Here is a 57,671-nt window from a genome sequence, read left to right on the forward strand (position 1 = left end):
AAATCCGACCACGACTCGTCCGTATTCGCGTTCGTGGTTTAAGGTGCAAACAGCACCCGAAGGTAGGCATCAAAAAATCCGCCCCGGCGTTTAGCCGAGACGGATTTGTTGAGTCTCTAGGGAGTTAGAAGCTCAACGTCAGTCTTACTTCTGGGTGAAGTTCTTCTGAACGAAGGTGATGACGTTAGCGAGCAGGCCAAGGACAGCGGTGAAAACGGCGATCCAAGCAGTGATAGCCTTAGGGTCCCAGTTGCCAGCCTTGTCGGAGGAGAGCTCCTTGAAAGACTCGAGGAAGGACTTCTTGTCCTTGTCCTGGTCCTTGTCGGTCTCGCCACCGTTGTTGGTGCTGCTACCATTGTCGCTGCCCTTGTTGTCCTTGCCAGGTGCCTCCGGGGCAGGAGTGGTGGTGGTAGTGGTCTCTTCAGCGAATGCTGGAGCGGCGACAACGCCGGAAACGGAAACGACGGCAGCGGTTGCTGCGGCGAGGAGGCTCTTACGGATCTTCATACGTAGCCCTTTCAGTGACTGCAATTCATTGATGACGTTGGACACTTTACAACTGCTACGAAGGTGTTGCAAGAGATAAAAGTGGCCGTGTGGCAGTGATTTCACAGGATTTTTAAAGTCAGGCTATTTATTTGGCGTTATTAGTGGGTTTTTGGACTAAATGCGTAACATCTCACACAAATTACACCGCCATGTGTGATGAAACTCACATGGCGGTGTTGGTGGTGCGGGGGTAGGGACACTAGGAGATTGTGGCCTTCTTGATCTTTACTTCTTCCTTTGGTGCGCCATCGCCACTGCCCATTGAGGACTGTCCGTCCTCAGCGATGCCAGCCTCAGCGATCTTGTCCAAGGTGGCCAGGCCTTCCTCATTGATGGTTCCAAAGTAGGTGTAGGAAGGTGCCAGCGGGGACTCGCCGTAGTTGAGGAAGAACTGGGAGCCGTTGGTGTTGGGGCCGGAGTTGGCCATAGCCACGGTGCCGCGCTCGTAGAGGACGGACATGTTGGTGTTCTCCGCATCATCGTCTACCGGGTACTCATCGGCGAACTGGAAGCCAGGGCCACCGGCGCCGGTGCCGGACGGATCACCACATTGCAGGACGTTGATACCACCGGAGGTCAGACGGTGGCAGACGGTGTCATCGTAGTAATTCTCCTTCACCAAGTACTCGATGGCGTTGACCGTGCACGGGGAGACAGAGCGGTCGAGAGTGAGGCCAATCGGGCCGGCGGAGGTATCAAACTCAACGTCGACGGTGCCGGTGGTGGAGATGTTTTCCTGCGGGGGCAAACCCTTGAAAAACTCGTCGCGCTCGTCCTTGGTGTAGGTACAGCTGACGGTCTCCGGCAGTGGGGTGGAGCGCTTCTTGGCCAATGCTGCCGGTTTCATATCTTCAGACGGGTCGGTGGACTGCTCGCTGGATTCCTCAGCAGCGATATCCTCATCCGAATCCCACGTTGCGGCGAAGTAGATGCCACTGCCGACAAGTGCCAGCACCAGGACGGCAAGTGCGGCGACAGACCACGGCTTGCTCTTTTCCTTGCGGTCGCGGGCTTTCAGCTCGCGGTCGAGTTCTTTCAGTGCGTCTTTGCCGCGCTGGGCGTTGTTCGTCACGTTGGCGGACCTCCACTTGTGGATTGATCGATTCATGTGCGGCCACGGTTGAGTTAGCCGGGCCGGATGCAGATAAACAGTATCAGCATAAAGGCGCTGGTTTTCTGTAGGTGCCTGCGCACGTGGCGCGGAATCTCTACGCTAGGGAAGCATGGCTACCGTAACTTTTAGAAATGAACCGACTACAACCTCTGGTGAGCTGCCCGCAGTAGGGGAGGCTTTGCCAGCTTTTGAGCTTGTTGATGGCGACATGGCGCCGGTGACCGACAAGGATTTCGCGGGCAAGAAGATCGTGCTCAACATCTTCCCGTCGTTGGATACCGGTGTGTGTGCCCAGTCTGTCCGCGCGTTCAACGAGCTCGCAGCTAACTTCGAGGACACCGTTGTGCTGTGTGTATCCAAGGATTTGCCGTTCGCACAGCAGCGTTTTTGTGCAGCCGAGGGCATTGAGAACGTTGTCAGTGCATCTGCTTTCCGTTCCACCTTTGGTGAGGATTACGGCGTGATCTTGCAGGGTTCCCCGATTAAGGGCCTGCTGGCTCGTTCTGTTGTTGTGACTGATGCAGACCACAAGATTGTCCACACTGAGCTCGTTCCTGAGATTGCCAATGAGCCGGACTACGAGGCGGCAAAGAACGCCCTGGAGAGCTAAATGCAGATCCAGGGACTCGCCGGTGGGCCATTCCAAACCAACACCTACGTCGTCGTAGGTAAGCCTGGTGCCAATGGCCGTCCGGAAGCCTTCGTCATTGATCCGGGTAAGGATATGGCGGGGCTGGTGAGGGAGGTCGTCGATAAGGCGGGCGCCGACCTCGTGGCCGTGGTGCTCACGCATGGACACATCGACCACACGCGAGATTGCGCGGAGTTCGATGTACCGGTGTACATCCACCCGGAGGATGAAGTGATGCTGGAACCCAAGTGGGGCGCACCGGGCAACTTTGGGCAGATTTTCGCCGTTGATTCGATGAAGCAACCTAAGGATCTGCGCCACGTTGAGATCGGCCGGATGGAATTTGCGGGCCTTGGGTTCCGCACCGTACATGCGCCGGGCCACTCGCCGGGCTGTGTGCTGTTCATCTCAGAGGATGAGGACGTGGTGTTTGCTGGTGACGTGCTGTTTGCCGGCTCCATCGGACGCACCGATCTGCCTTTGTCGGATCCCGCAGCCATGGACCGCACACTGGCCGGGCCAGTGTGGGACTTGGATGACAAACTGACCGTCTTGCCGGGCCATGGCCCCATGACCACGGTTGAGCGGGAGCGCGCGACTAACCCGTATCTCAAAGCAGCGGGGCAGGGGCGCTAAGATCGCCAAGGTGACCACCGAAAAGAGCGAAAAGTTTCAGCCCCTCTCCGCGCCGAAAGGTGTACCGGATTATGTGCCCCCAGCATCCGCAACGTTCCACGCGGTGCGTTCGGAGTTTGTGAAGCAGGCTCATCTTGCCGGATACCAGCACATTGAGCTGCCGGTTTTTGAGGATACAACGCTCTTCGCGCGCGGTGTGGGCGAATCCACCGATGTGGTGTCCAAGGAGATGTACACCTTCGCCGACCGTGGTGACCGCTCGGTGACCCTACGCCCGGAGGGCACCGCCGGTGTTATGCGTGCCGTCATTGAGCACAACTTGGACCGCGGTCAACTGCCGGTGAAGCTCAACTACTACGGCCCGTTCTTCCGCTATGAGCGCCCGCAGGCCGGCCGTTACCGCCAGCTCCAGCAGGTCGGCGTCGAAGCAATCGGCGTAGATGATCCGCTTCTTGATGTTGAGGTCATTGCGCTGGCTGACCGCTGCTACCGGTCCATCGGCTTGACCGGTTTCCGTCTTGAGCTGACCAGCCTGGGTGACCGTAATTGCCGCCCAGAGTACCGCCAGAAATTGCAGGATTTCCTGCTTGATCTTCCGTTGGATGAGGAGACCCGTCACCGCGCACAGATCAACCCGCTCCGCGTGCTGGATGACAAGCGCCCGGAAGTCCAAGAGATGACCGCCGATGCGCCGCTCATGCTCGACCACTTGGATGCGGCCTGCCGCGAGCATTTTGAAACAGTCACGGGTTCCCTCGATGACCTGGGCATTAAGTACGTGATCAACCCGCGCATGGTCCGTGGCCTGGACTACTACACCAAGACCTGCTTTGAATTCGTCCACGACGGACTTGGTGCCCAGTCCGGTATCGGCGGCGGTGGCCGCTACGACGGTCTCATGGCCCAGATCGGTGGCCAGGATCTCTCCGGCATTGGTTTCGGTTTCGGCGTCGACCGTTCGATCCTTGCACTCGAAGCTGAAGGCGTCACCATTGACGGCGTTGACCAGCGCGTGCAGGTGTACGGTGTCGCCATTGGTTCTGAGGCTACGAAGAAGATGGCCTCGCTTATCGACGAGCTCCGGGCCAACGGCATCTCCGCCGACATGACCTACGGGGGCCGTGGCCTCAAGGGTGCGATGAAGAGCGCGGACCGCTCCGGTGCACACACCGCACTCGTCCTCGGCGACCGCGAGATCGAAGCCGGTGAAGTCACCGTGAAGAACCTCGAAGACCACTCCCAGAAGACTGTTGCGCTTGACGCCGGGGCGATCATCGACGCGATCTTTCTTTAAGGGGCATTGCCCCTTAAAGAAAGGGAAGGGAGAAGGGGTCCTTAAGGGAAGAAGAGAGGGAAATGGGACTAACCCCTAGAAAGCTAGGGGTTAAAGTCTTCGACCGTTAGAAAACTATCGTTTTAGTCCGTGTGAGCTTGGCAAAGCTTGAGGATTAGGCTGCTCTAGCACTCGGTGATGCTCACCGGGAAGCCCAGCTGAACCGCGAGGCCACCGACGGATGTTTCCTTGTATTTGGTCATCATGTCGAGGCCGGTGGCAGCCATGGTTTCGATGGCATCGTCGAGCGTGACAATGTTGGTGCCGTCGCCCCATTTTGCTAGGCGTGCGGCGTTGATGGCTTTGACAGCGCCGATAGCGTTGCGTTCGATGCAGGGGACTTGGACAAGGCCGCCGACGGGGTCGCAGGTGAGCCCAAGGTTGTGCTCAAGGGCGATTTCGGCGGCGTTTTCTACTTGTTCTGGGGTGCCGCCGAGTATGGCGCACATGCCGGCTGCAGCCATGGCTGAGGCGGAGCCAACTTCGCCTTGGCAGCCGACTTCCGCGCCAGAGATGGATGCGTTGGTTTTGATGATGGCGCCAATAGCGCCAGCGGTGAGGAGGAACTCGCGCGCGCGTTCGGGGGAGAAGTCTGTAGTGAAATCTCGGCAATAGTGCATGACAGCAGGGATGATGCCGGCGGCGCCGTTGGTGGGGGCAGTGACAACACGGCCGTGAGCAGCGTTTTCCTCATTCACGGCGAGGGCGTAGAGGTTGACCCACTCCATAGCATCTAAGCCTTCGGAGTTGTGGCGTTTTTGCTCACTGGTCAGGAGTGCGTACATGCGTGGGGCGCGGCGGCGGACATTCAATCCTCCGGGAAGGGTGCCCTCGGTGGAAATGCCGTTTTTCACGCATTCCTGCATGGCAGACCAGACGCTGTCCAGATGAGCGGTGTAGACGGTTGCCCCGTGGGTGATGTTCTCATTGTGCGCGATAACCTCGGCGATAGTCAGACCAGTGCGGTCGCACACTGCAAGGAGATCCGCGGAAGAGTTGAAGGAATGGAGTCCATCGGGTTGTGAATCGGTGTGTTTTTCCTCCGCTTCCGCAAGAGCGGTGGCAGCGGCGATGCCGGAGCTGGCGCCTTCACCAGCTGCTTCCTGCATGGCGGCGCGGTCCATGATGAAGCCACCGCCGACGGAGTAGTACTCGGTGCGGCTGGCCAGGCGGGTGCCGCGAGCATCCCAGGCATCGAAGATAAGGCAGTTGGGGTGCTCTGCAACAGGCTTGGGGTTGAAGGCGAGCTCGTAGTCGACGGTGCCGTCTGGTCCACTGATAGTGCCTTTGGCTGGGATGGGGTCGCCGGGCACGGGTTCTACGGACTGGTCAGTGGTTAGCGGCGTGTAGCCGACCAGGCCCAGAAGTACGGCGCGGTCGGTGCCGTGCCCCACACCGGTGGCCGCCAAGGAACCACGCAGTTCCACATGGACTTCTGCGGGAAGCTGACCAAGCTTTTCCACAAAAGCAGCGCTAGCGCGCATCGGGCCCACCGTGTGGGAAGAGGACGGGCCGATGCCGATGCTGAAGAGGTCAATGACGCTCACGCGATGTGATGACATGACAACGAGGGTAGCGCGTATCGGGGACACAACAATTAGCTCACCGGGGCACTCCGAGCGAAGCCTAAGGGTGTTAGTCTGAAACATAGGTTAGAACCACAAACTACAGGCAGGTTCGTGCCACCCACTAGAGGAGATACACATGGCAACAGTGACCTACAACAAGGCGACGCGGATTTATCCGAAGGCGACGACACCGAGCGTCGATAAGCTTGATCTTGAAATCGCTGACGGTGAGTTCCTTGTGCTCGTCGGACCGTCTGGCTCCGGCAAATCCACCGCACTGCGCATGCTCGCAGGCTTGGAGGAGACAAACGAGGGCCGAATTCTCATCGGGGACCGTGATGTCACCGATGTTTCCCCCAAGGACCGTGACATCGCGATGGTCTTCCAGAACTACGCGCTCTACCCGCACATGACCGTGCGTGAAAATATGGGCTTTGCTCTGAAGATCGCCGGGATGGACAAAGACGAGATCAATCGTCGCGTTGAGGATGCGGCGAAGACCCTGGATCTCACGCAGTACCTAGACCGTAAACCGAAGGCTCTCTCAGGTGGTCAGCGTCAGCGCGTAGCCATGGGCCGTGCGATCGTGCGTGAACCGCAGGTCTTCCTCATGGATGAGCCCCTGTCCAACTTGGATGCGAAACTACGTGTGCAAACACGTACGCAAATTGCCAGCCTCCAGCGCCGCATGGGTGTGACCACCATCTACGTCACGCACGATCAGACTGAGGCTCTGACAATGGGTGACCGCATTGCAGTGCTGAATTTTGGTGTTCTGCAGCAGGTGGGAACCCCACGTGAACTGTATGAAGAACCGGAGAATGTGTTCGTAGCAGGCTTCATCGGCTCCCCGGCGATGAACCTGTCCACCTTCAACGTTGAAGGCAACGTGGCCACCTTGGGTGAGGCCTCGATCCCGCTCGCGGATGAACACCTTGCAGCGATGACCGCGGAGGACAACAACCAGATCATCCTGGGCTTCCGCCCTGAGGCACTCACTGTTGTGAACTCCAGCACGCAGCACACGGTGCCAGTGCAGGTGGACTTCACCGAAGAGCTTGGTTCTGACTCTTATGTCTACGGCAGCCTGGTTGGCGGCGAGTGGCGTGAGGAAGGCACTGATGATGCAGCAGCCGGCCAGATTGTGGTGCGCGTTGCGCCGATGTCTGGTTACAGCAAGGGTGACGTCATCCACGTGACCATCAATGAAGGTGGCCTGCACGTCTTTTCCAAGTCGACCGGCAAACGCATTTAGTAGCCGGAGCCGACCGCCACGAAAGTACTGCCATGTCCGAGAGAATGAGCGTCCAGTCGCCGGCCTACGCCAAAGCGCTGTTAGGCCTGCCCTGGGCGATCCCACTCGCGGAGTGGCCTGCTGATCTCCTGGCCGCGTACCCGCGTGGCATTTCACGGCACACCGTCCGTTTGGTCTCTGTTGATGGCATGGCCTTGGCTATCAAGGAGATCGGTGAGTCTGTGGCGTATCACGAGTACCGCACGTTGAAGAAGCTGCGGGACTTGGACATTCCCTGCGTGAAGCCGGTTGCTGTAATCGCGCAGCGCACGAATGATGCCCGCGCTGAGGAGCTCACGCCGTGCCTTGTCACAGAACACCTTGAGTTCTCCTTGCCATACCGCGATGTGTTCAGTCGCTCGCTCGCGCCGGGGACGGTGAACAAACTGATTCGCGCACTGGCCGTGTTGTTGGTGCGGCTGCATTTGCTCAATTTCTATTGGGGCGATGTGTCTTTGTCCAACACGCTTTTCCGGCGTGATGCGGACGAATTTTCGGCGTACCTTGTGGATGCGGAGACAGGGGAGTTCCATTCCCCGCTGTCTGAGGGCCGCAGGCTTTACGACGTCGAGGTGGCTCGCGTCAACATCATCGGCGAACTCATGGACCTTCAGGCCGGTGGGTTCATCGCCGACACCGTTGATGTGATTGCCCTGGGCAATGCTGTTGATGCGATTTACCACGAATTGTGGGAGCTGATGACGGAAGAGCTCGTGGTGGAGGGCGATGCGTTCAGTCAGATCGCAGCGCACATTGAAAAGATCAACTCCCTTGGCTTTGACATCGGGGAAACGGAGATCACCCACGAGAAGACTCGGCGGGACTCTGACGGGAAAACCGTTGATGTGTACCGCGTGAGTATTGAGCCATCGGTGTTTTCCACGGGATTCCACAGCCGCAAGCTGAAAAAACTCACTGGCCTGGATGTGCAGGACCGTCAAGCACAGCGCCTGCTCAGTGAGATGGAGGTCTACCGTGCGTTGCACCACGGCGACACCCTTTCCCTGGAAGATGTGGCACTTGATTGGCTGGTGAATAGGTATGAGCCCGTAGTGGCACTCACCCCCGCTGCATTGCGCACAAAGCTGGAACCGGCGCAGGTCTTCCACGAAATATTGGATCACCGCTGGTTCATCTCCGAGAACGAGAAGCGCTACGTCCCCTTGGAGGAAGCCGCCAAGTCCTATTTCCACACCATCTTGCCGGAACGCCCAGATGAGGCGCGGATTTACAGCGCGTTGGGGCCAGATGATCCGGATGGTCCGGATCATCCAGACGACCCGGACGGGCTGGCGCCCGATAGTTCTTAAAAATGAAAAACAGAAAATGACAAGAATTCCAATGAAGAGCGAGGTTCATGCGATGAAACACTCCACACGCACGTTGGCTGTCCTAGCCACGATCGGGTTGAGTACGTTATGTCTTTCCGCATGTGGTCAGAACAATGGCCCCAGTGTGTACTACTTGAATTTCAAGCCTGAGCAGGCGAAGACGTTTGAGCTTATTGCTGAAGAGTACACCGCAGAAACGGGTATCCCGGTGAAGGTAGTCACCGCGGCATCTGGCTCCTACATGCAGACACTCAAGGCGGAGATGGCAAAGTCCAATGCGCCGACTCTGTTCCAAATCAACGGGCAGGAAGGCTACGGCGTATGGAAGAACTACCTCGCCGATATGTCTGACTATGAGATCACTGAGGCTTTGCAGGATGATGCACAGCCGATCAAGGATACGCAAGGCAACGTTGTGGGCGTGCCCTTTGCTATGGAGGGCTTTGGCATCCTCTACAACGAGGAAATCCTGGATGCCTACTTTGCTCTCCCAGGGGCAAAAATTACCTCCATGGACGGAGTGAAGTCCTTTGCAGATCTGAAGGTTCTCGCGGAAGACATGCAGGCGCACAAGGACGAGTTGGGTATCAACGGTGCCTTTGCTGCCACCTCACTCGGTGCAGGCGAGGAGTGGCGGTGGACGAATCACTTGATGAATGGCCCGATTCACTACGAAATCGTAGACCGCAACATCCATGAATTCGCCGACATGGAGGAGATGAAGTTCCTCTACGGCGACAACTACCGCAATCTGTTTGATCTTTACCTGCAAAATTCCACGGTGAAGCCGAGTCTTGCATCGGCGCGTGCCGTGTCTGACTCGATGGCGGAATTTGCTACCGGCAAGGCCGCGATGGTGCAGAACGGTAACTGGGCATGGAGCCAGATTTCCAGCGAGGGCGGAAACGTGGTCAAGGAAGACAAGATCAAGTTCATGCCCATGTACATGGGGTTGCCCAATGAAGAAAATGTGGGCATCAACGTGGGCACAGAGAACTTCATTTGTGTAAATACCAAGGCCAGCGAAGAAGATCAGCAGGCCACCCGCGACTTCCTCAAGTGGCTCTTCCTGTCTGATCGCGGCAAGGAGATCGTGGTCAACGACCTGGGTTTCATTGCTCCGTTCAAGAACTATGACGCGGAGGATGTGCCCGATGATCCGCTGGCGCGTCAAGTTCAGGAAGCGCTGAACGATGAGACGGTGGAGGCACTGCCGTGGGATTTCCAGTTCTCCCCAAACCAGCAGTTCCGTGACCTGTATGGCCAGAATCTTGCCCAGTACGCCAACGGCAGAATGCCGTGGGAAGAAGTGGTGAGCAGGCTTCAAGCGGATTGGAAGTATGAGATGGCTAACCAGATTGCATTACTGGATTAGGCACGACGGGACTAAGCGAGAGGTCACATCATGCAAGACACATTGAAAAAATTCTTTCCCATATTTGTGCTGCCAACTCTGATCGCGTTTGCTATCGCGTTCTTTGTTCCGTTTCTCGTGGGTACAGCTCTTTCATTCACGAGCTTCACCACGATTACGGATGCAACTTGGGTTGGCCTAGACAATTACGCACAGGTATTCAGCGAGCGCGAAGGATTCGGCTCCGCGTTGCTGTTCACGTTTGCCGTGGCAGTGGTATCCATTATCAGCGTCAACGTCATTGCTTTTGCTGTGGCGTGGACGTTGACCCGGAAGCTGCGCGGCACTAACTTCTTCCGCACCGTGTTCTTCATGCCCAACCTGATCGGTGGCATCGTGCTGGGCTACACCTGGCAGTCCATGATCAACGCGGTCTTGGCAAACTATGAGACAACGATTTCTGCGGATTGGCGTTTCGGCTACGCCGGCCTGATCATTCTGATGAACTGGCAGCTCATTGGTTACATGATGATCATTTACATCGCTGGCCTGCAGAATGTTCCGCCGGAGCTCATTGAGGCCGCAGAGATTGACGGCGTGTCCAAGTGGCAACAGCTATGGCACGTGACCATTCCGCTCATGATGCCGTCCATCACTATCTGTCTGTTCCTGACCTTGTCCAATACGTTCAAGGTCTATGACCAAAACTTGGCGCTCACAGATGGCGCACCTGGTGGGTCGACGGAGATGGTCGCCCTCAACATCGTCAAAACCATGTTCAACCGAGTGGGCGCTGAAGGCGTCGGCCAGGCCAAGGCGGTCATTTTCGTCGTGGTCGTCGTTGCCATCGCCATGTTCCAGCTCCGCGCAACGCGCAGCCGCGAAGTGGAGGCTTAAATCATGACAACCAGTATCTCTACCCCCAACAGTGCGAAAGCACCCGACCAGACGAAGCGAACGGCTACGGATGAATCGACGGTGTCCAGCGGTGCAAAAGGGCTAATCTACGCGGTGCTGATCTTCCTCACCGTGGTGTTCCTGGGCCCGATCTTCTTCATCTTGCTCAACTCGTTTAAGGATCGTTTTGCCATTTCGACGAATCCTTTTGCTCTACCCGTCGGTGATCTGTGGGCGGGGTTGACTAACTACATCACTGGTGTGCAAGGCGAAGGTTTCGGCTGGGCCATCGTGTGGTCGTTTGTGATCACAATTAGCTCGGTTGTCGTCATCGTGTTCTTCTCCGCCATGACCGCGTACTACATCACCCGTGTGAAGACGTGGTGGACGAGCGCGCTGTACTACACCTTCGTGTTCTCCATGGTCATTCCATTCCAGATGGTCATGTTCCCCACGGTGGTCATTGCTGACCGTCTGGGCTTGGCTAACCCGCTAGGCATGGTTGTCCTGTACCTCGGCTTCGGCGCAGGTTTGTCGGTGTTCATGTTCTCCGGCTTCATCAAATCTATCCCGCTGGAGATCGAGGAAGCAGCGGTCATCGACGGCTGCTCGCCCCTGGCCACCTTCTTCCGCGTGGTCATGCCAATGCTGAAGCCAACGGCGATCACCGTGGCCATCTTGAACGCCATGTGGATCTGGAACGACTACCTGTTGCCGTACCTGGTCATTGGTTTGTCCACGCCGTACCGCACCATCCCTGTTGTCATCCAGCAATTCATTGGTTCCCAGGGCGACCGTGATTTGGGAGCAATGATGGCTATGCTCGTGCTCGCCATCACGCCAATCATCATCTTCTACGTCGCTGCCCAGAAGCACATCATCGAAGGTGTTGCTGCCGGTGCTGTGAAGGGTTAGACCAACGGTTTAACAATGCAGGCCTTTCACCCTGATTCGAAGTTCATGGCCGCCTTCAACCTGTTCGCTGACATTGTCATTGTGAACATGTTGTTGGTGGTCACATCCCTGCCCGTGGTCACTGCCGGGGCGGCACTGCGCGCTGCCAACGTGGTGGTCGGGGATATGGTGCAAGGCATAGGCTCCCGCTACGGGTTGGCCTTTATCCGTCAACTCACGGTGGAGTGGAAGAACGTCACCGTGTATTGGCTGGGGCTCCTCGCCGCGATTGCTCTGCTGGTGTACCAACAGTTTGTAGTCTTCCAAGCAGGCGTGACAGGAATCACGCTAATTGTCATCCAAGGGTTAGCACTCGCAGGAACCTTCATTATCGTTGGAATTAGCGTGTGGTTTTTCGCGTTGGTGTCGCTCCAGAGGAGCGACACCAACGCGACGCTGACTCAGATTGCTGGAACGGCAGTGCAATATACCTTCCGTTATCTCGGCTACACAGTGGCTGCCGTGGCAGTTCTCGTGGCAGCTGCTGTCATCACTATGAAACTCCCCGTGGCGCTGTCTATTCCGATGGTATTCTTCCTCATCCCGGCGATAGCGCTCTTTCTCGTGCGCTTGATACTTGCCTTACCGCTGGGACAGGAACTGGGAGAGTAGACGGGGAGTGGTGCCCCTAGGCTGCGTCGAAAAGCGCGGCCAGATTCGAGGCCGTGATCACCCCCAGCGGATGCTGGTTGGCGTTTCCATCCTCGGTGATGATGACCAAGCGCGGAAGAGTGTCGTGTGCCGCGGTGGAGGTGAGTGTTGCGATGACTTTTGTGGCTGTTGCATCGTGCGGAAGAAACACGGCTTGGTCCTTGCGTTCATTGAACGTGAGCACGTGGCGGATATCCCTGTGCATGAGAGTGTCAGTGTCGCCCAGCTCGTTAGCCAGCCACCGTGCAATCGTATTGGTGGTCAACACGCCAATGCACTGCTTGCCCTCATAAATAGGGAATTGTGAAATGCCGGTATCGCGGATAGAGCTCAAAGCTTCATACACATCATCCTCCGGCCCAAAGGTGATCACATCCTGATGGCCAATCACCTCCATCGCCGTTGGTGGGTGCAGCAACTGGTCACGGATTTTTTCGATCTCCGTCACCGTTTCCTGCAAAGGCTCCGCAATCGGGCGGAAATTCTGGTACTCGCCGTGGCTGATGGCATTGCGGAGGCTGGCGAATTCCTTGAGATCATTCGCCTGAGCAGGGGTGAGAACATGATTCTTCTCTGCCTTTGACACCATCCAGTTGAAGCTATCGGACTTCTTCGCGTTTAGTTCGGTGCGCAGAAAAGACTCAATGTCATTGAACGCAGCGAGGAAGGGTACTGCCCGGTTGGAATAGGCCTCAGTCATCGGTGCCGTACCTCATGCTTATTTGTAGACGCCACGGTTAAGGGTGTCGCATGCCTTCATCTGACCAGAGGAGTAGCCGGCAAGGAAAGCTTTTTGACGTTGTTCAGAAGAACCATGAGTCCAGGAATCCGGATTCACCTCACGGCCCGAACGCTCCTGAATATGGTCATCACCAATCGCACGTGCTGTCTGAACTGCTTGCATAACCTGGTCTTCGGTGATTGGCTCAAGCATCGCGTCCGCACCCTTATCGGCGCGGGATGCCCAGATGCCGGCGTAGCAGTCAGCCTGCAGCTCAATGGCAACCGCTGCGGAATCTTCGCCAGGGTTGTTGTAATCGCTCAGGCCCAGAGTGCCCTCGATATTTTGAATGTGGTGGCCCCATTCATGAGCAAGCACGTACATCTGCGACAAGGAACCGTCACTACCGCCGAGCCTTTGCAGCTGGTGGTAGAAAGTGACATCCAAGTACACCGTTTGGTCACGTGGGCAGTAGAACGGTCCCGTATCAGAGGACGCAAAACCACAACCGGTTTGGACATTTCCCTGGAACATCTGCAGACTCGGCATGCTGTAATCCAGGCCGGCTTGCTCAGCTAAAACCGCTGGCCACAGGGAATTGAGGGAGTCGGCTGTAGCTGCCGCGCGGCATTCTGGAATCTCATTGACAGCACCGTCAACAGCACACTGTGTGAGATCAAAACCTTCGGGGGCAACCTGGTTCTGCTCCTGCTGGGGTATGCCACCACCGCCGATGCTGCCAAGATCACCGCCGAGGAGGAGGAACAGCCCAACGAGAAGTAATGTGCCCAGACCGCCGCCGCCCAACATGACGGGCAAGCTGCCACCGCCTCCACGCGCACCACCTGACGTGCTTACGCCTTTGCCCGATGGTCGCACACCGCTTTTAAAAGTCATGGACAAATCATGCCATAAGTTCAGGTGCTTCCGTCGGAAGCTCTGTGAAGGTGGAGGTGGTCTGGTGCTCAAATAGGCATTCGGTAGAATCGCGTGAGTTAAATATTAATTGGCGACACGTGGAAGGACGTGGACTGCACCGTGCTGCGCACTCACCTCGCGGGGGATCTCCGCAAAGAAATGGATGGTCAAACCGTCACACTCACCGGATGGGTGGGTCGCCGCCGCGACCACGGCGGAGTGATCTTCATCGACCTGCGTGACCGTTCTGGCTATGCCCAGGTAGTTTTCCGTGAATCTGACGTTGCGGAAGCCGCGCATGATCTGCGCAGTGAGTACTGCGTAAAGGTCACAGGTGTTGTTGAGCCGCGCCCGGAGGGCTCTGCGAACCCGAACCTGGCTTCCGGTGAGATTGAGGTCAACGCAACGGAACTTGAGGTTCTTTCTACCGCCGCACCGCTGCCGTTCCAGGTGGAGGACTTCTCCAACAACGAGGTGGGTGAGGAAACTCGTCTGCGTTACCGCTACCTCGACCTGCGTCGTGAGCGCCAGGCAAACGCATTGCGTCTACGTTCTGCTGCGAACAAGGCCGCCCGTGATGTTCTGGCTCAGCATGAGTTTGTGGAGATTGAAACGCCGACGTTGACGCGCTCCACCCCGGAAGGTGCACGTGACTTCCTGGTGCCGGCTCGTCTGCGCCCGGGTTCCTGGTACGCACTGCCACAGTCCCCGCAGCTGTTCAAGCAGCTGCTCATGGTGGCTGGCATGGAGCGTTATTTCCAGATTGCGCGCTGCTACCGTGATGAGGATTTCCGTGCGGACCGCCAACCGGAGTTCACCCAGTTGGATATTGAGGCCAGCTTTGTGGACCAAGATGACATCATCGCTCTGGCAGAAGAGATCCTAGTGGCGCTTTGGAGGCTCATCGGTTACGAGATCACGACGCCGATTCCGCGGATGACCTACAAGGAAGCGATGGAGAAGTACGGCTCGGACAAGCCGGATCTGCGCTTTGATATTCAGCTGGTGGATTGCACAGAGTTCTTCAAGGACACCACCTTCCGCGTTTTCCAAAACGAGTACGTGGGTGCTGTGGTTATGGAAGGCGGTGCCTCCCAGCCGCGCCGTCAGCTGGATGCATGGCAAGAGTGGGCGAAGCAGCGTGGTGCTAAGGGTCTTGCTTACATCCTCGTGCAGGAGGACGGCGAGCTGGCTGGCCCGGTGGCTAAGAACATCACGGATGAGGAGAAGGCCGGCATCGCAGCACACGTTGGCGCGAAGCCGGGTGACTGTATCTTCTTCGCCGCTGGTGAGACGAAGGCATCCCGCGCACTGTTGGGCGCTGCCCGCGGTGAGATTGCTAACAAGCTTGGATTGATCAAGGAAGGCGATTGGGCATTCACCTGGGTTGTCGATGCGCCGCTGTTCGAGCCGGCAGCAGAGGCAACTGCTTCTGGTGACGTGGCACTGGGCCACTCCCAGTGGACCGCTGTGCACCACGCTTTCACGTCCCCGAAGCCGGAGTACCTGGATACCTTTGACAAGGAACCGGGTGAGGCGCTTGCTTACGCCTACGACATTGTCTGCAACGGCAATGAGATTGGTGGCGGCTCCATCCGTATCCACAACCAGGATGTGCAGAAGCGCGTGTTTGATGTCATGGGCATCAACGAGGAAGAAGCACAGGAGAAGTTCGGCTTCCTGCTCGACGCATTCTCCTTCGGTGCACCACCGCACGGCGGTATCGCTTTCGGTTGGGACCGTATCGTCTCCTTGCTCGGTGGCTTTGAGTCCATCCGTGATGTCATCGCCTTCCCTAAGTCCGGAGGCGGTGTTGATCCGTTGACGGATGCTCCGGGCCCGATTCCGGCAGCGCAGCGTAAGGAAACCGGTGTGGATTTCAAGCCGGAGGCCAAGAAGTCCGATACGGCCGATAAGGCAGAGTAGACCGAAGATCGCACAGCAGCATCATGCTGGTTGGCGGCAATACTTATGTTGAATCACGAGCAGATCATTGACCTCGCCGAAGCGATGTTAAATCATCGCTACGGCGGGCAGCAGCAACTGACGGAACCGGAGGAACTCTCCGGCACCGGTAGCACTACTGTGTTGCGTTTGCGTGTGGCTAATAACCCGTTTTTGTCGCATCGTTCAGTGGTGGTGAAGTATTCGCCACGCACGGGCGATCCGATTGATGATGCTGCTTTTGTACGTGAAGTGGTGGCCTACCAGTTCACTACCTCGCTGAGTGAGGATGTCCGCCCGGGGCCGGTCATGCTGGGCTATGACTTGGACAAGCGCGCGATTATCCTGTCTGATTCCGGTAACGGCGACACTTTGGCCACGTTGCTGGAAACCTCGGATGAGGAACAGCGGGTGAAGCTGTTGCGGAACCTGGGGACGTCGTTAGGCAAAATGCACGCGGGTACAGCCGGCGCGGAAACGAGCTTCAACATCTTGCTGGCCCGCATGGTCAAGAATATTGAGGGCGCGCGAGATGTGCAGCTGATGCGTGAAGGACTGCTGGAAAATCGCATTCTCGAGGGCCTCGAAATTGTGCGCCATGCCGGCATTGAGGTGCCTGAGAACGTGGCCTCCATCGCTGACACGGTGCAGGTGCGCATGCTGCATGGTGGCTCGCGAGCATTCACGCCTTTTGATCTGTCGCCAGACAACATCCTGTTCGCGGACCGCACACAATTCCTGGACTACGAGTGGGCTGGTTTCCGCGATGTCATGTTCGACGTTGCTGGTGTGATTGCTGGCTTCCCGCAATACATTTCCTCACAGCCGTTGAGCGATAAAGAAGCAAAAGTCTTCGTTGAGGCATGGGCAGCTGAAGTAGGTGGGGCGTGGCCTTCGGTGAACAACGAGGACACGTTGCAAGCCCGCATCACCGCATCACTCATTGGTTGGGCATTTTTCAGCGTGTCCATCCTGTACGTGGACGGGGATGACACGCTGTCCGGGACCCGCTACGGCAAGGGTGGTTGGGTAGTGGACGTAGACTCGCCGTCCGGGCAGGACACGGACATGTTCGACCCACAGATCCGGGAGGAAGATGTGGAGCGCGGTGCGAAGATTCTGCGGTCATCTGTACGGCAGGATCTTACGGTAGAGGAAATTGCTATTCGCCGTGATGTCGCTGGCACATTCGATGCGCTGGCACGGTACGCGGCGACGGGCACGGAACCGACGTATGCGGAGATTTCCTCCTTTGCTGCGTCTGTTGCGGAGCGTTTGGCGTGACACAAGGCGGACTGTTTTCGAACCCGGCGGATTCAGCGGATTCACTATCATCCGCCCCGCGCGGTGTCGCGTTCTTTGAAGCAGGAGCCACAGCACCGTTGGCTGCGCGGATGCGACCGCGCAATCTGGATGAACTCGTCGGCCAGCAGCATTTGTTGGGCCCCGGCCGTCCGTTGCGCCGCCTGGTGGAAGGCTCCGGCGATGCGTCGGTGATTCTCTACGGTCCGCCGGGGACGGGGAAAACAACGATTGCTTCACTCATCGCGCAAACGATGGGGCAGAACTTCGTTGGGCTTTCCGCGTTGTCCTCTGGTGTGAAGCAGGTCCGTGAGGTCCTGGATGCCGCTCGCCGCGATCTGGTGCGTGGTCAGCACACCGTTCTGTTCATCGATGAGGTTCACCGTTTTTCCAAAACCCAGCAGGATGCGTTGCTCGCCGCGGTGGAGAATCGGACGGTACTGCTGGTCGCAGCGACCACGGAGAATCCTTCTTTCAGCGTGGTTGCCCCGTTGCTCTCGCGTTCGTTGCTGCTGCGCTTGGAGTCTTTGTCCGACGCGGATATTGCAGCGGTACTTGAACGTGCCGTCAAGGATGAGCGGGGGCTCAAAGGAGCAGTTTCGCTTGACGACGCTGCCCGGGACCAACTCGTCCTCCTCGCCGGGGGTGATGCCCGCCGCGCGCTGACCTATTTGGAAGCAGCCGCCGAAGGAGCCGAGGATGGCCGTATCACGACCGACGTGATTGAGCGCAGCGTTGACCGTGCTGTTGTGCGTTATGACCGTGATGGGGACCAGCATTATGACGTCATCTCTGCTTACATCAAGTCAATCCGTGGCTCTGATGTGGATGCGGCGTTGCACTATCTCGCCCGGATGATTGAGGCGGGGGAGGACCCGCGCTTCATTGCCCGGAGGTTGGTTATCCACGCATCAGAGGACATCGGCATGGCGGACCCAACTGCGCTGCAGGTGGCTACGGCTGCGGCGAATGCGGTGCAGTTCATCGGCATGCCAGAAGGCCGCCTGCCTCTGGCGCAAGCGACCATCCACCTTGCCACCGCGCCGAAATCCAATTCGGTGTACAAGGCGATTGATGCAGCGCTCGCTGACATCCGTGAAGGCCACGCAGGCACCGTTCCACCGCATCTGCGCGACGGGCACTATGAAGGGGCCAAGGCTGTGGGCAACGCGGTTGGCTATGTTTACCCCCACGATGATCCCCGCGGTGTGGTGCAGCAACGCTACATCCCTGAAGGTTTGGATGAAGCCCGCTACTACACACCTAGTGACCATGGCGCAGAAAAAAGGATCAGCGAATATGCCGAACGTCTGCGCCGGATGGTGCGGGGTGATGGGGCGAGCCAGTAGGCGTCGACAAGCATTATGCGCAGAGCGGGTAAGGTGATGCGCGTTAAGTTTTGCTTCCACGTTCCACATTTATTGCATCTTGTAAGGATTCTTTCGTGCAAACTCATGAGATCCGCGACCGGTTCACACAGCACTTCGTCGATGCGGGCCACGTGCCCGTGCCCAGCGCATCGCTGATTCTGGATGACCCGACGCTGCTGTTTGTGAACGCCGGTATGGTGCCTTTCAAGCCGTACTTCCTTGGCCAGCAGAATCCGCCTTTTGAAAGTGGAACCGCAACTTCTATTCAGAAGTGCGTGCGCACCCTGGATATTGAGGAAGTGGGCATTACCACCCGCCACAACACTTTCTTCCAAATGGCTGGCAACTTCTCATTTGGTCAGTACTTCAAGGAAGGCGCCATCACTCTGGCGTGGGAGCTGTTGACTAAGCCTCGAGACAAAGGCGGCTTTGCACTTGATCCGGAGCGCTTGTGGGTGACCGTGTTCACCCAGGACGATGAGGCAGCGCAGATTTGGGAAAAGAAGATTGGCGTGCCAGCCGAACGCATTCAACGCATGGGCATGGAGGATAACTTCTGGTCCATGGGCGTGCCTGGCCCGTGCGGTCCCTGCTCAGAGATTTACTACGACCGTGGTCCGGAGCACGGTAAAGAAGGTGGCCCGATCGCTGATGACAACCGTTATATGGAGATCTGGAACCTCGTGTTCATGGAGTCCATTCGCGGTGAAGGCGATAAGAAGGGTGGCTTTGAGATTCTCGGGGAGCTACCGAACAAGAACATTGATACCGGCCTCGGCATTGAGCGTTTGGCCTGCATCCTCCAGGGCGTAGACAACGTCTACGAAACTGACCTGCTGGCGCCGGTGATCACCAGTGCGGAAAACCTCACCGGCACGAAGTACGGGGGAAGCCATGAGTCTGATGTACGTTTCCGTGTCATTGCGGATCACTCTCGTACCGCGATGATGATCATTCTCGATGGTGTGACGCCGTCTAACGAAGGCCGTGGCTATATTCTCCGCCGCCTGCTGCGCCGCATCATCCGCTCCGCACGTCTGCTGGGTGCGCAGAGCCACACCATTGAGACGTTCATGAACACCATCATGGACACCATGACTCCTTCCTTCCCGGAGATTGCTGACAACCGTGAGCGCATTCTGCGCGTCGCTGTGGCTGAAGAGAAGGCATTCTTGAAGACGTTGGAGTCCGGCACACACCGCTTCGATGAAGCAGCTGCGCACGTGAAGGAATCCGGCGCCACTGTTCTGTCCGGTGAGCAGGCATTCGAACTGCACGACACCTACGGTTTCCCGATTGACCTCACACTGGAGATGGCAGCGGAAGCCGGCTTGGACGTGGACATGGATGCTTTCCACGCCGCGATGGAGGAGCAGCGCAACCGCGCGAAAGCTGACAGTAAAGCCAAGAAGACCGGCAATATTGATGAATCGTTGTATCGCGAATGGGTGGATGCGCACCCGACTGAGTTTGTCGGCTTTGAAGAACTCGAACATGACTCCAAGGTCATCGGCCTTGTTCGTGGTGGGGCGAAGGTCAACGAAGCCGCCCAGGGTGATGAGGTTGAGGTCATTCTTGACGTCACTCCAATGTATGCGGAGGGTGGCGGGCAGCTGGCTGACCGTGGCCGCATTGTCATCGGCGATACCGTTCTGACAGTTCATGATGTGCAGAAGGTGGGCAACAAGAAGCTCTGGGTGCACAAGGCAACCGTGGAAAACGGTGGTTTAGATGTAGGTCAGGTTGTGCGCGCCGAGGTTGATCCGAAGTGGCGTCACGGCGCACGCCAGGCACACACCGCTACCCACCTCATCCACGCGGCTTTGCGCCAGGTGCTTGGCCCCACAGCAGTTCAGGCTGGTTCCATGAACAAGCCGGGTTACCTGCGCTTTGACTTCAACTACACAGAGCAGCTCAGCCCGGCGCAACTGGAAGAGATCTCCCTCATTGCCAACCAGGCAGTGGACGCAGACTTTGCTGTGAATACCTTTGAGACCTCCCTGGCAAAGGCCAAGGAGATGGGTGCTATGGCTCTGTTCGGCGAGAACTACGGCGACCAAGTACGCGTGGTGGAGATTGGCGGCCCGTTCTCCATTGAGCTGTGCGGTGGTACTCACGTGGAGCATTCCTCCCAGATCGGCCCGGTGGCCGTGCTGGGTGAATCCTCCGTTGGTTCCGGTGCACGCCGTATTGAGGCGTACTCAGGCATGGACTCTTTCTCCTACTTTTCCAAGGAAGCAGCTATTGCTAATGCCTTGGCAGGGGAGATGAAGACTCCGTCTGATCAGTTGCCGGACCGTATTGCTCAGTTGGCAGAGCGATTGCGTGCTGCTGAGAAAGAAATTGAGAATCTGCACAAGCAACAGTTGGCTAGCCAGACCGGAGAGTTGCTCAACAATGCGGAAACCATCGGCGATGTGAAATTCCTCGGCGTCAAGCTCCCGGATGGTGTGGGCGGCGGAGACCTGCGCACCATGGCACAGGATTTGCGTGGCCGTTTCGGTGAAACCGCAGCGGTCATCGTGCTTGCCTCCGATAACGGCGGCAAGGTCCCATTTGCCGTGGCGGCAACCCCGGCTGCCGTCGATAAGGGCATTAAGTCTGGCGCTTACGTTGGTCTCTTCGGTGGCTACATCGGCGGCAAGGGCGGCGGCAAGCCAGACCTGGCGCAAGGCTCCGGGTCGGATGCTGCTGGTATTGGTGCTGGCTTCAACGCTGTGCGGGAGGAGCTTGGCCAGCTCTAGTTTGATTTAGGATAGAGTGCTTCCAAGGTCACGAAATGATTACGTGACACACCCAGCAGCGGGTCTGTGGCGGTGTTTTTACCAACTACCGTGGTGGGGGCACACGCACAGCTGCCGCACATCTGACACACAATTGAGGTTCACGCGAGTATATGAAGGTACATCCGGATACGCCTGGGGTTGATGATCCTGGGGCAGGCCGCCGCATCGGCATTGATGTGGGCACCGTACGTATTGGTGTCGCTTCCTCTGACCGCGATGGACTGCTTGCCACCCCCGTGGAAACGGTGCCTCGCGTGACCGGTTTCAAGGACCGTGATGGTGAGGATATTGAGCGGCTGCTGGAGATCATTGAAGAGTACGAGGCGGTTGAAGTGGTCGTGGGTTTACCGCGCGACCTCAAGGGCAACGGCTCTGCGAGTGTGAAACATGCCAAGGAGATCGGGTTCCGCATCTCTCGGCGTAGTGAAGTTCCAGTGCGGTACGCAGATGAACGTTTGACCACGGTTGCTGCAACCAACGCTCTGCGTGCGTCGGGAGTGTCGGAGAAGGCAGGACGTGCGGTGATTGACCAAGCAGCTGCGGTGGCAATCCTGCAATCCTGGCTTGATGGTCGTGCCAACGCACTCGCCGCACAGCAGGACCAGAACCCAACTTCCGCTGACCCTTCTCTGCTGAATAACCCCAAGGAGATCTAATCGTGAGCACGGCACAAACCTCTCTCGGGCGCACCCGCGGTGTCGCGGTACTCATCGTGTCCATTTTGCTGATTCTCGGAGCAGTGGTGTACATCGGTGTTGCCCGTTCCACCTCCTCGGGCAGTGACTTCAATGGGGACGGTAATGGTGTGGAGAAGATTGTAGAGATCCCCGAGGGCTCTAATCTGACCGCTCTTGGGCCAACGCTGGAGGAGCTAGGCGTCGTTCGTTCTAACCGGGCTTTCCAGACCGCGGTGATGGCTAATCCAGATGCGGATAACATTAAGCCGGGCTTTTACCGCCTGCAGGAGAAGATGAGTGCGAAGTCCGCTGTTGCTGCCTTGCTGGACCCGGCCACCCAGGTTGAAATGTTGAAGATTCCAGGTGGACAGACGCTTAACGACGTCCGCGTGGTGGGGGGAGACGTTCGTTTTGGCATCTTCTCCAGCATTGCCCGCGTGACGTGTGGTGAGGACGGCAAGGCTGAGGGGTGCATCCACGTCGATGAGCTAAAGGAGGTCGCCGCCCAGGCGGATGCTTCTGAGCTTGGTGTGCCGGAGTGGGCGCTGGGCCAAGTCGGCGCACGCGTGGGTGATCCGAAGCGCCTTGAGGGGTTGATCGCCCCGGGTGAGTACGTGGTGGACCCACATGCTGATGCGAAAGCGATTCTGACCGATCTGATCACACGTTCCACAAGCACGTACAACGCCACCGACATCGTCGGCCGCGCAAAGGCTATTGGTCTGAGCCCGTACGAGCTACTTATCGCAGCCTCCCTGGTGGAGCGCGAGGCGCCGGCAGGGGAGTTTGACAAGGTTGCCCGCGTGATCCTCAACCGCCTTGACTCCTCCATGCGACTGGAGTTCGACTCAACGGTGAACTACGGCCTTGAATCCGTTGAGGTCGCCACCGGTGACTCGGACCGTCAGCGTGAAACCCCGTGGAACACCTATGCCAAGGATGGTCTTCCCGATACGCCGATTGCTTCACCTTCGGAGGAAGCAATCCGTGCGATGGAGAACCCGGCTGAGGGTGATTGGCTCTTCTTCGTCACCATTGACAAGGACGGCACCACGTTGTTCACCAACACGTTTGATGAACACCAGGAAGCAGTTCAGCGGGCTTATGAGTCCGGCATCCTGGATTCCCAACGCTAGTGAAAGAGTCGGTTGACATGGCCGTTATTGAACACCGCGCAGCCGTACTAGGTAGCCCCATCGCTCATTCGCTGTCACCGGTGCTGCACTCGGCAGGCTATGCCGCGGCGGGCCTGGATGGCTGGGAGTACGAGCGCATTGAGTGCTCGGCTGAGCAGCTGCCGGACATCGTTGGCAATGCGGATGAGAGCTACCGGGGTTTCTCGGTGACCATGCCCGGCAAGTTCGCGGCACTGGCATTCGCGGATGAAGTCACGGATCGGGCGCGCACAATCGGCTCCGCTAACACATTGGTGCGTGAGTTTCGCGGTGGCAGTACCTTCTGGCGTGCTGATAACACGGACTGCGAGGGCATTTCCGGTGCACTCAATGAGCTGGTAGGTCCAGAGAAGAAACTTGGACATGTGCTGCTCATCGGCAGTGGCGGCACCGCCCGTCCGGCGCTTTGGGCGCTGGTCCAGCGTGGCGTGGATAAGGTCACGGTACTCAATCGGTCGGACCGTTCAGAAGAACTTGCTCCTTTGTTGGAGGGTACGGGGGTGGAAACGGACTTCATCAACTTTGAGCGTGATCTCCGGGATCTTGCCTTGAGCGTGGACGCGATTATCTCCACGGTGCCAGCAAAAGTTCTGGAAACTCGCTTTGCTGAGCTGGGTCACGCGCCAGTCCTGGATGTGATATATGATCCTTGGCCGACACCACTGGCTACCTGTGCTGCCTCCAACGGTCACATGACTGTGGGGGGATTGGTTATGCTGGCCTGCCAAGCCTATTCCCAGTTTGAACAGTTCACCGGTGTGGACGCGCCGCGAGAGGAGATGCGGGAAGCATTGTTCCGCCACGTCGGCTGGGTCTCACCGACTGGTGTGACGCGACAGAATCGGCTGTAGGATTAAGCCATATGCCGTGATCTGGGGGGGATCAACATGTTTGGGGGATTGATCGCTCACACATATCTAGTGGCGCTGGCCGTCGCCACGCTTGTAGCGCTTGTGTGGACAGTGGCACTGGTTGTTTGGGATGTGCGTGAGCAGCGCTTGCCTAATGCGCTTACTCTTTCCGCAGCAGCAGTAGCGGTGACAGTGTGCTTCTTCTATCCCACGGGGTGGTGGGGGTTGCTGTGGCCAGGAATGTATGTGGCCGTCGCATTGGCCGCGCCCAACACGAACCCCGGAATCAGGACACATGCTGGAATCGGCGGCGGGGACATCAAACTCGCCGTGCCGCTCGGGGTTGCTGCAGCGCTGGCGGGTGGTGTCATGGGCGTGCTGGGGGCGATGTTGTTGAGCAGTGCTATCACGGTGTTCGTCCTTCTTATGGCCGGCCAATCCGGCATGGCTCATGGCCCGTCGATGCTTATTGCAGCTTGGCTGGTGGTCATTGCGTGCGCCCTTGCGTGAGACTGTGTAGCCAATGTGAGACAATGCCTGCATGCTTCGATGGACTACTGCAGGTGAATCCCACGGTCAGGCGCTTATCGCGATGGTTGAGAATATGCCGGCCGGGGTCACTGTCTCCACTGAGGAGATCGGCCACCAGCTTGCCCGCCGCCGCCTTGGTTACGGCCGTGGTGCACGCATGAAGTTTGAGCAGGACGAGCTCACGGTTCTTTCCGGTGTGATTCACGGGAAGACGATTGGTAGCCCGATTGCTGTGATGATTGGCAATACGGAGTGGCCGAAGTGGACCACCATCATGTCCCCGCATGAGCTGGACATGGATGACCCGGAGGTGGCCAAGGCTATGAACTCTGGCCGTGGTGCGGCACTGACTCGTCCGCGCCCAGGTCACGCCGATTTCGCTGGCATGATCAAGTATGGCTTTGATGCGGCGCGCCCGGTGTTGGAGCGGTCGTCCGCACGCGAAACTGCGTCGCGCGTGGCGGCCGCAACGATCGCGCGTTCTTTCCTGCGTGAGGTGCTGGGTGTTGAGGTGCTCTCACACGTCATTTCCATCGGTGCGTCTGAGCCGTACACCGGCCCGCTTCCCACGTTTGAGGATATTGAGCGTATCGACGCCTCCCCGGTCCGCGCCTTTGGCACCGATGCTGAAGCGTCCATGATCGCGGAGATTGAGGCGGCGAAGAAACAAGGAGACACGCTCGGCGGCATCGTCGAGGTCATCGTGGAAGGACTGCCGATTGGTCTGGGTTCCCACGTCTCTGGTGAGGCACGTCTGGATGCGCAGCTGGCTGCAGCACTCATGGGTATCCAAGCGATCAAGGGCGTTGAAATTGGCGATGGCTTTGAGGAAGCGCGCCGTCGTGGCAGTGAGGCCCACGATGAGATGGTGCGCGATGGTCATGGTGTGAGCCGTGAGACGAACCGTGCTGGTGGCCTCGAAGGTGGAATGACCAACGGAGAAGCCCTGCGTGTTCGTGCCGCAATGAAGCCGATTTCCACCGTTCCGCGAGCACTGAAGACGGTGGATATGTCCTCCGGTGATGCAGCAACAGCGATTCACCAGCGTTCGGACGTGTGCGCGGTGCCGGCTGCTGGCGTGGTTGCGGAAGCCATGGTGGCACTCGTGCTGGCACGCGCTGTGTTGGAGAAATTCGGCGGTGACAGTATTGAGGAAACAAAGCGCAACGTCGAGGCGTATAAGCAGTACGTTGCAGAGCGCCTCGCTTTTGAAGGGAACAGCGATGACTAGCTCGGAGTTCCCAGTGCCCAAACCTGGCCCGCGTCGCCCAACCACACCCCACGAGCCGGCGGAAAACCTGGGGGATGTTGCGGATGGTAATGCCGGAGAGCATGTTGTCCATGGCTCCCCACGCGTTGTTCTTGTCGGGCCTCCCGGTGCCGGCAAATCCACCATCGGCCGCCGCCTTGCCCGTGCGATGAACCTGCCACTGGTGGATTCGGACGAACTCATCGCTCAAGGCGAAGGCAAGCCCACCGGCGAGGTGTACTCAGAGCTCGGTGAGGAACGCTTCCGCGAAGTGGAAGCTGAATACGTTGCGCGCTCCCTGGCATCTGGTGGTGTCGTGAGCCTGGGTGGTGGGGCCGTGGTCACCGAATCGACCCGCCAGCTTTTACTAGCGCACACCGTCGTGTGGATTGATGTGTCGGTGGAAGAAGGCGTACGCCGGACGTCCGGTAATGATTCCCGCCCGGTACTCAACGCCGAGGATCCGGTTGAGCACTACCGTTCGCTTCTGGAAACACGTGAGCCGTTCTACCGGGAGGTAGCAATGCACCGAGTGCGCACGGATTCACGTCCACCACAGCGCCTCGTTGCGGAGATTCTCCACCTCATTGAATCGCGCTAACCCACCCACGGGTAGCAATAATCAACGCATCACAACCAACAAACAGCACAGAAAGCGTTTCACCATGGCGGTTATCAGTGTCACTGGCCCGAACCCGTACAACGTGCACATTGGTGCCGGACTGGACGAGCAGATCGCCTCGCGCGTAGCGGAAACAGGCGCGCGTCAGGTAGCGATCATTCATCAAGGTCCGCTTGCTCCGGTCGCGGAGCGACTGCGAGGTCTCATCGCTGCAATGGGCGTGGAGGTCACTCTCGCGGAGATCCCTGATGCGGAGGACGGCAAGTCCCTGCCTGTGCTCAGTGGTTTGTGGGATCTCTTCGGTGAGAAGAATTTCTCCCGCCAGGATGTTGTGCTTGGCCTCGGCGGTGGCGCGACCACGGACGTGGCTGGCTTTGCAGCCGCAACGTGGATGCGTGGCATCAAGGTCATCCAGGTTCCTACGACGTTGCTTGCCATGGTCGATGCGGCTGTGGGCGGGAAGACCGGCATCAACACGGACGCGGGCAAGAACCTCGTCGGTGCCTTCCATGAGCCGGATTCCGTGTTCATTGATCTGAACCGCCTGGACACACTCGCGCATGAGGAATTCGTGGCGGGTTCCGCCGAGATCATCAAGACCGGTTTCATCGCAGACCCCGTCATCCTGGAGATCTACCAGCAGGGCGATGATGTGCCGAAGAACAAGATTGCTGAGCTCATTGAGCGATCAGTCGCTGTTAAAGCCAAGGTGGTTAGTGAGGATCTGAAGGAGTCGTCGTTACGCGAAATCCTCAACTATGGGCACACGCTCGGGCACGCTTTGGAGAAACGTGAGGAATATCGCTGGCGTCACGGCAATGCTGTTGCCGTGGGCATGATGTTCGTCGCAACGCTGGCAAAGAATAGGGGGCTTATTAGCGATTCTGTGGTGGCCCTCCACCGCGACATTCTCACGAGCGTGGGGCTTCCGGTGACCTATGACCCGGATGCTTTTGATGAGCTGTATGAGGGCATGACGCACGACAAGAAGAACCGCGACGGGCGCATCCGTTTCGTCGTGCTGGAAGGCATTGGCAAGCCATCGCGCCTGGAAGATGCGACGATTGAGGAGATGGGTGAGGCGTACACTGAGCTCACGCAACTGAAGTAGTAAGCAAGGAGGGTGCCGTGAAGGTTTACGTGCTCAATGGGCCAAACCTGAACCGGTTGGGAAAGCGCCAGCCGGAGATCTATGGCTCGACGACTCTCGCGGATGTTGAGCAGCGTCTGCGCGCGCTCGCCGGTGACCAGGTGGAGCTTATCTTCCGCCAGTCCAATCATGAAGGCGAGCTTATCGACGTGGTGCATGAGGCCGCCGATAACGCAGCCGCCGTGATTATCAACCCCGGTGGCTTTACCCATACCTCCGTCGCCTTGCGCGATGCGCTGGCTGAGATCAGCGACGGGGCCGGGTTCATTGAAGTGCACATCTCCAACGTGCACGCGCGTGAAGAGTTCCGCCACCACTCGTACTTGACGCCCATCGCCATTGGCGTGATCGCTGGCCTAGGTGTGGATGGCTACGAGCTTGCACTTGAGTACTTTTTGAGGAGGCCCAGATGAGCTTTGCTGACTCCCGGTTCCTGACCCGCCGGCGCACTCTGTCCGCGCAACTAGCGGGAAAGCGCATTGATTCCTTCTTGGTCACGCATCCGACGAACGTGCGCTACTTGTCTGGCTTCTCTGGCTCTGCTGGTGCGTTGTTGGTGAATAAGGACCTCTCTGCTTCTATTGCAACGGATGGGCGTTACACAACGCAGATCGCCGATGAGGTTAAAGACATTGAGGCGATGATCGTGCGTAATGGGGCAGAAGCCTTGCTTGCTACCGTGCCGGAAGGCTGGCGCGTGGGCTTCGATGCAGCGCGCACCACCGTGGCTGAACTCGAAGCGATGAAGAAAGCATGCCCGGATGGAGTGACCCTTGTTCCCGTCGATGGGGCTATTGAGGAGATCCGGCTGCGCAAGGACCGCTACGAGCTGGCTCGGTTGGAAGAGGCAGCGCAGATTGGTACCGATGCGCTCACAGGCTTGATTGAGGCAGGGGAATTGCGTGCCGGCCGCACGGAATGCGACGTGGCCGCGGACCTTGAGTACCGCATGCGTCTGCTGGGTGCGGAGCACCCGAGCTTTGACACTATTGTTGCCTCCGGCCCGAATTCAGCGTTGCCGCATCATGGTGCGGGAGAGCGTGTCATTGAGGATGGGGACATTGTCACCATCGATTTCGGTGCGCATTACCGCGGCTTCAATTCGGATATGACCCGTACGTTCATCATCGGTCACGTCTCGGATTTTGCACGTGAGATCTATGGAACTGTACTCGAAGCCCAAGAGGCGGGTGTACGTGCCGCCACCGCCGGGCGTGCGTTGGTTGAGGTGGACAAGGCCTGCCGCGACATCATTGAGCAGGCCGGTTACGGCGAATACTTTGTTCACTCCACCGGCCATGGCATCGGCCTGGACGTGCACGAAGGCCCTGCCGCATCAACGCGTGCAAAGGGCTCGCTGGAGGAGAACATGACGCTGACCATTGAACCGGGGATCTACGTTCCAGGCCGCGGTGGTGTGCGTATTGAGGACACCCTGGTGATTACGTCGGGTGCTCCGCGTGTCATCACCACATTCTCAAAAGAGCTCACCGTCCTCTAACAAGCCACGCTGCCTGAAGCATGTGCTGATCAGTGGTGTAGCATGGGCTTGTTTTTAACAAAGCCAGATCCACTTCAAGGGAGATTATTTCGTGGCAACCACCGCTGATTTCAAGAACGGCCTTGTGCTCAAGGTTGACGGCAAGCTCCAGCAGATCATCGAGTTCCAACACGTCAAGCCGGGTAAGGGACCCGCTTTCGTGCGTACGAAGCTGAAGGACGTCGTCTCCGGCAAGACCGTGGACAAGACCTGGAACGCAGGCGTCAAGGTGGAAACCGCAACGGTGGACCGTCGCGACATGACTTACCTGTACAACGATGGCCAGAACTACGTGGTCATGGACGACAAGACCTACGAGCAGTACGAGCTGCCGGAGGACAAGTTCGGTGATGCTGCTCGCTTCCTCTTGGAAAACATGCACGTGCAGGTTTCTTTCCACGAGGGTGAGGCTTTGTTTGCTGAGCTGCCGATCTCCGTGGACCTAAAGATTGAGCACACCGATCCGGGTCTGCAGGGTGACCGCTCCACCGGTGGCACCAAGCCGGCCAAACTGGAGACCGGCGCGGAGATCCAGGTGCCGCTGTTCCTGGAGACCGGCAATGTGGTCAAGGTGGACACCCGCACCGGTGAGTACCTGTCTCGCGTGAACAACTAGGCATTTGTCCTAGTTACTTCCATTGAAGCGGGCTCGAGCTGGGCCCGCTTCTCCCAACTTTTCTGTTTTTCTAAAACATGTCTGATTACAAACGTCATGGTGCGCGTTATCGCGCACGCCGCCGCGCTGTAGACATCCTCTTCGAAGCTGAGACCCGCGATGTGGATCCGGTGGCAATCGTCGAGGACCGCATCGCGCTGGCCGAAGACCCCGCTAATGCCGTGGCCCCCGTTGCTGAGTACACCCGTGAGATCATCTCAGGTGCTGCGGAGAGCCTCGATGAGATCGATGAAGCGATTGCTCGCTTCCTGTCTGAGGACTGGGAACTTAACCGCCTTCCTGCCGTCGACCGCGCCATCTTGCGTGTCGCAGCGTGGGAGATTCTCTACAACCCCGATGTGGCGCCATCCATCGTGATCTCCAACGCGATGGAGATGTCCGTGGAATACGCCGGCGACACAGCCTCGCCGTACATCCATGCCGTGCTCGACGACATCATCCAGGCGCACTCCGTCGAGGCTCCCGATATCATCACCGGGGAGACGGGCCTCATCGGCTTCACCGAGGAAGACGCAGAGGCAGCATCTACCGAGGAGGCCATTGATTCAGAAGCGAGCGCTGAACTAGAACCGGGTTTTGACACCGACCAAGAAGCTGCACAAGAGCAGGAGTAGGAGGGAGACTCATCGTGGCCAAGGTTTCCATTAAAGAAGCAGAAACACTCCGCGTTGGCGAGGACTTTGTGCTCGCGGACGTCGACCCAGCGTCAACGCCGGGTGTGAGTGAAGACAACGTCGATGATGCTTTTGATGAATTCGACGATGAGCTCGATGAACTCCAGGAATGCTTGTACGCCAATGGGCGTGCGGGCAATGAGAACGCCGGTTCCATTCTCCTTGTCCTGCAGGGAATGGATACCGCCGGCAAGGGCGGCATCATCCGTCACGTTGTGGGTGAGACCATGGACCCTCAAGGCGTGCACATCAAGGCCTTTGGCAAGCCAACGGAGGAAGAACTCAAACATGACTTCCTCTGGCGCATTGAACCGCATTTGCCCAAGCCAGGCATGATTAGCGTGTTTGACCGTTCCCACTACGAGGACGTCTTAGTCCAACGCGTGAAACAGATGGCGCCACCGGAGGAGATTGAGCGGCGCTACGGTGCCATCGTTGACTTTGAGGCGAAGGCAGCTGCCAACGGCACGAAGATCATCAAAGTCATGCCGCACATCTCCAAGGAATTTCAAGGGGAGAACCTGCGCAAGCGCATTGAGCGCCCGGATAAGCACTGGAAGTACAACCCGGGAGATATTGATGATCGTCGGCTCTGGGACGAATTCCAAGAAGCATACGAGATCGCACTCAAGCGCACATCCACCGATGTTGCCCCCTGGTACTGCATCCCTTCTGACAACAAGGACTACTGCCGCACAGTGGTGAAGACCCTCTTCGTCCAAGCCCTGCGCGATCTCAACCTGGAATGGCCCAAGCCTGACTTCGATCCCGAGGTTGAGCTCAAGCGTCTAGCGGAGTCCTAGCCACCGCTACTGGCCACTAGTCCCACCAGATACCGGCGTCCGCGTCGTGGTACACAGCGGAGACAATGTCCGCGGTCTCGATCTCGTAGCTATTGATGGACACGATGTCTTGGCCGATGAGTCGCTTAGAGGCCGGTAGAAATCTGGTCAGGGGAGTCAACGTAGACCGAAGATGGCCGGGAACGTTGGTCGTTGGAAAGGTTGACGGGTTCGATGCCACCGTGAAAAGGATTTGTGTGTGCTGTGGCGGTGTTCGAGGTGCCGAAGTCAATCGCGAGCGCCCAATCGGACGAGGACATGCCTTGTTGCTCCCCCCCCCCTTTTTAAGGTGATTAAATCTGTTTAGGGGAACAAAAAGAAAGCAACAGTGTCACTTATAGTGGCAGGCCGACGAGCATGAAAACCCCGGCCGCAAAGGAGCACCGCGTGTAGCCTTGCGGGAACACGATTTTTCCGGCACCTGGCACGACTGAGACGACGAGACATTGCGAGGAAAGTGGAGCGAATGCGCAAGGCTAAAGCAATTGCGATGGTACTAGCCGCAACGGCGCTGATGGTGGCTGGCTGTTCGGGGAGCGATGAACAAGGCGAAGGAGAACAAAACACCACACAGAACAGCGCCGCGCGAAGCGATGCTGACACAAGCGATACCCAAGACCAAGCGGATCCCGGTGCCTGCACCACCGAGGTGAGCATCAAGGCACTCCTGGACGAGATGCCGGATGAGCTCGTGGGTTTGCCGTATGACCCGGACTACAGCACGGTGATGGATGAGGGGTGGAATCACTATTATCAAAACGGCCCTGAGCAATTCTCCGTTGGTGTTTCGTACTACGACGAAGGCCTGGGGCAGGATCCATGCCCGAGTGACCCGAAGAAGGCGGCCCAAGACGAGCGAAAGCTGCACATGGAAAGCTACCAAGAGCAGCAAGAGCGTGACGGGGAGGCAGTGCTGCCGTGGGATGAATTCGATTTCACGGTGGGGGACCGCTACTTCGCGTGCGCCAAGCACCCGGAGGCAGACCTGCGCCAGTTCTTCTGCTCAACGAGTTTCGGTAACGCTGCGGCAACCACGTACATGTTCCGTCATTCGAAAGGCGACGACCAGGATGTTGAGGACATGAAGGAAGCCATGACTGAGCTGACACAGCTGTTGGACAAGCAGCCAGTGGGGCCAGGATTGTCCGACCTCAACTAAGACCCAAAGCCCGGCTACTTAATCGGTAAAGAACGATTGGGATGCCGGGTTTTCCGCTGTGACGGGGCACACTGGGTGAATGAAAAGTTTCTCTAAGCTGTACAAAGTCGCGGCACTGACGGCTGCGGTGAGTCTTACTATGGCGAGTTGCTCTTCCACGGGTGGCGCTCAGCGTGACGGTGAGGCCAGCGGCACCGGTGGCGGTGGGGTAGAGACCCCGCGCTACGTCGTGGCCATGGTTACCCACGGTGCCCCGGGCGACACGTACTGGGATCTCGTGCGCAAAGGTGCAGAGGATGCGGCGAAGAAGGACAATATTGAGCTGCGTTACTCCTCTGATCCGCAGGCACCGAACCAGGCGAACCTGGTGCGTTCCGCAGTGGACTCGAACGTTGACGGCATCGCGGTAACGCTGCCGAACGCGGAGGCTATTGGCCCAGCAGCCCAGCTTGCTACGGAGGCAGGCATCCCGGTTGTGGGATTGAACTCTGGCATGAAGGAGTATGACAAGTACGGGATCACCGGCTTTTTCGGCCAGGACGAAACGGTGGCTGGCACGGCAGCGGGTGAGCGCCTGAAGGAAGAAGGCAAGTCCAAGGTGCTCTGCGTCATCCATGAGCAAGGCAACTCCTCCCAGGAGGCACGCTGTGCTGGTGTGAAAGAGGGCCTCGGTGGCGAGGTTGAGATCCTCTACGTCAACGGCCAAGACCTGACCTCGGTCCAGTCGACGATTAACTCCAAGTTGGCCCAGGACAAGTCCTTCGACACTGTCTTCGCGTTGCAGGCCCCAGTGGCAATGCGCGCGACGGAGGCTGTGAAGCAGTCTGGTTCCAAGGCGCAGGTGGTTACGTTTGATACGAACGCTGAGCTGGTGGACGCCATCGCGGATGGTCGCGTGGCGTGGGCCGTGGATCAGCAGCCGTACCTGCAGGGCTACCTCGCGGTGGATTCGCTGTGGGTGGCTAAGCGCAACGGTGGCACCTTCGGTGGTGGCCAGCCGGTGTACACGGGCCCGAGCTTCGTGGACAAAGACAATGTGGAGAAGATTGCTGAGGCCGCCAAGGCAGGCCTTCGATGAGCCAGACAATCACAGACGAATCGACTGAGAGTAACTCGGACGATCGGCTACGTACCCACACCGGCCTCGCCAAACTGATCAGGCGCCCGGAGCTGGCCAGCCTGCTCGGCTTTCTGGTCATCTTGAGCCTCTTCCTGGCGGTCGCCCCGGCGTTCCGTTCGTTTGAGGCGATGGCCACGATTCTGTATGCCAGTTCCACGCTCGGCATCGTGGCTCTCGCCGTGGGTTTGCTCATGATCGGTGGGGCGTTTGATTTGTCCTCCGGTGTCGCAGTGACCACCGCGGCACTAGCGGCGTCGATGCTTAATTACAACCTGCATTTGAACTCGTGGGTGGGCGCGGGCCTCGCACTTGTCATCGCACTGGCCATCGGTGCGCTTAACGGCATTTTGGTCACCCGCACCGGCATTGATAGCTTCCTCATCACCCTCGCCGCGTTCCTCATGTTGCAGGGCCTTAACCTCGCTGTAACCAAGCTGGTCACCGGTCAGGTGGCCACGCCATCAATCGCCGATATGGAGGGCTTCGCCTCTGCGCGCACCTTCTTCGCTGGCAGCTTCCACATTGGCAATGTGCGTATCAGCGTCACGGTGATCTGGTGGTTGCTGTTTGTCGCGATTGCGTCGTTTGTTCTTTTCCGCACGAAGTTCGGTAACTGGATCACCGCTGTCGGCGGTGACGAGGATGCCGCGCGTGCTGTCGGTGTCCCCGTTCGCCTGGTCAAGATCGTGTTGTTCATGACGGTCGGCTTCGCCGCATGGTTCGTGGGCATGCACACGCTCTTTGCCTTCGATTCGATCCAGGCAGGCCAGGGCGTGGGCAATGAATTCCTGTACATCATCGCCGCCGTCATCGGCGGGTGTGCGATGAAGGGCGGCCGCGGCACGGCGATCGGCACGATGATCGGCGCGCTCATCTTCGGCATGACCAACCAGGGCATCGTCTACGCGGGATGGAATCCGGACTGGTTCAAGTTCTTCCTCGGCGCGATGCTCCTGTTCGCGGTGCTCACCAACACCTCATTCGCCAACATCACGAAGGGGCGGTAGGCCATGTCCATCATTGAATTGCGCGACATCACCAAGTCGTACGGCACCTTCGACGCATTGCGCGGTGTCGATCTCAGCGTCAACGCGGGCGAAGTCACCTGTGTGCTCGGCGACAATGGTGCGGGCAAGTCAACGCTCATCAAAATCCTTGCGGGTTTGCACGCCCCAACGAGTGGGCAATTGCTTATCGACGGCTCACCGGTCACCTTCACATCCCCCCGCGATGCCCTGGATGCCGGTATTGCGACGGTGTACCAAAATCTGGCCATTGTTGATGAACTGAGCGTGTGGCGAAACTTCTTCTTAGGCCAGGAGCTCACCGGCCCATTCGGCAAGCTGAAGCAGGATGAGATGAAACGCATCTGCTCCGAACAGCTCCTGGAGATGGGCATTGACATTCCGGATGTCAATGTTGAAGCCGGGAACCTGTCCGGCGGTCAACGCCAGGTCGTTGCCATTGCCCGGGCCGTGTACTTCGGTGCCCGGGTGATCGTTCTCGATGAGCCGACAGCAGCACTCGGTGTGAAGCAGTCCGGCGTGGTGCTGAAGTTCATTGCTGCGGCACGGGACCGCGGTGTCGCCGTCGTCTTGGTAACCCACAATCCGCACCATGCCTACCTGGTGGGAGACCACTTCATGATTTTGAAACTCGGCCGACAGGAACTCGACGCCGCCCGTGATGAGGTCACTCTGGACGAGCTCACTCGGGAAATGTCCGGCGGTGCTGAACTCGAAGCACTTAGCCACGAACTAAAAAGTTAGGCGAGGTTTTTCGCTGTCACTTGGGTAAAAGTGCCTAAAAGTCGAGATTTCCGACATAACGAGTATGTTTAGAGCTAAAGTTTGTCTGGCATTGAGCTGAGTTCGGGATTCAGATTTAGTGAAGGTTTTGAAGTGACAGGGTTGAAAACATTTGGACGCGGGCTGCAAAGCAAAGTTTTAGTGCTCTTCGCCATGCTTCTCGCAGTGTTCATGGTGCTTGCACCGCAATCGGTTTACGCGACTGAAACTGATGGCGCCAACACGGAGACTGCTGGTCGGGATGCCGCAACGGTTGCGGACACGCCTGCAGAAGAGGACGCCACGACCGACGAGCCAGCTAGCGTCGCAGACTCTAATGGGGCGGCAGCTGGTTTTGGAACCAAGGCTTATGAGCTCATTGGTGAGTGGAAGCAGCAGCCGAGGGAGGTGATCTCCGGACTTGATGTTCTGTCGATGGTGTGGTGGATGGATATTAATGATTCAGCACCGGCACCAGGCAATAAGCCGACCAATGACAACTTGCTCACGGTGACCGTTGAGAATGCTCATTTCGGTGAGATCCCCAGTCAGTGCTTGAGTGGGGACAAGGGTGCTTCCAAGTTGTCAGAGGACAAGCGCACCCTGACTTGTGACATTGGAGAGCGCGATGAGGGTACCGCGCAGATGCTGCTTTCTGGTGTCAAGGTTGATGGGCCGGGCAAGTCCAAGGTGTCAGCCAAGGCAACCTTCCGCGGCCTCGAAGCTGAGCTGCCTGAGATTCCCGTGATTGCTCCTTTCCTCATGGACGCCAAGTTTGATGGCGGTGCAGCAACCTCCCTGACTGGTGAACCGGACACCTTCCAGTTCATGAACTTCCCCTTCTCGCTGGCGCATGCAAAAGGCGCAGCAAAGGGGCCCGAGAGCGTCAGCTATGACATCACGATCAACGGCGTGAAGGACGAAGAGGTCACGCTTCAGGATGTCGCCTGCGCACCAATCGATCGTGTGCAGCCGGGATACCCATTCTCGGCTCCTGGGAAGCCGGAGAATCAAACCACGAAGTTCCCTACGTGTGAGTTCACAGCCGTGAAAGGCAAGAAGAACACGTTCCGTTTGACGCTGTCTGATCTGGATTACACGTCTAAGCGCGCTGATCTGGATTCAAACGGCGTGCTTCTGCCACAGGTTCAACCAAAGCATCCACGTGAAGTTATTGCTGCTGGTGAACTGCGCGTGAAGGTGCCGTATGTCACCTCCGGGCCAAACAAGAATGAGGACACCAATATTCACCTGAAGGCGTCTGCTCCGACGTACACCGCTGAGGACGGCTCGACTGCTCAAGACGATCCTTCCAATAATGAGAACAAGGCGCCCTTGGTTCGTGGTAATTGGACCGGTGCATGGGTGGTTGCTTCACAGTGGCCAAAGGCGTACCCAGGTATTGGTTGGTCCGATACCTCCCGCGCACCAGCCGGCGCCACCGTTATGTCGGTGTCGGGTATTGGCCCACGCCGTGTTGTGAACTCGGCTAACCAACCGGGCGGTTTTGCGGACACCTGGATCTGCAACACCCTGGATACGAAGCGCGTTGACTTCGTTGATGCCCGCGTGGTGGCTGACCCACAAGCGAAACCAAATGTCTACTACGGCGAGAACATCGAGGATCTGAAGATTCTGTACTACACGGGTGAGGTAGAGGATCCGAACCTGTTTAAGTGCGGAACGAAGGAAACGCCGTTTGATGAAGGCAAGGACGAAAAGGATGGCTGGAGTTACACCAAGCCGGCTGATCTGTCTACGGTCAAGGCCGTGAAGGTGCGTGTGCCACACGACAAGGTCCACTTGTCCAAGCTGCCTAAGTCTTTCTTCTATCTAGTCATCGAGCAGCGGATCCACGATGATGCGAAGCCTGGGGATGATGTTTGGGCGTTTACGTCGGTGCTGGAGGAAGACCACACTGAATGGAAAATGGACTTCAACGCTAAGCGTTATTTCCACCGCTTCACCGATAAAGATGATGCTAAAGAGGAGATCACGCCTTCGTTCGCGAGCCCTGGTGTGGTAACTGACGGTGTGCGTTACCCGTACACGGGTCCTGGCCGCGACCTTTTGCGTGTGGTGGGTTCCCTGCCTGTTGTAGCGAAGGACGCAGCGCAACCGGAGTACGGCCCGGGCGAGGAAGCTGATTTCACTATCCGCTATGGCCTGGAATCTGAGATTGCCAATATGCCTAATGATCAGGTGGTGATTAAGGACACGTTGCCGAAGGGGATGGAGTACATCGCTGGCAGTGCTGACGTTGAACCCGAAGTGTCAACGAACGACAAGGGTGAGCAGGTGCTTACCTGGACAAAGGAAGACGTTGCGCCGAACTTGCGCGTCCTTGAGGAGGGCAACCCGGGCATTATCAACTACAAGGCCACGATGCCGAAGGATGCAAAGCCCGGTGATGTTCTGACGAATGAGGTTACTGCAACGAGCCAGGGCCAGACCCGTAAGGCGCAGGCGAAGGTGACAGTCCCGCGTGCCGGCTACACGTCACTGAAGAAGAATGTGGCTGAATCCGTTATTGAAACCGCCCCGAATGGAGTGGCTTCTAATGAGTGGACGATTGAACTCACCTCAAAGGATCCAACGAAGTCGAATCTGACGGATGTTATTGACGTGCTTCCTGCCAACGGCGATGCTCAGGGCTCGAAGTTTGAGGGCAAGCTCAAGGTCACAAACGTCGAAGGTCCAGAAGGTGCGAAGATCTACAGCACTACTGTTGATCCAGCGAAGATTGACGAGGATCCGAATGCCGAAGTCAATGGTGCGACAGGCCAGCCGTCCAGCATCTGGACGGAGGGTGTGAAGGAAAATGCTACTGCCGTTCGCGTGATCACCAACGCGCCTTTGGCTTATGGCGATACACAGAAGATCACCATTAAGACGGAACTGCATAGCGCTAAATCTGGCGACATCGTAGTGAATAAGGCCGTTGGCCGCGCTGAAAACACGAAGCTGCGTATGCGCACCTCTGCCCAGTTCACTGTCCGTACACCGGTCGACGTCAATGTTGAGAAGGTGTGGAAGGATGCCAAGGGTGCGGACCTGAAGGACACTCCGAAGTCCGTCAAGGTTCAGCTCATCCGCAAGCAGGGTGAAGAAAGCACCCCTGTGGGTGACAAGGTTGAACTCAATGCTGACAACAAGTGGAAGCACACGTTTGCAAAACTGCCAGCTGCAGTGGATGAGGAACCCGTCACCTATACGGTGCACGAAGACGAGATTGAGGGATTCACCTCCAAGGTCGAGGTGAAGAATGTCGACGGCGACTACCAGGTCATGGTGACGAACACCCGTAAACCAGAGCCAAACCCGACACCAACCCCGACTCCGACACTAACCCCGACGCCGACGCCAACCCCGGCTCCGACACCAACCCCGACGCCAGGTCCCTCCGGTACCCCGACGCCAACGCCGGGTACATCGGGAACCCCAACGCCAGGTCCGTCGGGAACCTCGACGCCGGGTACATCGGAAACTCCAACTCCTGGCCCAACGCCGGAGCAGCCGAGCGGTCCTAAGAAGGAGCTCGCACGGACTGGTGCTGCTGTCATGGGACTGGTGGCATTGGCACTGGCCGCGATTGGCGGCGGAACACTACTGATGCTTAGGTCGCGGAAGCAGTAGACTCACTGCACTCAAAGCGCCACAAAGTTAATGGGTCCGACTGGTTGAAACCAGCCGGACCCATTATCTGTTCAGATCACGCCACAAACAAAACCACGACTGCACCGACAACCAGTGTGATGAGAACACCAATCAGGATGAGCAAAGGGAGCCCCAGCGTGAAAGCAGTGACGATGGTGGACAGAATCCCGCCAGTGGAGGAATCGTTTTTGTCCATCGCTTGGTACGGGTTGGGCTGGCTGTAGGGTTGCTGGATGTCATAGGGTTGTTGCTGGTGGTAAGGGGTGCCGTAGGGCTGGTTGTCCTGCGGTTCCTGGGGCGGGTAAGCGTTGCCGTACGGGGTGGTCATGGTGGGGCTCCTGTTCAAGGGGTGTTAGCAGTGCCGTCAGCGTCGTCGGCAAGCTCGGCTTGGGCTTGGCTGATTTGCTCGGAGAGGGCGACCATCGCATTGTGGGCGTCGACAACCGCCTTGACGGCGCGGACGGAAGCGGAACCAAGTTGCTCGTCGGTCATGCCGGCGGCCACGGAAACTTCGGCTTCGGTGCGGATGACGAGGTTCTCCGACTTGTTGCCCACGATGGCGCGCGCACCGATGAGGGTGGAGTTCACCTCATTGGCAGCGAGGTAGTAGTTCGCGTCAGGGGAGTCGGCGGCGGTGTCCGTGGAGGAATCGGCGCGGACGATGAATACGGAGTCGAGCAAGACAACGAGAAGCTCCAGCTTGTCGTGGGTGCCTTGCGCCACGCGCCCGGTGGGATCAGCGGTGATACTGACACCAGACTGGGAGAAAGCGTCAACAATGCGTTCAATGGTGACCAAGTTGGGGGTCGAATTCGCGGTAGTCACTTTAGTTCTCCTCCCACGTCACGGCAGTTGGGAAAGATTCAGCCAAGAAGTTGAAAGCCTGCAGCGTCGCATTGATTGAGGTGATGATGAAGGTGCCCAGCTGATTCGTCGATAAGCCACGGCTCACATCAAGCGACCGGATACCGGTGATGGCTAGGGTGTTTTCCTCACTCTGGAAGAAACGCAGAGTCGGCGTGAAATGCGTCTGGTTGTACTCATTCGTGGCGTACAACAGCGAGGACACATCCTCCGGTGCGAACTCTCCACGCCACACAGACTCGAAGATGAGCTTGCCATCGTCGAAGGTGAACACCATCGCGGCGTTGATAAAGCCTGTTCGAACAACGGGTTCTTCCAGGCGGTACTCCAAGCCCTCACCCTCAAGCACGGCGGCGATGTCAGCGAGAGTGACCTCGCGGACCCGATCATCCGCTGTGAGCTCCGGAGTGGGGTTCTCATTGGTGGTCATGGCACCTAAGGTTACCTGTCTTGGCTCCATGCTGGTGGGCTCGCATCAAGTGGTGCTTCTGCCGGGCAAATAGTGCTAATGTTGCGAATGTCTACCAAGCATTGGCAGGCGCTAAAAAGAAGCATCCTTTAAATTCCGCACAGAGAGGCGGGGAAGGAGGTTCGATGAGTGCCACGAAGTTGCTTGACGCTAGTGACGTCTCGCGTACGATCGCACGCATCGCGCACCAAATTATCGAGAAAACAGCGCTCGATGCACCTGGTGCTCCAACGGTGATTCTGTTGGGCATCCCATCTGGGGGAGTGCCCTTGGCCCAGCGCATAGGCGCGGCGATTGAGGAATTTGCGGGGGTGAACGTCCCTGTTGGAAGCCTGGATGTCACCCTGTACCGCGATGATCTGCGCCGCCGCCCACACCGTGCATTGGCGCCCACGGACATTCCAGGAGATATTAATGGCGCAACCATCGTGTTGGTTGATGATGTGCTGTTTTCGGGCCGCACTATCCGTGCCGCACTTGATTCTTTGAGTGATATCGGCCGCCCCAACATCATTCAGCTCGCCGTCCTCGTGGACCGTGGCCACCGTGCCGTGCCCATTCGCGCAGACTACGTGGGCAAGAACATTCCCACCGCACTCAGTGAGGATGTCACTGTGACGCTCACGCCTATCGACGGTGAAGATGCAGTCCTCCTCATGAAAGAGGGTGAGGAAGAATGAAGCACCTGATCAGCATCGCGGACTTGAGCCGTGAGGAGATCATCGGGCTGATGGATGAGGCTGATCGCTTCCGCGAAGCCCTGGAGGGCCGCGAGATGAAGAAGCTACCCACCCTGCGCGGGCGCACCATTTTCACGCTGTTCTACGAAAACTCCACCCGCACCCGCTCCTCCTTCGAGACGGCAGGTAAGTGGATGAGCGCGGATGTGATCAACGTGTCTGCGTCCAACTCCAGTGTGAAAAAAGGCGAGTCGCTCAAGGACACGGCAGCGACCCTGAAGGCTGTGGGTGCAGATGCGATCATCATGCGCCACCCATCTTCCGGCGCACCGAACCTGCTGCGTGAATGGGTGCCGGGCGCCGCAATTGTTAACGCCGGTGATGGCTCGCACCAGCACCCGACGCAGGCACTGCTTGATGCCGTGACGATGCGCCAACACATTGGCGATGTAGCAGGAAAGAAAGTCCTCATCGTCGGTGACATCTTGCACTCCCGTGTAGCACGCTCCAACGTGGACCTTTTGTCCACGCTCGGCGCAGAGGTTGTGCTCGTTGCGCCGCCGACTTTGCTGCCCACTGGTGTGCAGAACTGGCCGTGCCGCGTGGCCTATGACTTCGACGTGGAGCTCGCCTCCGCGGACACCCCCGCAGTGGTGATGATGCTGCGCGTGCAGGCAGAGCGTATGAATGGTGGTTTCTTCCCATCCCACCGTGAATACGCCACCTTGTATGGGCTTTCCCAAGACCGTGCGGACGCGCTCGGCAACGACACCCTGATCATGCACCCGGGACCGATGCTGCGCGGCATGGAAATCAACTTCAATGTGGCCGACCGCGATAACACCGTGGTCCTGGATCAGGTGACTAATGGTGTGTACACCCGCATGGCGGCGCTGTTCACTCTGCTAGCCAGCGGGGACGATGCGCTGGAAGGAAAGGAGTAGGGCAGTGGCAACACTCGCTTTGAATAACGTCCGCCCCTACGGCGAAGACGAAACGAACATTCTCATCGACGTGGACGCGGGTGTCATCGACTCCATCGGTGATGCGCCGTTCACAGATGCAGCTGAGGTCGTGGATTGTGGTGGCAAGGTGCTGCTCCCGGGCCTCGTGGATGTGCACGTGCACCTGCGCGAGCCGGGCCGCGAGGACACGGAGACCATTGCGACGGGCTCTGATGCCGCGGCTGCTGGTGGTTTCACCGCCGTGTTCACCATGGCGAACACTCAGCCCGTTATTGATCAGCCTTTCCTCGCCGATGCCGTGTGGGAAAAAGGTCAGGCCTACGGCAAGTGCGATGTGTACCCGGTGGGCTCTATCAGCAAGGGACTCGGCGGGGAAACACTCACCGAGATCGGTCTGATGTCCCGCGGGCACGTGCGGATGTTCTCCGATGATGGCCGATGCGTCAATGACCCGCAGCTGATGCGCCGCGCTATCGAGTACGCCAAGGCCTATGACGTCGTGCTGGCACAGCATGCTGAGGACCACCGCATGACTGAAGGCTCGTGTGCCCACGAAGGTGAAAACGCTGCCCGCCTGGGGCTGCGCGGTTGGCCACGTGTGGCAGAAGAATCCATCGTTGCACGCGACCTGATTATGACCCGTGACTACGGCGGGCGCTACCACCTCTGCCACGCCTCCACCGAGGGCACCGTATCCCTCCTGCGGTGGGCAAAGGAGCAGGGGATTGACGTCACCGCCGAGGTCACCCCGCACCACTTGCTGCTTACCGACGAGAAGCTGGAAACCTACGACGGTGTCTACCGCGTCAACCCACCGCTGCGTGAGAACAAGGACACGTTTGCGCTGCGCGACGCGCTTCTGGACGGCACGATTGACGTCGTGGCCACCGATCACGCACCGCACGGTTCCGAAGACAAATGCGTCGAATTTGAAAACGCCAAGCCCGGCATGATCGGCCTGGAAACCTCCCTGGCCATCATCGCCCACATCTTCGTCGAATCCGGACTGGCGGACTGGCGCTTCGTGGCCAAGGTCATGAGCGAGCGCCCGGCAGAGATCCTGCGTCTGTCGGACCACGGCCGACCGATTGCTGTCGGCGAGCCGGCCAACCTCACCCTCGTCGATACGCAAGCGCCATGGACCGCACGCGGCGAAGAGATGGCATCCAAGTCGAAGAACACCCCGTACGAGGGCTCTGAATTCAACACACGCGTCACTGCAACTTGGCTGCGCGGTAAGCAAACCTACGAGGCAACGGACAACCAAAAGAACTGACCAGCACAAGCGCCGTCATCCGAGCGCCGGCGCTGTCCATCAACGCGAGAATAGAACGAGAAGAAAAAGGAAACACACATGAGCACCGACCACATTCCCGCCGTGCTGGTCCTAGCCGACGGCACGACATTCCCAGGCTTTGCCTTCGGGGCGGAGACCGTCGAACCTATTTTCGGTGAAGCAGTCTTCACCACCGCCATGACCGGCTACCAGGAAACGATGACGGACCCGTCCTACCACCGCCAAATCGTCGTCGCTGCAGCTCCGCAGATCGGCAACACCGGCTGGAACGATGAAGACAATGAGTCCCACGACAACCGCATTTGGGTTGCCGGCCTGGTAATCCGTGACCTGGCTAAACGCGTGTCCAACTGGCGCGCGAAGCGCAGCCTCGAAGATGAGATGATTTCCCAGGGCATCGTTGGTATCCATGGCGTGGATACCCGCTCCTTGGTCCGCCACCTGCGCAACTACGGCTCCATCGCCGCGGGGATTTTTGTGGGGGAGGACGCACAGGGGAACGTCGATAAGCTTGTTGCGCGCGTGAAAGAGCAACCCGCGATGTCGGGCGCGGATCTTTCTGCGGAAGTCTCCACTACCGAGCCGTACGTGATTGAGGCTGAGGGAGAGAAGAAGTACACCGTCGTCGCGTACGACATGGGCATCAAGTCCGCTACGCCGCGCCACTTCGCGCAGCGCGGAATTGAGACCATCGTGGTCCCGGCGGGCACTTCCTTTGCTGAGATTGCGAAGCACAACCCGGATGGCGTGTTCATCTCTAACGGCCCGGGCGACCCGAAGACTGCCGATGACATGGTTGCGGTCACCCGTGACGTGATCGCCAGCGGCACCCCGCTTTTTGGCATCTGCTTTGGTAACCAGATCCTTGGCCGCGCACTCGGACTGGACACCTACAAGCTCAAGTTCGGCCACCGCGGTGTGAATATTCCGGTGAAGAACCACGTGACCGGCAAGATCGACATCACCTCCCAGAACCACGGCTTCGCGGTCACGCTTCCGGAGGGATTCACCGCCCAGGACGTCAAAAACGGCAAGACCTTCGACACGGACTTCGGCCCGGCACTGGTCACGCACACGTGCCTTAACGACGGCGTTGTTGAGGGCGTCGCCCTGCAATCCGGCAAGGCCTACTCCGTCCAGTACCACCCGGAATCCGCGGCAGGCCCGCACGACGCGAACCCGCTCTTCGACCAGTTTGTGGCGCTCATGGACGACCACAAGGCCGCCAAGAACGCATCCGAGCAGAACTAACCAGGAAGGAAAACCATGAAACGCGAAGAAATCAACCACGTCCTGGTCATCGGCTCGGGCCCGATTGTCATCGGCCAGGCCTGCGAGTTCGACTACTCGGGTACCCAGGCATGCCGCGTGCTCAAAGAAGAAGGACTGCGCGTCACCCTGATCAACTCCAACCCGGCAACGATCATGACCGACCCGGAGTTCGCTGACCACACCTATGTGGAGCCGATCGAGCCGGAATACATCGATCGGATCCTTGCCCGCGAGGCGGAGCAGGGCCACCCGGTTGACGCAATCCTGGCCACCCTCGGTGGACAGACCGCACTCAACGCTGCGATCCAGCTTGACCGTCAAGGCATCCTGGCAAAGCACAATGTCGAACTTATCGGTGCGAATATTGACGCGATTGAGCGAGGTGAGGACCGCCAGAAGTTCAAGGACATCGTGGCCAAGATCGGCGGAGAATCCGCTCGCTCCCGCGTGTGCTTCAACATGGACGAAGTCAAGGACACGGTGGCGGAACTCGGTCTGCCTGTCGTCGTCCGCCCGTCTTTCACCATGGGTGGCCTTGGCTCGGGCCTGGCTTTCACCATGGAGGACCTTGAGCGCATCGCCGGCGATGGCCTTGAGGCCAGCCCGGAAGCGAATGTGCTGATCGAGGAATCCATCCTCGGCTGGAAGGAATTCGAGCTGGAGCTCATGCGTGACGGCGACGATAACGTCGTAGTCATCGCCTCCATTGAGAACGTCGATGCACTCGGTGTGCATACGGGCGATTCCGTCACCGTTGCACCGGCTCTCACCTTGACGGACCGCGAATTCCAGACAATGCGCGACCAAGGCATTGCCATCATCCGTGAAGTCGGTGTAGACACCGGTGGCTGCAACATCCAGTTCGCCGTCAATCCCGTTGACGGCCGCATCATCACCATTGAGATGAACCCGCGCGTATCGCGCTCTTCCGCGCTCGCGTCGAAGGCGACGGGCTTCCCAATCGCCAAGATCGCCTCGAAGCTGGCCATTGGCTACACCCTCGACGAGATCACGAACGACATCACCGGTGTCACCCCGGCTGCTTTCGAGCCGACGCTGGACTACGTGATTGTGAAGATGCCGCGCTTCGCCTTTGAAAAGTTCCCGGGCTCCGACGAGACCCTGGGCACCTCCATGAAGGCAGTGGGTGAGGCCATGGGCATTGGCCGCAACTACATCCAGGGCCTGAACAAGGTCATGCGCTCCATGGAAGACAAGCCGAACGGTTTCTGGACCAAACCTGACGAGTACTTCGCTGGCGAGCGCGCAACGGATGTCAACGCTGTGCTCGAGGACCTCAAGGTTCCCACGGACAAGCGCCTCTACGATGTTGAGCTCGCTTTGCGCCTGGGCGCCACGATCGAGCAGGTCTACGAGGCAAGCGGTATCGACCCGTGGTTCCTCGCCGAGCTCGAAGCGCTGATTGATTTCAGGGAGCAGCTTATTAGCGCCCCAGTGCTTGATGCTGACCTTCTCCGCGAGGCTAAGGTCTTCGGGCTTTCCGACGCGCAGATTGCGGCACTGCGTCCTGAACTCGCTGGCGAAGACGGTGTGCGTTCCCTGCGCTGGTCGCTGGGTATTCACCCGGTGTACAAGACCGTGGATACCTGCGCTGGCGAGTTCGAGGCACAGACCCCGTACCACTACTCGGCGTATGAGTATGACCCGAATGCAGAAACCGAAGTGCGCGTCGCAAGCTCCGCGCAGGAAGAAAAGGAAAGCGAGCGCGCAAAGGTAATCATTCTGGGCTCCGGCCCGAACCGTATTGGTCAAGGTATTGAGTTTGACTATTCCTGTGTTCACGCGGCACTCGAGCTGTCCCGCGTTGGGTACGAGACGGTGATGGTCAACTGCAACCCGGAGACCGTGTCCACGGACTACGACACTGCTGATCGGCTGTACTTCGAGCCACTGACCTTTGAAGACGTCATGGAGATCTACCGCGCTGAAGCTGCCACCGGCACCGTCGCTGGCGTGATTGTGCAGCTTGGTGGACAGACCCCGCTTGGTCTTGCACAGAAGCTTGCGGACGCGGGCGTGCCCGTCGTGGGCACTACGCCAGAAGCCATCGATTTGGCTGAGGATCGCGGTGAATTTGGCAAGGTCCTGGAGGCCGCAAACCTTCCGGCACCGGCTTACGGTACCGCCACCTCCTTCGAAGGTGCGCGTGAGGTGGCCAATCGCATCGGCTACCCGGTGCTGGTCCGTCCGTCCTACGTGCTTGGTGGCCGCGGCATGGAGATCGTCTACGACGAGGAGAACCTGCGCGACTACATCAACCGCGCAACCGAACTGTCCCCGGACCATCCGGTGCTGGTGGACCGTTTCCTGGACAACGCCATTGAGATTGACGTGGATGTGCTGTGCGATGGCACCGAGGTCTACCTCGGTGGCGTGATGGAACACATTGAGGAAGCCGGTATTCACTCCGGTGACTCTGCATGTGCACTGCCACCGATGACGCTGGGCCCGGACGATATTGACAAGGTCCGCCGCTCCGCCGAGGCACTGGCCCACGGTATTGGCGTGAAGGGGCTAATGAACGTGCAGTTCGCGCTCAAGGACGACATCCTCTACGTCATTGAGGCCAACCCGCGTGCGTCCCGCACCGTGCCGTTCGTGTCCAAGGCCACGGGTGTCCACTTGGCCAAGGCTGCTGCCCGCATCATGCTTGGCGCAACCATCGCGGAGCTGCGTGAAGAGGGCATCATTCCATCGACTTATGATGGTGGCTCCCTACCCCTCGAGCACCCGATCGCGGTTAAGGAAGCGGTCCTACCATTCACCCGCTTCCGTCGTCCAGATGGTGCGGTGCTGGACACCATCCTCGGACCGGAGATGAAGTCCACCGGTGAGGTCATGGGCTTGGCACCATCCTTCGGCGTTGCCTTTACCAAGGCCGAGGCAGCAGCGTTTGGCGAGCTTCCCACCGAAGGCACCGTCTTCGTGTCCCTGGCTAACCGCGACAAGCGCACGCTGATCTTCCCAATTCAGCGTCTGTCCACCATGGGCTTCAAGGTCTTGGCTACGGAGGGCACTGCCCAGACGCTGCGGCGCAACGGCATTGAGTGTGAGGTTGCTTTGAAGGCCTCCGCTGTCCGCGCCGGTGCTGAAGGTACGTCCATCGTCGACCGCATCCTGGACGGCGAGGTTGATCTAGTGCTCAACACCCCAGCTGGCTCCGCGGGTGCACGCCACGATGGCTATGACATCCGCGCCGCGGCAGTGGTTTCCAACGTGCCGATCATGACGACGGTGCAGGGCGTCACCGCAGCGGTCCAGGGCATCGAATCCCTCCGCGCGAATGAGATCACAGTGACCAGCCTCCAAGAACTTGAGCATAACGTTCAGGCAGGGGAGTAGATGAGCCAGAAGGAGAGCCCGGTGGATACAGGTGCCGGTTTTGGTGCCCGGCTTGTCGCCGCAGGAGCAGACTACGGCCGCTTGTGTGTTGGTATTGACCCGCATGAGCAGCTTCTCGCTGCGTGGGGGCTAAGCAATGACGCTAAAGGTTTGCGTGAATTCTCCCTGCGTTGTGTGGAAGCGTTCGCTGGACACGTTGCCCTGATCAAGCCACAGGTAGCTTTCTTCGAGCGGTATGGTTCTCAGGGCTTCGCTGTCCTGGAGGAGGTCATCGCTGCGGCAAAGAGTAGTGGAACCCTCATCGTTGCCGACGCTAAGCGGGGAGATATCGGATCCACTATGGCTGGCTATGCGGCAGCTTGGCTTGGTGATGAATCCCCGCTGTGCTGCGATGCTGTGACTCTCACCCCGTACCTCGGGGTGAGGTCGTTGGCTCCCGCTATTGAGCTGGCAGGGGAGAACAGGCGCGGTGTCTTCATCATGGCGGCTAATTCCAACCCGGAAGCAGAAGCCTTCCAGGAGCAGCTCCTGGGCACCACTGGTGATACGGTTGCCCAGCACATGATTGATGAGTGTGCGCAATACAACCAAGCTGATAACGGTCACGTTGGTCACGTCGGTGTTGTCGTGGGGGCAACGGTGAAGAACCCACCACGGTTGGATCACCTCAATGCGCCGGTGCTCATGCCCGGTGTGGGGGCGCAAGGTGCAACGATGGATGATGTTGCACGCATTGCTGGCGCAGACAGTCATCTTGTTTTTCCGAATGTTTCCCGTTCAATTCTCTCCGCTGGACCTAATACTGAAGACCTGCGCAAACGTGTAAAAGAACAGGTCGCAGGCGCTTAAGCTGGCCCTAGTTGGCGAATAACCTAAAACTGCTGGTAGGTTGAAAACGCCGACGCGGTGACATGCCGAAACACGGTATCGTTCACCGCGTCAAGTAAGATCCAGTGTTAAACTGAACCGCGATCGGCCAATCACACAGTTGTAATTAGAAAAGCGGCTGTGCAATAGTGTCGAGTCGGTTCAAACACAGAATCGTGAAAACTAACTACCCCTACTATTTATGGAGGAACCGAAGTGGCCCTTCCCCAACTAACCCCGGAGCAGCGCCAGGAAGCTCTGGCTAAGGCTGCAGAGGCACGTAAGCAGCGCGCAGAGCTCAAGGCATCCCTGAAGCGCGGCGAGACCAACCTGAAGGAAGTTCTCGAGAAGGCTGAGTCCAACGAGATCATCGGTAAGACCAAGGTCTCCGCTCTCCTGGAGGCTCTGCCGAAGGTGGGCAAGGTTAAGGCACGCGAGATTATGGAGGAGCTGGAGATCGCTCAGACCCGTCGCTTGCGTGGCCTCGGTGAGCGTCAGCGCCGTGCTCTGCTCGAGCGTTTTGGCTTCGCGGACTAATCGGTGACAACCGTGAATAAGAAGGGTCGGCTTGTTGTTTTGGCTGGCCCTTCTGCCGTCGGTAAGTCAACTGTGGTTCAGCGGCTCCGTGAAGCAGTGGAAGACCTGTACTTCTCTGTTTCTATGACCACGCGTGATCCTCGTCCGGGTGAGGTTGATGGCAAGGACTACTTCTTTGTCACGCCTGAGGAGTTCCAGGACAAGATCGACGCAGGTGAGATGCTCGAGTGGGCTGATATTCACAGTGGGTTGCAGCGTTCAGGCACCCCATCGGGGCCAGTGCGTGAGGCTATGGAAGCTGGTCGTCCTGTGCTTGTTGAGGTGGATCTCGCTGGCGCTCGCAATATCAAGATGCTCATGCCGGAGGCGACGACAGTTTTCCTCGCCCCGCCGTCATGGGAAGTGCTGGTTGATCGATTGACTGGCCGCGGGACTGAATCTCAGGATGTCATTGAGCGTCGCCTTGAAACAGCTCGTGATGAGTTGGCCTGCCAGGATGAGTTTGACACAATCATTGTGAACAACGATCTGGATGAGGCGGTTTCAGGCATTAGTGATATTCTTCTGTCCGTTAATCGTCCAACGAATGAATAGGTGTAAGTGAGCAACGTGACCAACGATCTGGCTACTTCGGCTGATGTCGATGTCAAGGAGCAGGTGTACGACACGCCTGAAGGCATCACGGCACCGCCTATTGATGAGCTGTTGACCAAGGTGTCTTCCAAGTACGCTCTGGTGATCTTTGCCGCTAAGCGCGCACGTCAGATCAACAGCTACTACCAGGAGCAAGATGAGGGTGTGTTCGAGTTCATCGGCCCCCTGGTCACCCCACAGCAAGGGGAGAAGCCTCTGTCCATTGCTCTGCGTGAGATCGAGCATGGTCTCTTGGAGCATGAGGAAGGCCAGTAAGCCTTAGCTCATCCATCGCAGCGCGGGTCTCCGGCAAAGCCGGGGCCCGCGTTTTGCTGTCAAAGTGCGTCTAGCTTTCTGAGAATTGCTTAAAAGATTATCGACGGTCCCCGCGCCCTATATCTCCGCTTCAGGCCCTTGACGTGCTTATATGTTTTCCCTATAACACTTATAGCCCCCCGAATGGGGGTGAAAAGCTAAGGAATCGTTCAGGAAAATTTAAGGCAAACCTGCTGGTCAACGCCTTGCGCCAACCAATGTCCACTTAAGTGGACAATTTAGTGTTTCGAAACTGAGAAAATCGTGCCATATTCAAAGGGCAGCCGGTCAGTGCCGGGGCCAAACGAAGATGTGAGGATCCACCTAGAACTCGGGGGTAGGCGGAAGCGAAGCACAGGGGCTTCTCCTGCATCATGGGGGTCATGTTGACCCTGGTGCTGGCTGGTTGCACTCCCCTTCGGGGTGTCGGGGGGAAACAACAGCCGAAAGTGACGGCAACACGGACGCAGTGACTCCCGCTAAAACCACGCCGCTAGTTTGGAGCCGGTGGCATAGTCTGCTGGACGGCGAAAAGGTTGCGGTGATGGTGGCAGGTAAGCTCGGGGGCCATGAGTGACATGGCTGCACATAACCTGGACACTGCTGAGGCCACCGGTGCTGATGCCGGGGTCGGCGGAGATGAAAAGGGGCCCCTCAACGTTGTTGTGGGTGTCTCCGGGGGAATTGCCGCGTACAAGGCATGTCACTTGGTGCGTGAGTTCACGGAGGCCGGGGATAGCGTGCGGGTTGTGCCTACGCCGTCAGCGCTGAACTTCGTGGGTGCGGCAACGTTTGAGGCACTGTCTGGCCACCACGTGGACACGGGGGTGTTCAGCCGTGTGGATGAGGTGCAGCACGTCCGCGTGGGTAAGGAAGCGGACCTGATTGTCGTCGCGCCGGCCACGGCGGATACGATCGCACGTATCGCTGCGGGTCGCGCAAATGACCTTCTTACCGCGACGGTGCTTGTGGCCACGTGCCCGGTGGTGCTAGCGCCGGCGATGCACACGGAGATGTGGGAGAACCCTGCAACCCAGGACAATGTGGCAACGTTGCGTCGCCGTGGCCTCATTGTGTTGGAGCCTGCGCATGGGCGTTTGACCGGCAAGGATACCGGTCCGGGCAGATTGCCGGAGGCATCGCAGATTGCGGCGATGGCGCGCACAGTTGTGGCGGTAGGGACGTTCACTCGGTCACTGGAAGGCAAGAAGGTGGTGATCTCCGCGGGCGGCACGCAGGAGAATATTGACCCAGTGCGCTTCATTGGTAACCGGTCTTCCGGCAGGCAAGGGTTTGCGCTCGCAGACATCGCGGTTCATCGTGGCGCGAATGTCACCATCGTCGCGGGGGACACCGATGAGCTGGAGACACCTCCTGGCGCAGAGATCATCCGCGTGCGCTCCACGCGCGACATGAAGGAGGCTGTCGACGCCGCGGCGGTGGACGCTGACATTGTGATCATGGCAGCTGCTGTCGCCGATTACCGCCCGGAAACTGAGGCTGATTCCAAGTTGAAGAAGGGGCAGGCGGATGATGTCTTATCGACGCTGCGGTTGGTGGAGAATCCGGATATTTTGAGGGGGCTCGTCGATAAGCGAGAGGCTGGCGAGACGTCTGCGACGATCGTTGGCTTTGCGGCGGAAACGGATGATCCGCTGGAAAATGGCCGGGCGAAGTTGGAGCGCAAGGGCGCGGACATGCTCATGGTGAACTCCGTGGCGGGAGGAAAAGTCTTCGGTGAGCTGCGCAATAGTGGCTGGCTGCTCGGTGCGGATGGATCGACGGAAGACATTGAGGATGGGCCGAAACACGTGGTTGCGGCACGGATGTGGGATGCGATTGAGAAGATCACGTCCGGTGACGGGGAGTCGATTCGACAGGATTAGACAGCTTAGTCTATTCTTGGGTGCGCACAGTCGCCGTAATGGCGCGCGTTTCTTTTGACAGCCGTCTCACCTGTAAGGACCTGCAAGCCCATGACCGACCCGTTCTACCGCCTATTCACCAGTGAATCCGTCACTGAAGGCCACCCGGACAAGATCTGCGATGCGATCTCCGACACGATCCTGGATGACATGCTTGCCCAGGACCCGCTGTCCCGCGTAGCAGTGGAAACGATGGTGACTACGGGCCAGGTTCACGTGGTGGGTGAGGTGACCACGCAGGCGTACTCCAACATTGCAAAGCTGGTGCGCGACAAGCTCGTGGAAATCGGGTTCACTTCCTCCGAGGTTGGTTTTGATGGCCGTACTTGTGGCGTCAACATTGCTATCGGCGACCAGTCCGCGGAGATTTCTGACGGTGTGACTGATTCCCTTGAGGTGCGCACCAATGAGTCCACCGGCGAGGAAGATCAGTCCGGTGCTGGTGATCAGGGACTCATGTTCGGCTATGCCACCGATGAGACCCCGGAGTTCATGCCGCTGCCGATTTCCACCGCGCACCGTCTGGCGCGTCGCCTCACACAGGTGCGCAAGGAGGGCATCGTTTCCGGTCTGCGCCCGGATGGCAAGACACAGGTGACTTTTGCTTATGACGGCGACCGGCCCGTCTACCTGGACACCGTGGTCATCTCCTCCCAGCACGATCCGGAATTCACCGGCCAGGAACTCGAGGACGCACTGCGCACCCATATCCTGGAGTGGGTCATTGAGGACGCTGGCCTGGGCCAATACTACAACGCAGACACCACATTGCTGGTCAACCCTTCTGGTTCCTTCGTGCTGGGTGGCCCAATGGGTGATGCTGGTCTGACCGGCCGCAAGATCATTGTGGATACCTACGGCGGTATGGCTCGCCACGGTGGTGGGGCCTTCTCCGGTAAGGACCCCTCAAAGGTGGATCGTTCCGCCGCGTATGCGATGCGCTGGGTGGCTAAGAATATTGTGGCGGCTGGCCTGGCACGTCGCGTTGAGGTGCAGGTTGCGTACGCCATCGGCCGTGCCACGCCGGTCGGCCTGTACGTGGAGACCTTCGGCACTGCCGCTGATGGCCTGACCAACGAGTCGATTCAGCAGGCAGTGGACAAGGTCTTTGATCTGCGTCCGACCGCCATCATCCGCCAGCTGGATCTGCTCCGCCCGATCTACTCCGCAACGTCTGCCTACGGCCACTTCGGCCGCACTGATGTGGCGTTCCCGTGGGAGGAGACCAACAAGGCCGACGACCTGCGTGCGGCGGCGGGGATATAGGGAATAGAGAGGTTACTTGAGGGTGGGCCGGGCATCGTCGGAAAGCGATTCAGCGCTATCTTGCTCGGCCCATTTTTCTTTTTCTGATTCTGACTTGCGGTGATTGCGCAGTGCGATGAAGCCGAGAGCAATGCCGATGACCACCGGCACCCAGATTTTGGAATATTCAGCTAGCAGCTCAACCCATTCAGGAATCTCGGGAAAGGGGATATGTGGAAGCGTGATATCTGGCGTGGGCAACGTCAGATGGGGCAGGTGGGGTACAGGTAAATCCAGGTGTGGCAAGGTGACATCTGGTAGCTCCCAATCCGGGATGAACTGAAGAATCCAATCAAGAAAACGCGACAGAACTGGGGCAAGCAGCAACACGAGGAGGGCCCAGCCGCCTTTGCCAAGACCCTCGACGATGGGGATCGCCGTACGCCGCAATGCGCTGGACTCCATTGCTTGTCTGCGTTTCTCACCCCGTGAACCTTGCGGTGGATCAAACTCAACGACGGATGACCCCTCACGGAAATCAACGTGCAAGATTTCTTTAAAGGGACTGGCCAGAATTTTCACGTGCGGCTTGTCCCGGTCCACACCCAGGGAGATCATCGGCTCGAGTTTGGTTGGTTCTTTTTGGGAAAAGAGGCTGTACCGGCCGGACTCCAATTGATCGTAGCGATGTTGAGGCACGCCATCCACGAGGATTTCTACCCGTGTCTGCGGGTTGATCAGGCGGGCGTGGATCCGTTCTTTCACAGAGCTGTCGCCGGTGAGGCGGTGGCCCGCTTTCTCTTTGCCAGGCCAATCTTCATCGATCCGGGCAAAATCAGGGTCGAAACCCGTTCGAATCTCAATGAGGCCATAGCGGGGATGGTGCAGTGACCATTCCTCTAAACCGGAAGTGCAATCGTAGTGTTCGAGTGAGCCCATTCCTAGCCCCTCGCCTGCGACACGGTGTTGGCATCGGCGTGGTTGAACTTCGTGCCAATCGCCTGCCCGGCAAACATCCCGATGGCAGCGGTAGCAGCGCACCCCAGTGCATAGAGAAACGTTCCGTCATTGAAATAGAGAACTTTGGCCAGCCAGAACCCCACGCCCGCGAAAAACGGTAAGGAAAACGTGGTGCGGTATGTCCACCCGTCAACAAAACCGGCCAGCGCAGCGGTACCAAACAAAAAGATGAGAACCGGGACCAGGGCTTTCTCTGCACCAAAGGCCGGTATCAGGACCCAGGGACCCAGGACGTAGGCCACGAGCATGAGAACAGGGGTTGCGTACTGCCACCCGGAGCGGTCTGTCTCAGTATCGTCGGATTCTGCTTTGCGGGGCACGGTCATGGTGCAAGACTACCAACGGGTGCTCCACTTCGATGAGGCACTAAAAGTCGCTCAAAGAGGTGTAGGTGACACCTACCTGGGGTGCTCCGATAAGCTCGTCCAAGCTCACTGGGCGCAGGCCCTTGGCGCGGAGACCATCAATGACACACTCAGCTGCATTTACGGTACTGAGGTGGATATCGTGCATGAGAATGATAGATCCTGCCTGTGCCTGAGCCACCGCGATAGAGCACGTCTTTGATGCGTCACGGTGCTGCCAATCAACCGTATCCACGTCCCACAAAGCTAGGGCCTGGCCACGTCCGCCCACGATTTCAGTAACGCGCGCATTTGTTGCACCGTAAGGCGGGCGCATCCACGTGGGGTGGGGCGCGCCAGCACTGGTGATCGCATCATTTGCGGCATCGAGCTGCTTGGCCACCCCGGCATTGCTTAAAGCTGTGAGCGGGGGATGGGTGTTGGAGTGATTCCCAATGTCATGGCCCTCTTTGTGCATGCGCCACACGATCCCCGGGTACTCCTTGGCGTTCACTCCGATGAGGAAGAACGTGGCATGCACGTGCTTCGTCTTCAGTATGTCCAAAAGTGTGCTGGTGTTGGGTACGGGGCCGTCGTCGTACGTAATGGCAACGCAGTTCTCGCACCCCTTGGCTTTAAAGTTTTGCTTCTGGCCTGGCGCGCGCGACACCAGCGGAGCAAGGGGTGTCAGAGCAAGCGGGAGCGGAGAAACACCGACACGGAAAGTTGAATCAGGGGCCTGGGGGAGAGGAGCAGATAACGCGGACCCGATGCCAACCAACATCGGGATAGGAGCCGCACTCGTGGTGGCAATCGGGGCAGCATTCGCGGTGACAGAAAGCGCAGTGAACGCGGTGAGCCCCGTGAGCAAAGCTAAGGCGCTCGTAGTGAGCGAACGTTTCATGGTTAAACGCAAACTCCAACAAAGTCGCACCGGGTGCGCTTAAGCAGACGGTGAAGCAGAAACATGAGATGGATAGATGATGGATAGATTATGCCTTCTGCCAGGATGAAAGACGAAACGTCGCGGGGGTGTCGCACCACCCCGCTAGGATCAAGGCCATGTCAAAAACGCTCGCCGCTGATCTACCCGTGGTGCGCGTGCTGCCGCTCCTTGGTTTGCCGCATTTAGACCGGCCGTTTGATTACTTAGTCACCGAAGAGGATTCCGCAGCCGCGCAACCGGGAGTTCGTGTGCGCATTCGTTTTGCGGGCCGGTTGGCAGATGCAGTGGTTCTGGGGCGTGCGGCTACGTCTGAGCACGAGGGCAAGATCCGTTTTATTGAGCGGGTGATTTCCCCGGAGGTTGTCTATCCGGAGCACATCCGAAACCTAGTTGATACCCTGGCCGATAAATATGCCGCGGTGCGCTCCGATATCCTGCGTACCGCAATCCCGCCACGCCACGTGAAAGCGGAGCAAACCGATACGACCTCGGCGTGGGAAGACCATGGCACCGCGAAAGAGCCTGACTTATCCGCGTGGAGTGCATACGAGTACGGGGAATCCTTCGTGGACGCCGTCATCACCGGAACACTCGCCCGCGCCGCGTGGCAGATAGCCCCCGGTGATGATTGGGCGGCGGCCCTTGCGGCCCTAGCTGCCAAAGTGGCTATTGACGGCGCGGGTGTACTGATTGTCCTTCCCGACCAAAAAGACGTGGACCAGATGGCAGCGGCGCTAGCGGAACATGTGGGACCAAAGCAGATCACAACCCTGACGGCCTCCCTTGGCCCACAGGCACGGTACAGCAGGTTTCTGTCAGTTCTGCACGGGCAGGGGCGCCTGGTTATCGGGACGCGCTCAGCCGCTTTCGCGCCCGTGAAAAACCTGAAGCTGGCGGCGGTCATGTTCGACGGGGATGACTCACTAGTAGATCCGCGTGCCCCATATACCCATGCCCGGGAGGTTCTGACAACGCGCTCAGCAGTGGAGAAAGCCTCCCTCATCATTGGCGGCTACGGCCGCACCGCGGAGACACAACTGCTCGTAGAAGCCGGCTGGATGCACTCCCTTGTTGCGCCACGAAATACAGTGCGCACGCGCTCCCCGCACATCCATGCGGCGGGGGATAGCGAATTTGAACTGCAACGTGATCCACGCGCAGGCGCAGCACGGTTGCCCTCAGCTGCTTTTGTGGCGGCACGGAGCGCCCTGGTTGAGAACAAACCAGTTTTGTTTCAAGTCCCACGCGCCGGGTACGTCCAATCTCTAGCCTGTGGGATCTGTCGCGCCCCAGCGCGCTGTCGCGCCTGTAATGGTCCGCTCGGTTTGCCCAGTGGTGGGGAAGCAGCTGCACCAACCTGCCGGTGGTGTGGGCGTATTGATAGTGCTTACTCCTGCCCGTCCTGCGGCTCGCACCGTTTGCGCGCCGTTGTGTTGGGCACTCAGCGCACAGCGGAGGAACTCGGCCGCGCCTTTTCCCCTGCGACTGTGATCTCTTCCTGGGGTGACCGCATCCATGCAGAGATCCCGGACAAAGCTGCCGTGGTCGTGGCCACTCCGGGTGCGGAGCCACGCGTGGAGGACGGCGGTATGTACGGCGCTGCCGTTCTCCTGGATACTTGGGCTTTGCTGGGTCGCCCCGATCTGCGCGCCACGGAAGAGACCATGCACAAGTGGATGGCAGCAGCCACGCTGGTGGCGCCACACTCCAAAGGCGGCGATGTAGTGGTAGTCGCGGACCCATCTCTGCCCGTTGTGCAGCACCTCATCCGCTGGGATGCGCCGGGGCACGCGGCATTGGAGCTCGCTGCCCGCAGGGAGGTCCGCTTCCCACCGGCGGTGCATATGGCAGCTGTGGACGCACCAC

Annotated in this window: 54 protein-coding genes (1 of these 54 running past the window's edge); 42 read left to right on the top strand and 12 right to left on the bottom strand. The window is 58.4% G+C overall.

The annotated features are described in order from the left end of the window. Window positions 1-144: 144 nt before the first annotated feature. Both HMPREF2129_RS03930 and HMPREF2129_RS03935 read right to left on the bottom strand, forming a co-directional pair. Window positions 145-552 (bottom strand): hypothetical protein, encoded by a 408-nt coding sequence (locus HMPREF2129_RS03930; protein ID WP_156959235.1) that lies wholly within the window; start codon window positions 550-552, stop codon window positions 145-147. 196 nt (window positions 553-748) lie between these two features. Continuing rightward, window positions 749-1,621: a peptidylprolyl isomerase gene (locus tag HMPREF2129_RS03935; RefSeq protein ID WP_034663468.1), complete on the bottom strand. Its 873-nt coding sequence runs from the start codon at window positions 1,619-1,621 to the stop codon at window positions 749-751. Window positions 1,622-1,772: 151 nt separating this feature from the next. Here HMPREF2129_RS03935 and tpx point away from each other — a divergent pair, with 151 nt between their 5' ends. Genes tpx through hisS form a run of 3 tightly spaced genes read left to right on the top strand, consistent with a single transcriptional unit; the run spans window position 1,773 to window position 4,224 of the window. Next, window positions 1,773-2,273 carry a thiol peroxidase gene (tpx, locus tag HMPREF2129_RS03940; protein WP_034663472.1) on the top strand — a complete coding sequence of 167 codons (501 nt, stop codon included), beginning with the start codon at window positions 1,773-1,775 and terminating at the stop codon, window positions 2,271-2,273. Next, window positions 2,274-2,930, top strand: a complete 657-nt coding sequence (locus HMPREF2129_RS03945) for an MBL fold metallo-hydrolase (protein ID WP_034663475.1) — start codon at window positions 2,274-2,276, stop codon at window positions 2,928-2,930. A 10-nt stretch (window positions 2,931-2,940) separates the two neighbouring features. Beyond that, the gene (gene hisS, locus HMPREF2129_RS03950; RefSeq protein ID WP_034663478.1) at window positions 2,941-4,224 is read left to right on the top strand and encodes a histidine--tRNA ligase; all 1,284 of its coding nucleotides are present in this window, start codon (window positions 2,941-2,943) and stop codon (window positions 4,222-4,224) included. 164 nt (window positions 4,225-4,388) lie between these two features. On the opposite strand, the gene HMPREF2129_RS03955 is transcribed toward hisS, so the two are convergent. Continuing rightward, window positions 4,389-5,825: an L-serine ammonia-lyase gene (locus HMPREF2129_RS03955; RefSeq protein WP_034663479.1), complete on the bottom strand. Its 1,437-nt coding sequence runs from the start codon at window positions 5,823-5,825 to the stop codon at window positions 4,389-4,391. Between the two features lie 142 nt (window positions 5,826-5,967). Between HMPREF2129_RS03955 and HMPREF2129_RS03960 the strand changes: the two genes are divergently transcribed. Genes HMPREF2129_RS03960 through HMPREF2129_RS10580 form a run of 6 tightly spaced genes read left to right on the top strand, consistent with a single transcriptional unit; the run spans window position 5,968 to window position 12,273 of the window. Beyond that, entirely contained in the window at window positions 5,968-7,086 is a 1,119-nt protein-coding gene (locus tag HMPREF2129_RS03960) for an ABC transporter ATP-binding protein (RefSeq protein ID WP_034663482.1), read from the top strand. Between the two features lie 32 nt (window positions 7,087-7,118). Beyond that, the gene (locus HMPREF2129_RS03965) at window positions 7,119-8,435 is read left to right on the top strand and encodes a DUF4032 domain-containing protein (protein WP_052092708.1); all 1,317 of its coding nucleotides are present in this window, start codon (window positions 7,119-7,121) and stop codon (window positions 8,433-8,435) included. A 52-nt stretch (window positions 8,436-8,487) separates the two neighbouring features. Further along, entirely contained in the window at window positions 8,488-9,831 is a 1,344-nt protein-coding gene (locus HMPREF2129_RS03970) for an ABC transporter substrate-binding protein (RefSeq protein WP_034663486.1), read from the top strand. Window positions 9,832-9,861: 30 nt separating this feature from the next. After that, on the top strand, window positions 9,862-10,707 hold the full coding sequence (locus HMPREF2129_RS03975; RefSeq protein ID WP_034663487.1) for a carbohydrate ABC transporter permease: 846 nt from the start codon (window positions 9,862-9,864) through the stop codon (window positions 10,705-10,707). Between the two features lie 3 nt (window positions 10,708-10,710). Further along, window positions 10,711-11,622, top strand: a complete 912-nt coding sequence (locus HMPREF2129_RS03980) for a carbohydrate ABC transporter permease (RefSeq protein WP_034663489.1) — start codon at window positions 10,711-10,713, stop codon at window positions 11,620-11,622. 15 nt (window positions 11,623-11,637) lie between these two features. Beyond that, entirely contained in the window at window positions 11,638-12,273 is a 636-nt protein-coding gene (locus HMPREF2129_RS10580) for a MusI family membrane protein (protein WP_052092710.1), read from the top strand. A gap of 16 nt (window positions 12,274-12,289) precedes the next feature. Here the strand turns inward: HMPREF2129_RS10580 and HMPREF2129_RS03990 are convergent, their stop codons facing one another. Further along, a complete protein-coding gene (locus HMPREF2129_RS03990; protein ID WP_034663491.1) occupies window positions 12,290-13,012 on the bottom strand; it encodes a CBS domain-containing protein in 723 nt (240 codons plus the stop codon). Window positions 13,013-13,030: 18 nt separating this feature from the next. Beyond that, window positions 13,031-13,930 carry a KPN_02809 family neutral zinc metallopeptidase gene (ypfJ, locus tag HMPREF2129_RS03995; protein WP_084576525.1) on the bottom strand — a complete coding sequence of 300 codons (900 nt, stop codon included), beginning with the start codon at window positions 13,928-13,930 and terminating at the stop codon, window positions 13,031-13,033. Between the two features lie 141 nt (window positions 13,931-14,071). On the opposite strand from ypfJ, the gene aspS reads away from it, so the two are divergent. From aspS to HMPREF2129_RS04075, 16 genes are all read left to right on the top strand, one after another. Continuing rightward, entirely contained in the window at window positions 14,072-15,877 is a 1,806-nt protein-coding gene (aspS, locus tag HMPREF2129_RS04000) for an aspartate--tRNA ligase (RefSeq protein WP_034663605.1), read from the top strand. Window positions 15,878-15,922: 45 nt separating this feature from the next. Then, on the top strand, window positions 15,923-17,179 hold the full coding sequence (locus HMPREF2129_RS04005; protein WP_034663497.1) for a phosphotransferase family protein: 1,257 nt from the start codon (window positions 15,923-15,925) through the stop codon (window positions 17,177-17,179). Next, on the top strand, window positions 17,176-18,546 hold the full coding sequence (locus HMPREF2129_RS04010; protein WP_034663499.1) for a replication-associated recombination protein A: 1,371 nt from the start codon (window positions 17,176-17,178) through the stop codon (window positions 18,544-18,546). Before HMPREF2129_RS04005 ends, HMPREF2129_RS04010 begins: the two co-directional genes overlap by 4 nt. Before the next feature lie 95 nt (window positions 18,547-18,641). Further along, window positions 18,642-21,311: an alanine--tRNA ligase gene (gene alaS / locus HMPREF2129_RS04015; protein ID WP_034663501.1), complete on the top strand. Its 2,670-nt coding sequence runs from the start codon at window positions 18,642-18,644 to the stop codon at window positions 21,309-21,311. A gap of 152 nt (window positions 21,312-21,463) precedes the next feature. Next, window positions 21,464-22,009: a Holliday junction resolvase RuvX gene (ruvX, locus tag HMPREF2129_RS04020; protein WP_034663503.1), complete on the top strand. Its 546-nt coding sequence runs from the start codon at window positions 21,464-21,466 to the stop codon at window positions 22,007-22,009. 2 nt (window positions 22,010-22,011) lie between these two features. Then, on the top strand, window positions 22,012-23,166 hold the full coding sequence (mltG, locus tag HMPREF2129_RS04025; protein WP_034663505.1) for an endolytic transglycosylase MltG: 1,155 nt from the start codon (window positions 22,012-22,014) through the stop codon (window positions 23,164-23,166). Window positions 23,167-23,183: 17 nt separating this feature from the next. Further along, entirely contained in the window at window positions 23,184-24,056 is an 873-nt protein-coding gene (locus tag HMPREF2129_RS04030; RefSeq protein ID WP_034663508.1) for a shikimate dehydrogenase, read from the top strand. A gap of 36 nt (window positions 24,057-24,092) precedes the next feature. After that, window positions 24,093-24,566 carry a prepilin peptidase gene (locus HMPREF2129_RS04035; RefSeq protein ID WP_052092712.1) on the top strand — a complete coding sequence of 158 codons (474 nt, stop codon included), beginning with the start codon at window positions 24,093-24,095 and terminating at the stop codon, window positions 24,564-24,566. A gap of 31 nt (window positions 24,567-24,597) precedes the next feature. After that, a complete protein-coding gene (aroC, locus tag HMPREF2129_RS04040; protein WP_034663510.1) occupies window positions 24,598-25,818 on the top strand; it encodes a chorismate synthase in 1,221 nt (406 codons plus the stop codon). Further along, the gene (locus tag HMPREF2129_RS04045; protein ID WP_084576527.1) at window positions 25,811-26,437 is read left to right on the top strand and encodes a shikimate kinase; all 627 of its coding nucleotides are present in this window, start codon (window positions 25,811-25,813) and stop codon (window positions 26,435-26,437) included. Before aroC ends, HMPREF2129_RS04045 begins: the two co-directional genes overlap by 8 nt. A gap of 64 nt (window positions 26,438-26,501) precedes the next feature. Further along, the gene (gene aroB, locus HMPREF2129_RS04050; protein WP_034663512.1) at window positions 26,502-27,569 is read left to right on the top strand and encodes a 3-dehydroquinate synthase; all 1,068 of its coding nucleotides are present in this window, start codon (window positions 26,502-26,504) and stop codon (window positions 27,567-27,569) included. 17 nt (window positions 27,570-27,586) lie between these two features. Further along, the gene (aroQ, locus tag HMPREF2129_RS04055; protein WP_034663514.1) at window positions 27,587-28,021 is read left to right on the top strand and encodes a type II 3-dehydroquinate dehydratase; all 435 of its coding nucleotides are present in this window, start codon (window positions 27,587-27,589) and stop codon (window positions 28,019-28,021) included. After that, window positions 28,018-29,109 (top strand): M24 family metallopeptidase, encoded by a 1,092-nt coding sequence (locus HMPREF2129_RS04060; RefSeq protein WP_034663516.1) that lies wholly within the window; start codon window positions 28,018-28,020, stop codon window positions 29,107-29,109. Before aroQ ends, HMPREF2129_RS04060 begins: the two co-directional genes overlap by 4 nt. Window positions 29,110-29,200: 91 nt before the next feature. Beyond that, the gene (gene efp / locus HMPREF2129_RS04065; protein WP_034663518.1) at window positions 29,201-29,764 is read left to right on the top strand and encodes an elongation factor P; all 564 of its coding nucleotides are present in this window, start codon (window positions 29,201-29,203) and stop codon (window positions 29,762-29,764) included. 77 nt (window positions 29,765-29,841) lie between these two features. Further along, window positions 29,842-30,438 (top strand): transcription antitermination factor NusB, encoded by a 597-nt coding sequence (gene nusB / locus HMPREF2129_RS04070; protein WP_034663521.1) that lies wholly within the window; start codon window positions 29,842-29,844, stop codon window positions 30,436-30,438. 14 nt (window positions 30,439-30,452) lie between these two features. Continuing rightward, on the top strand, window positions 30,453-31,301 hold the full coding sequence (locus tag HMPREF2129_RS04075) for a PPK2 family polyphosphate kinase (RefSeq protein ID WP_034663523.1): 849 nt from the start codon (window positions 30,453-30,455) through the stop codon (window positions 31,299-31,301). 125 nt (window positions 31,302-31,426) lie between these two features. On the opposite strand, the gene HMPREF2129_RS10985 is transcribed toward HMPREF2129_RS04075, so the two are convergent. After that, window positions 31,427-31,600 (bottom strand): hypothetical protein, encoded by a 174-nt coding sequence (locus HMPREF2129_RS10985; protein ID WP_156959237.1) that lies wholly within the window; start codon window positions 31,598-31,600, stop codon window positions 31,427-31,429. Between the two features lie 206 nt (window positions 31,601-31,806). On the opposite strand from HMPREF2129_RS10985, the gene HMPREF2129_RS04080 reads away from it, so the two are divergent. The 5 genes from HMPREF2129_RS04080 (at window position 31,807) to HMPREF2129_RS10585 (ending at window position 39,042) form a co-directional block, all read left to right on the top strand. Continuing rightward, complete coding sequence (locus HMPREF2129_RS04080) at window positions 31,807-32,499, top strand: hypothetical protein (protein ID WP_034663524.1); 693 nt, start codon at window positions 31,807-31,809, stop codon at window positions 32,497-32,499. Window positions 32,500-32,578: 79 nt separating this feature from the next. Continuing rightward, window positions 32,579-33,577 carry a substrate-binding domain-containing protein gene (locus HMPREF2129_RS04085; RefSeq protein WP_034663526.1) on the top strand — a complete coding sequence of 333 codons (999 nt, stop codon included), beginning with the start codon at window positions 32,579-32,581 and terminating at the stop codon, window positions 33,575-33,577. Beyond that, window positions 33,574-34,626, top strand: a complete 1,053-nt coding sequence (locus HMPREF2129_RS04090; protein ID WP_034663527.1) for an ABC transporter permease — start codon at window positions 33,574-33,576, stop codon at window positions 34,624-34,626. Before HMPREF2129_RS04085 ends, HMPREF2129_RS04090 begins: the two co-directional genes overlap by 4 nt. 3 nt (window positions 34,627-34,629) lie before the next feature. Next, window positions 34,630-35,388, top strand: a complete 759-nt coding sequence (locus tag HMPREF2129_RS04095) for an ATP-binding cassette domain-containing protein (protein WP_034663529.1) — start codon at window positions 34,630-34,632, stop codon at window positions 35,386-35,388. 192 nt (window positions 35,389-35,580) lie between these two features. Next, window positions 35,581-39,042: a Cna B-type domain-containing protein gene (locus HMPREF2129_RS10585; protein WP_198021520.1), complete on the top strand. Its 3,462-nt coding sequence runs from the start codon at window positions 35,581-35,583 to the stop codon at window positions 39,040-39,042. 76 nt (window positions 39,043-39,118) lie between these two features. Here the strand turns inward: HMPREF2129_RS10585 and HMPREF2129_RS04105 are convergent, their stop codons facing one another. The 3 genes from HMPREF2129_RS04105 to HMPREF2129_RS04115 are packed head-to-tail and all read right to left on the bottom strand — an operon-like array spanning window position 39,119 to window position 40,357. Then, entirely contained in the window at window positions 39,119-39,391 is a 273-nt protein-coding gene (locus HMPREF2129_RS04105; protein ID WP_034663532.1) for a hypothetical protein, read from the bottom strand. Window positions 39,392-39,405: 14 nt separating this feature from the next. Further along, the gene (locus HMPREF2129_RS04110; protein WP_034663535.1) at window positions 39,406-39,888 is read right to left on the bottom strand and encodes a YbjN domain-containing protein; all 483 of its coding nucleotides are present in this window, start codon (window positions 39,886-39,888) and stop codon (window positions 39,406-39,408) included. 1 nt (window position 39,889) lies between these two features. Next, the gene (locus HMPREF2129_RS04115; protein WP_034663537.1) at window positions 39,890-40,357 is read right to left on the bottom strand and encodes a YbjN domain-containing protein; all 468 of its coding nucleotides are present in this window, start codon (window positions 40,355-40,357) and stop codon (window positions 39,890-39,892) included. Window positions 40,358-40,521: 164 nt separating this feature from the next. Between HMPREF2129_RS04115 and pyrR the strand changes: the two genes are divergently transcribed. The 11 genes from pyrR (at window position 40,522) to metK (ending at window position 53,516) form a co-directional block, all read left to right on the top strand. Beyond that, a complete protein-coding gene (gene pyrR / locus HMPREF2129_RS04120) occupies window positions 40,522-41,076 on the top strand; it encodes a bifunctional pyr operon transcriptional regulator/uracil phosphoribosyltransferase PyrR (protein WP_034663539.1) in 555 nt (184 codons plus the stop codon). Beyond that, complete coding sequence (locus HMPREF2129_RS04125; protein WP_034663540.1) at window positions 41,073-42,020, top strand: aspartate carbamoyltransferase catalytic subunit; 948 nt, start codon at window positions 41,073-41,075, stop codon at window positions 42,018-42,020. The genes pyrR and HMPREF2129_RS04125 overlap by 4 nt, the downstream gene beginning before the upstream one ends. After that, complete coding sequence (locus HMPREF2129_RS04130; protein ID WP_034663544.1) at window positions 41,998-43,317, top strand: dihydroorotase; 1,320 nt, start codon at window positions 41,998-42,000, stop codon at window positions 43,315-43,317. Before HMPREF2129_RS04125 ends, HMPREF2129_RS04130 begins: the two co-directional genes overlap by 23 nt. Window positions 43,318-43,395: 78 nt before the next feature. Beyond that, complete coding sequence (gene carA, locus HMPREF2129_RS04135; protein ID WP_034663546.1) at window positions 43,396-44,589, top strand: glutamine-hydrolyzing carbamoyl-phosphate synthase small subunit; 1,194 nt, start codon at window positions 43,396-43,398, stop codon at window positions 44,587-44,589. Between the two features lie 15 nt (window positions 44,590-44,604). Continuing rightward, the gene (carB, locus tag HMPREF2129_RS04140; protein WP_034663548.1) at window positions 44,605-47,973 is read left to right on the top strand and encodes a carbamoyl-phosphate synthase large subunit; all 3,369 of its coding nucleotides are present in this window, start codon (window positions 44,605-44,607) and stop codon (window positions 47,971-47,973) included. After that, window positions 47,974-48,822 carry an orotidine-5'-phosphate decarboxylase gene (pyrF, locus tag HMPREF2129_RS04145; protein WP_052092715.1) on the top strand — a complete coding sequence of 283 codons (849 nt, stop codon included), beginning with the start codon at window positions 47,974-47,976 and terminating at the stop codon, window positions 48,820-48,822. Between the two features lie 234 nt (window positions 48,823-49,056). After that, window positions 49,057-49,377, top strand: coding sequence for an integration host factor, actinobacterial type (gene mihF, locus HMPREF2129_RS04150; protein ID WP_034663551.1), 321 nt, complete (start codon window positions 49,057-49,059; stop codon window positions 49,375-49,377). A 3-nt stretch (window positions 49,378-49,380) separates the two neighbouring features. After that, window positions 49,381-49,971 carry a guanylate kinase gene (gmk, locus tag HMPREF2129_RS04155; RefSeq protein ID WP_034663554.1) on the top strand — a complete coding sequence of 197 codons (591 nt, stop codon included), beginning with the start codon at window positions 49,381-49,383 and terminating at the stop codon, window positions 49,969-49,971. Between the two features lie 6 nt (window positions 49,972-49,977). Beyond that, window positions 49,978-50,286 (top strand): DNA-directed RNA polymerase subunit omega, encoded by a 309-nt coding sequence (gene rpoZ / locus HMPREF2129_RS04160; protein WP_034663556.1) that lies wholly within the window; start codon window positions 49,978-49,980, stop codon window positions 50,284-50,286. Between the two features lie 608 nt (window positions 50,287-50,894). After that, complete coding sequence (gene coaBC / locus HMPREF2129_RS04165) at window positions 50,895-52,211, top strand: bifunctional phosphopantothenoylcysteine decarboxylase/phosphopantothenate--cysteine ligase CoaBC (protein WP_232218093.1); 1,317 nt, start codon at window positions 50,895-50,897, stop codon at window positions 52,209-52,211. A 90-nt stretch (window positions 52,212-52,301) separates the two neighbouring features. Further along, window positions 52,302-53,516 (top strand): methionine adenosyltransferase, encoded by a 1,215-nt coding sequence (metK, locus tag HMPREF2129_RS04170; RefSeq protein ID WP_034663558.1) that lies wholly within the window; start codon window positions 52,302-52,304, stop codon window positions 53,514-53,516. Between the two features lie 12 nt (window positions 53,517-53,528). Here the strand turns inward: metK and HMPREF2129_RS04175 are convergent, their stop codons facing one another. The 3 genes from HMPREF2129_RS04175 to HMPREF2129_RS04185 are packed head-to-tail and all read right to left on the bottom strand — an operon-like array spanning window position 53,529 to window position 55,763. Next, a complete protein-coding gene (locus tag HMPREF2129_RS04175) occupies window positions 53,529-54,434 on the bottom strand; it encodes a hypothetical protein (RefSeq protein WP_052092717.1) in 906 nt (301 codons plus the stop codon). A gap of 2 nt (window positions 54,435-54,436) precedes the next feature. Further along, entirely contained in the window at window positions 54,437-54,841 is a 405-nt protein-coding gene (locus HMPREF2129_RS04180; RefSeq protein WP_034663561.1) for a hypothetical protein, read from the bottom strand. A gap of 40 nt (window positions 54,842-54,881) precedes the next feature. Further along, a complete protein-coding gene (locus HMPREF2129_RS04185) occupies window positions 54,882-55,763 on the bottom strand; it encodes a polysaccharide deacetylase family protein (protein ID WP_084576529.1) in 882 nt (293 codons plus the stop codon). 158 nt (window positions 55,764-55,921) lie between these two features. Between HMPREF2129_RS04185 and HMPREF2129_RS04190 the strand changes: the two genes are divergently transcribed. After that, a protein-coding gene (locus tag HMPREF2129_RS04190; protein ID WP_034663564.1) for a primosomal protein N' crosses the window boundary here: on the top strand, window positions 55,922-57,671 show its 5' portion. Its footprint extends 266 nt past the window's final position; the window shows 1,750 of its 2,016 coding nt (coding positions 1-1,750); it begins with the start codon at window positions 55,922-55,924; its stop codon lies beyond the right edge, outside the window.

Origin of the sequence: Corynebacterium tuscaniense DNF00037 (genome assembly GCF_000759055.1) — a bacterium.
Taxonomy (GTDB): domain Bacteria; phylum Actinomycetota; class Actinomycetes; order Mycobacteriales; family Mycobacteriaceae; genus Corynebacterium; species Corynebacterium tuscaniense.

Coding starts and splice junctions, on each gene's coding strand:
- tpx (WP_034663472.1), top strand. CDS start 1,773: ATGGCTACCGTAACTTTTAGAAATGAACCGACTACAACCTCTGGTGAG.
- HMPREF2129_RS03945 (WP_034663475.1), top strand. CDS start 2,274: ATGCAGATCCAGGGACTCGCCGGTGGGCCATTCCAAACCAACACCTAC.
- HMPREF2129_RS03955 (WP_034663479.1), bottom strand. CDS start 5,825: ATGTCATCACATCGCGTGAGCGTCATTGACCTCTTCAGCATCGGCATC.
- HMPREF2129_RS03960 (WP_034663482.1), top strand. CDS start 5,968: ATGGCAACAGTGACCTACAACAAGGCGACGCGGATTTATCCGAAGGCG.
- HMPREF2129_RS03965 (WP_052092708.1), top strand. CDS start 7,119: ATGTCCGAGAGAATGAGCGTCCAGTCGCCGGCCTACGCCAAAGCGCTG.
- HMPREF2129_RS03970 (WP_034663486.1), top strand. CDS start 8,488: ATGAAACACTCCACACGCACGTTGGCTGTCCTAGCCACGATCGGGTTG.
- HMPREF2129_RS03975 (WP_034663487.1), top strand. CDS start 9,862: ATGCAAGACACATTGAAAAAATTCTTTCCCATATTTGTGCTGCCAACT.
- HMPREF2129_RS03980 (WP_034663489.1), top strand. CDS start 10,711: ATGACAACCAGTATCTCTACCCCCAACAGTGCGAAAGCACCCGACCAG.
- HMPREF2129_RS10580 (WP_052092710.1), top strand. CDS start 11,638: ATGCAGGCCTTTCACCCTGATTCGAAGTTCATGGCCGCCTTCAACCTG.
- HMPREF2129_RS03990 (WP_034663491.1), bottom strand. CDS start 13,012: ATGACTGAGGCCTATTCCAACCGGGCAGTACCCTTCCTCGCTGCGTTC.
- ypfJ (WP_084576525.1), bottom strand. CDS start 13,930: ATGACTTTTAAAAGCGGTGTGCGACCATCGGGCAAAGGCGTAAGCACG.
- HMPREF2129_RS04005 (WP_034663497.1), top strand. CDS start 15,923: ATGTTGAATCACGAGCAGATCATTGACCTCGCCGAAGCGATGTTAAAT.
- ruvX (WP_034663503.1), top strand. CDS start 21,464: ATGAAGGTACATCCGGATACGCCTGGGGTTGATGATCCTGGGGCAGGC.
- HMPREF2129_RS04030 (WP_034663508.1), top strand. CDS start 23,184: ATGGCCGTTATTGAACACCGCGCAGCCGTACTAGGTAGCCCCATCGCT.
- HMPREF2129_RS04035 (WP_052092712.1), top strand. CDS start 24,093: ATGTTTGGGGGATTGATCGCTCACACATATCTAGTGGCGCTGGCCGTC.
- aroC (WP_034663510.1), top strand. CDS start 24,598: ATGCTTCGATGGACTACTGCAGGTGAATCCCACGGTCAGGCGCTTATC.
- HMPREF2129_RS04045 (WP_084576527.1), top strand. CDS start 25,811: ATGACTAGCTCGGAGTTCCCAGTGCCCAAACCTGGCCCGCGTCGCCCA.
- aroB (WP_034663512.1), top strand. CDS start 26,502: ATGGCGGTTATCAGTGTCACTGGCCCGAACCCGTACAACGTGCACATT.
- HMPREF2129_RS04060 (WP_034663516.1), top strand. CDS start 28,018: ATGAGCTTTGCTGACTCCCGGTTCCTGACCCGCCGGCGCACTCTGTCC.
- nusB (WP_034663521.1), top strand. CDS start 29,842: ATGTCTGATTACAAACGTCATGGTGCGCGTTATCGCGCACGCCGCCGC.
- HMPREF2129_RS10985 (WP_156959237.1), bottom strand. CDS start 31,600: ATGTCCTCGTCCGATTGGGCGCTCGCGATTGACTTCGGCACCTCGAAC.
- HMPREF2129_RS04080 (WP_034663524.1), top strand. CDS start 31,807: ATGCGCAAGGCTAAAGCAATTGCGATGGTACTAGCCGCAACGGCGCTG.
- HMPREF2129_RS04085 (WP_034663526.1), top strand. CDS start 32,579: ATGAAAAGTTTCTCTAAGCTGTACAAAGTCGCGGCACTGACGGCTGCG.
- HMPREF2129_RS04090 (WP_034663527.1), top strand. CDS start 33,574: ATGAGCCAGACAATCACAGACGAATCGACTGAGAGTAACTCGGACGAT.
- HMPREF2129_RS04095 (WP_034663529.1), top strand. CDS start 34,630: ATGTCCATCATTGAATTGCGCGACATCACCAAGTCGTACGGCACCTTC.
- HMPREF2129_RS10585 (WP_198021520.1), top strand. CDS start 35,581: ATGCTTCTCGCAGTGTTCATGGTGCTTGCACCGCAATCGGTTTACGCG.
- HMPREF2129_RS04105 (WP_034663532.1), bottom strand. CDS start 39,391: ATGACCACCCCGTACGGCAACGCTTACCCGCCCCAGGAACCGCAGGAC.
- HMPREF2129_RS04115 (WP_034663537.1), bottom strand. CDS start 40,357: ATGACCACCAATGAGAACCCCACTCCGGAGCTCACAGCGGATGATCGG.
- pyrR (WP_034663539.1), top strand. CDS start 40,522: ATGAGTGCCACGAAGTTGCTTGACGCTAGTGACGTCTCGCGTACGATC.
- HMPREF2129_RS04125 (WP_034663540.1), top strand. CDS start 41,073: ATGAAGCACCTGATCAGCATCGCGGACTTGAGCCGTGAGGAGATCATC.
- HMPREF2129_RS04130 (WP_034663544.1), top strand. CDS start 41,998: ATGCGCTGGAAGGAAAGGAGTAGGGCAGTGGCAACACTCGCTTTGAAT.
- carA (WP_034663546.1), top strand. CDS start 43,396: ATGAGCACCGACCACATTCCCGCCGTGCTGGTCCTAGCCGACGGCACG.
- carB (WP_034663548.1), top strand. CDS start 44,605: ATGAAACGCGAAGAAATCAACCACGTCCTGGTCATCGGCTCGGGCCCG.
- pyrF (WP_052092715.1), top strand. CDS start 47,974: ATGAGCCAGAAGGAGAGCCCGGTGGATACAGGTGCCGGTTTTGGTGCC.
- coaBC (WP_232218093.1), top strand. CDS start 50,895: ATGAGTGACATGGCTGCACATAACCTGGACACTGCTGAGGCCACCGGT.
- metK (WP_034663558.1), top strand. CDS start 52,302: ATGACCGACCCGTTCTACCGCCTATTCACCAGTGAATCCGTCACTGAA.
- HMPREF2129_RS04175 (WP_052092717.1), bottom strand. CDS start 54,434: ATGGGCTCACTCGAACACTACGATTGCACTTCCGGTTTAGAGGAATGG.
- HMPREF2129_RS04180 (WP_034663561.1), bottom strand. CDS start 54,841: ATGACCGTGCCCCGCAAAGCAGAATCCGACGATACTGAGACAGACCGC.
- HMPREF2129_RS04185 (WP_084576529.1), bottom strand. CDS start 55,763: ATGAAACGTTCGCTCACTACGAGCGCCTTAGCTTTGCTCACGGGGCTC.